37 protein-coding genes and 2 pseudogenes are annotated in these 40789 nt (G+C 71.1%); 24 read left to right on the top strand and 15 right to left on the bottom strand.

The window, feature by feature from the left end:
* Positions 1-860: phosphatase PAP2 family protein (locus tag ADL12_RS44490; protein WP_062714263.1), on the top strand; the 860-nt coding region annotated here is incomplete at its 5' end.
* 67 nt (positions 861-927) lie between these two features.
* Here ADL12_RS44490 and ADL12_RS44485 read toward each other — a convergent pair.
* A complete protein-coding gene (locus ADL12_RS44485; RefSeq protein WP_062714261.1) occupies positions 928-3927 on the bottom strand; it encodes a bifunctional [glutamine synthetase] adenylyltransferase/[glutamine synthetase]-adenylyl-L-tyrosine phosphorylase in 3000 nt (999 codons plus the stop codon).
* A 493-nt stretch (positions 3928-4420) separates the two neighbouring features.
* On the opposite strand from ADL12_RS44485, the gene ADL12_RS44480 reads away from it, so the two are divergent.
* Positions 4421-4879 (top strand): VOC family protein, encoded by a 459-nt coding sequence (locus ADL12_RS44480; RefSeq protein WP_062714259.1) that lies wholly within the window; start codon positions 4421-4423, stop codon positions 4877-4879.
* A gap of 103 nt (positions 4880-4982) precedes the next feature.
* Here ADL12_RS44480 and glnA read toward each other — a convergent pair whose 3' ends face one another.
* Positions 4983-6344, bottom strand: a complete 1362-nt coding sequence (glnA, locus tag ADL12_RS44475) for a type I glutamate--ammonia ligase (protein ID WP_062714256.1) — start codon at positions 6342-6344, stop codon at positions 4983-4985.
* Between the two features lie 314 nt (positions 6345-6658).
* Between glnA and ADL12_RS44470 the strand changes: the two genes are divergently transcribed.
* Entirely contained in the window at positions 6659-7843 is a 1185-nt protein-coding gene (locus ADL12_RS44470; protein WP_062714254.1) for a globin domain-containing protein, read from the top strand.
* Here ADL12_RS44470 and ADL12_RS44465 read toward each other — a convergent pair.
* Positions 7840-8274 carry an RrF2 family transcriptional regulator gene (locus ADL12_RS44465; RefSeq protein ID WP_062714252.1) on the bottom strand — a complete coding sequence of 145 codons (435 nt, stop codon included), beginning with the start codon at positions 8272-8274 and terminating at the stop codon, positions 7840-7842. The genes ADL12_RS44470 and ADL12_RS44465 overlap by 4 nt on opposite strands.
* Positions 8275-8460: 186 nt before the next feature.
* Between ADL12_RS44465 and ADL12_RS44460 the strand changes: the two genes are divergently transcribed.
* From ADL12_RS44460 to ADL12_RS44450, 3 genes and pseudogenes are all read left to right on the top strand, one after another.
* On the top strand, positions 8461-9123 hold the full coding sequence (locus ADL12_RS44460) for a DUF3105 domain-containing protein (RefSeq protein ID WP_062714250.1): 663 nt from the start codon (positions 8461-8463) through the stop codon (positions 9121-9123).
* Positions 9120-9743 (top strand): DUF305 domain-containing protein, encoded by a 624-nt coding sequence (locus ADL12_RS44455; RefSeq protein ID WP_062714248.1) that lies wholly within the window; start codon positions 9120-9122, stop codon positions 9741-9743. The genes ADL12_RS44460 and ADL12_RS44455 overlap by 4 nt, the downstream gene beginning before the upstream one ends.
* Positions 9744-9807: 64 nt before the next feature.
* A pseudogene (locus tag ADL12_RS44450) lies at positions 9808-10353 on the top strand (protease pro-enzyme activation domain-containing protein); the annotation flags it as partial.
* 183 nt (positions 10354-10536) lie between these two features.
* Here ADL12_RS44450 and panB read toward each other — a convergent pair.
* Entirely contained in the window at positions 10537-11412 is an 876-nt protein-coding gene (panB, locus tag ADL12_RS44445; protein ID WP_062714242.1) for a 3-methyl-2-oxobutanoate hydroxymethyltransferase, read from the bottom strand.
* 192 nt (positions 11413-11604) lie between these two features.
* Between panB and ADL12_RS44440 the strand changes: the two genes are divergently transcribed.
* The 6 genes from ADL12_RS44440 (at position 11605) to ADL12_RS44415 (ending at position 18471) form a co-directional block, all read left to right on the top strand.
* On the top strand, positions 11605-13194 hold the full coding sequence (locus ADL12_RS44440) for an MFS transporter (RefSeq protein WP_062714240.1): 1590 nt from the start codon (positions 11605-11607) through the stop codon (positions 13192-13194).
* Between the two features lie 125 nt (positions 13195-13319).
* The gene (locus ADL12_RS44435; RefSeq protein ID WP_062714238.1) at positions 13320-13949 is read left to right on the top strand and encodes a TetR/AcrR family transcriptional regulator; all 630 of its coding nucleotides are present in this window, start codon (positions 13320-13322) and stop codon (positions 13947-13949) included.
* 288 nt (positions 13950-14237) lie between these two features.
* Positions 14238-15197: an endonuclease/exonuclease/phosphatase family protein gene (locus ADL12_RS44430; RefSeq protein ID WP_063806813.1), complete on the top strand. Its 960-nt coding sequence runs from the start codon at positions 14238-14240 to the stop codon at positions 15195-15197.
* 96 nt (positions 15198-15293) lie between these two features.
* Positions 15294-16514: an MFS transporter gene (locus tag ADL12_RS44425; RefSeq protein WP_062714235.1), complete on the top strand. Its 1221-nt coding sequence runs from the start codon at positions 15294-15296 to the stop codon at positions 16512-16514.
* Between the two features lie 113 nt (positions 16515-16627).
* Positions 16628-17653, top strand: a complete 1026-nt coding sequence (locus tag ADL12_RS44420; RefSeq protein ID WP_062714265.1) for an ATP-binding cassette domain-containing protein — start codon at positions 16628-16630, stop codon at positions 17651-17653.
* Positions 17650-18471, top strand: a complete 822-nt coding sequence (locus tag ADL12_RS44415; RefSeq protein ID WP_062714233.1) for an ABC transporter permease — start codon at positions 17650-17652, stop codon at positions 18469-18471. The genes ADL12_RS44420 and ADL12_RS44415 overlap by 4 nt, the downstream gene beginning before the upstream one ends.
* A 29-nt stretch (positions 18472-18500) precedes the next feature.
* Here the strand turns inward: ADL12_RS44415 and ADL12_RS44410 are convergent, their stop codons facing one another.
* Together ADL12_RS44410 and ADL12_RS44405 are read right to left on the bottom strand one after the other, a co-directional pair.
* Positions 18501-22136: an AfsR/SARP family transcriptional regulator gene (locus tag ADL12_RS44410; protein WP_062714231.1), complete on the bottom strand. Its 3636-nt coding sequence runs from the start codon at positions 22134-22136 to the stop codon at positions 18501-18503.
* Positions 22137-22215: 79 nt separating this feature from the next.
* Complete coding sequence (locus ADL12_RS44405) at positions 22216-22890, bottom strand: DUF6578 domain-containing protein (protein ID WP_062714230.1); 675 nt, start codon at positions 22888-22890, stop codon at positions 22216-22218.
* Positions 22891-23005: 115 nt separating this feature from the next.
* Here ADL12_RS44405 and ADL12_RS44400 point away from each other — a divergent pair, with 115 nt between their 5' ends.
* Positions 23006-23806, top strand: a complete 801-nt coding sequence (locus tag ADL12_RS44400) for a site-2 protease family protein (protein ID WP_062714228.1) — start codon at positions 23006-23008, stop codon at positions 23804-23806.
* On the opposite strand, the gene ADL12_RS44395 is transcribed toward ADL12_RS44400, so the two are convergent.
* The 3 genes and pseudogenes from ADL12_RS44395 to ADL12_RS44385 form a co-directional block, all read right to left on the bottom strand.
* Positions 23796-23981, bottom strand: a complete 186-nt coding sequence (locus ADL12_RS44395; RefSeq protein WP_062714226.1) for a hypothetical protein — start codon at positions 23979-23981, stop codon at positions 23796-23798. The genes ADL12_RS44400 and ADL12_RS44395 overlap by 11 nt on opposite strands.
* Before the next feature lie 62 nt (positions 23982-24043).
* The gene (npdG, locus tag ADL12_RS44390) at positions 24044-24769 is read right to left on the bottom strand and encodes an NADPH-dependent F420 reductase (protein ID WP_062714224.1); all 726 of its coding nucleotides are present in this window, start codon (positions 24767-24769) and stop codon (positions 24044-24046) included.
* A gap of 52 nt (positions 24770-24821) precedes the next feature.
* Positions 24822-25920, bottom strand: a pseudogene (locus tag ADL12_RS44385) (sialidase family protein).
* A 126-nt stretch (positions 25921-26046) separates the two neighbouring features.
* On the opposite strand from ADL12_RS44385, the gene ADL12_RS44380 reads away from it, so the two are divergent.
* Both ADL12_RS44380 and ADL12_RS44375 read left to right on the top strand, forming a co-directional pair.
* A complete protein-coding gene (locus ADL12_RS44380) occupies positions 26047-26649 on the top strand; it encodes a hypothetical protein (RefSeq protein ID WP_062714222.1) in 603 nt (200 codons plus the stop codon).
* A gap of 81 nt (positions 26650-26730) precedes the next feature.
* Complete coding sequence (locus ADL12_RS44375) at positions 26731-28065, top strand: MFS transporter (RefSeq protein WP_062714220.1); 1335 nt, start codon at positions 26731-26733, stop codon at positions 28063-28065.
* A gap of 25 nt (positions 28066-28090) precedes the next feature.
* Here ADL12_RS44375 and ADL12_RS44370 read toward each other — a convergent pair whose 3' ends face one another.
* Complete coding sequence (locus tag ADL12_RS44370) at positions 28091-28321, bottom strand: hypothetical protein (RefSeq protein ID WP_062714218.1); 231 nt, start codon at positions 28319-28321, stop codon at positions 28091-28093.
* Between the two features lie 58 nt (positions 28322-28379).
* Between ADL12_RS44370 and map the strand changes: the two genes are divergently transcribed.
* Both map and ADL12_RS44360 read left to right on the top strand, forming a co-directional pair.
* A complete protein-coding gene (gene map / locus ADL12_RS44365; protein ID WP_062714215.1) occupies positions 28380-29237 on the top strand; it encodes a type I methionyl aminopeptidase in 858 nt (285 codons plus the stop codon).
* A 129-nt stretch (positions 29238-29366) separates the two neighbouring features.
* Positions 29367-30014, top strand: coding sequence for a biliverdin-producing heme oxygenase (locus tag ADL12_RS44360; protein WP_062714213.1), 648 nt, complete (start codon positions 29367-29369; stop codon positions 30012-30014).
* A gap of 19 nt (positions 30015-30033) precedes the next feature.
* On the opposite strand, the gene ADL12_RS54665 is transcribed toward ADL12_RS44360, so the two are convergent.
* Both ADL12_RS54665 and ADL12_RS44350 read right to left on the bottom strand, forming a co-directional pair.
* Positions 30034-30657, bottom strand: coding sequence for a hypothetical protein (locus ADL12_RS54665; RefSeq protein ID WP_062714212.1), 624 nt, complete (start codon positions 30655-30657; stop codon positions 30034-30036).
* Between the two features lie 68 nt (positions 30658-30725).
* Complete coding sequence (locus tag ADL12_RS44350) at positions 30726-31409, bottom strand: PhzF family phenazine biosynthesis protein (RefSeq protein ID WP_062714210.1); 684 nt, start codon at positions 31407-31409, stop codon at positions 30726-30728.
* 152 nt (positions 31410-31561) lie between these two features.
* Between ADL12_RS44350 and ADL12_RS44345 the strand changes: the two genes are divergently transcribed.
* The 6 genes from ADL12_RS44345 (at position 31562) to ADL12_RS44320 (ending at position 37905) form a co-directional block, all read left to right on the top strand.
* Positions 31562-32650, top strand: coding sequence for a FecCD family ABC transporter permease (locus ADL12_RS44345; RefSeq protein WP_062714208.1), 1089 nt, complete (start codon positions 31562-31564; stop codon positions 32648-32650).
* A gap of 7 nt (positions 32651-32657) precedes the next feature.
* Entirely contained in the window at positions 32658-33524 is an 867-nt protein-coding gene (locus ADL12_RS44340) for a heme ABC transporter ATP-binding protein (RefSeq protein WP_062714205.1), read from the top strand.
* A 129-nt stretch (positions 33525-33653) separates the two neighbouring features.
* Complete coding sequence (efeO, locus tag ADL12_RS44335; RefSeq protein ID WP_062714203.1) at positions 33654-34811, top strand: iron uptake system protein EfeO; 1158 nt, start codon at positions 33654-33656, stop codon at positions 34809-34811.
* A gap of 9 nt (positions 34812-34820) precedes the next feature.
* Positions 34821-36074, top strand: a complete 1254-nt coding sequence (gene efeB / locus ADL12_RS44330) for an iron uptake transporter deferrochelatase/peroxidase subunit (protein ID WP_062714201.1) — start codon at positions 34821-34823, stop codon at positions 36072-36074.
* A 6-nt stretch (positions 36075-36080) separates the two neighbouring features.
* On the top strand, positions 36081-36953 hold the full coding sequence (gene efeU / locus ADL12_RS44325; RefSeq protein WP_062714199.1) for an iron uptake transporter permease EfeU: 873 nt from the start codon (positions 36081-36083) through the stop codon (positions 36951-36953).
* Positions 36913-37905 (top strand): SCO2278 family lipoprotein, encoded by a 993-nt coding sequence (locus ADL12_RS44320; protein ID WP_079052613.1) that lies wholly within the window; start codon positions 36913-36915, stop codon positions 37903-37905. Before efeU ends, ADL12_RS44320 begins: the two co-directional genes overlap by 41 nt.
* A gap of 19 nt (positions 37906-37924) precedes the next feature.
* Here ADL12_RS44320 and ADL12_RS44315 read toward each other — a convergent pair whose 3' ends face one another.
* On the bottom strand, positions 37925-38659 hold the full coding sequence (locus tag ADL12_RS44315) for a bifunctional DNA primase/polymerase (RefSeq protein WP_062714194.1): 735 nt from the start codon (positions 38657-38659) through the stop codon (positions 37925-37927).
* A gap of 202 nt (positions 38660-38861) precedes the next feature.
* Positions 38862-39506, bottom strand: coding sequence for a TetR/AcrR family transcriptional regulator (locus tag ADL12_RS44310; RefSeq protein WP_062714192.1), 645 nt, complete (start codon positions 39504-39506; stop codon positions 38862-38864).
* Positions 39507-39624: 118 nt separating this feature from the next.
* On the opposite strand from ADL12_RS44310, the gene ADL12_RS44305 reads away from it, so the two are divergent.
* On the top strand, positions 39625-39855 hold the full coding sequence (locus ADL12_RS44305) for a DUF6243 family protein (protein WP_244188270.1): 231 nt from the start codon (positions 39625-39627) through the stop codon (positions 39853-39855).
* Here the strand turns inward: ADL12_RS44305 and ADL12_RS44300 are convergent.
* Positions 39852-40789 (bottom strand): small ribosomal subunit Rsm22 family protein (locus tag ADL12_RS44300; protein ID WP_062714189.1); only part of this gene is annotated, 938 nt, incomplete at its 5' end. The two genes, ADL12_RS44305 and ADL12_RS44300, sit on opposite strands and share 4 nt — an antisense overlap.

Genomic DNA, 40789 nt, shown 5'->3' with positions numbered 1-40789 from the left:
GCCGCCCCCGCCTCTGGTTCGAGATCCTGCTGATCGCGGTGAGTTACTGGACGTACTCACTGATCCGCAATGCGGTACCGGAACAGAGGGCCGAGGCGCTCAGCAACGCCGACTGGCTCTGGAAGCTGGAGCACCACCTCGGCATCGCCGTCGAGGAGTCGATCAACCACGCCGTGAACTCGGCGACTTGGCTCATCGTCGGCATGAACTACTACTACGCCACGCTGCACTTCATCGTCACCCTGGCCGTCCTGGTCTGGCTCTACCGCAGCCACCCCGGCCGCTACGCGGCGACCCGCCTGGTCCTGTTCGCCACCACAGGTGTGGCCCTGGTCGGTTACTACCTGTATCCGCTCGCTCCCCCACGGCTGATGAGCAACGGCGGCTTCATCGACACGGTGATGGTCCACGACACCTGGGGTTCGATGGCCTCGGGCGACCTGAAGAACATGTCGAACCAGTACGCCGCGATGCCGTCGATGCACATCGGCTGGTCCGTCTGGTCGGGCCTGACGATCTTCGCCCTGGCGCGGATCCCCTGGGTACGCGTCCTGGGCGTCCTGTACCCCACGGCGACACTGCTGGTGATCGTCGCGACGGCCAACCACTTCTGGCTGGACGCGGTGGGCGGCATCCTCTGCCTGGCGTTCGGCTACACGGTGGCACGCCTGTGGTACGGAGCGCTGCCGCACGCACTGCCGAAACTGGTGCCACAGCCGCGTACGGCGGGAAGGGGACGTGCCGGGGGGTGTCCGCCCGCAGCGGCGGGCGTCAAGAAACAGCGCCTTCTCCCCAGCCCCAACCGCCCGACCGAGGACACACACCCCCCGGCGCGGCCCCGCCCCACCACAAAACCGTAGGCGCTCCGCGCACCCCCGCTCACCCGCACAGCCCGCCACACGCCTCCCCGCCCGACCGCCGGAGGCATCACGCCCCGTAGAACAGCTCCTCCACCACACTCCGCGCCCGCCGCGCCGTACGCCGATACGCATCGAGCATGTCGCCCACGTGACCGGGCTCACTGCCCAGGTAGCGCCCCACCGCCGCCAGCTCCCGGGGATCCGACGGGAAGGTGTCGCCGGCCCGCCCGCGCACGAGCATCACGGCGTTGCGCACCCGCGTCGCCAGCACCCACGCCTCGTCCAGGATCGCCGCCTCCTCCGCCGGGATGAGCCCGGCCGCGCACGCCGCGGCGAGGGCATCCCGTGTCCGCGTCGTCCGCAGGCCCGGCTCGGCCCAGCCGTGCTGGAGCTGGAGGAGCTGGACGGTCCACTCGACGTCGGAGAGCCCGCCGGGACCGAGTTTGGTGTGCAGCTTGGGGTCGGCACCGCGCGGAAGGCGCTCGGACTCCATGCGGGCCTTCAGCCGCCGGATCTCCCGCACGGCGTCCTCGCCGAGACCTTCCGCGGGATAGCGCAGGGGGGCGATCAGGTCGATGAAGCGGCGCCCCAGATCCTCGTCCCCGGCCACCGCCTCGGCCCGCAGCAGCGCCTGCGACTCCCACACCAGGGACCAGCGGCGGTAATACGCCTCGTACGAGTTCAGCGTGCGCACCAGCGGACCCGACTTGCCCTCCGGCCGCAGGTCGGCGTCGATCAGCAGGGGCGGATCCGAGCTCGGGATCTGGAGCAGCCGGCGCATCTCCGCGACCACCCGGTTCGCGGCCTGCGCGGCCTCCTGCTCCTCCACCCCTTCCCGCGGCTCGTGCACGAACAGGACGTCCGCGTCACTGCCGTAGCCCAGTTCATGCCCGCCGAAGCGGCCCATGGCGATGATCGCGAAGCGGGTGGGCAGGGTGTCGCCCCAGCCCTCGCGGACGACGGCCCGGAGCGTGCCCGCGAGCGTCGCCGCCGTCAGGTCCGACACCGCCGCGCCGACGCGGTCGACGAGAGCGCCCTGGTCGGCCTCGGCCGGCTTCGTCTCGGTGCCGTAGGAGTCGACGATGTCGGCGGCGGCCGTACGGAACAGTTCGCGGCGCCGCACGCCGCGTGCCGCCGTGACCCCCTGTACGGCACCGGCCGCGCGGCCCACCCCGGCGAGGATCTCCTGCTCCAGGTGGCTGCGCGAGCGCGGTTCCAGACCGGTGCCGCCGTCGCCGTCACCGAGCAGCGCCACCGCCTCCGGGGCCCGCATCAGCAGGTCGGGGGCGAGGCGGCCCGCCGACAGGACGCGGGCGAGGTTCTCGGCGGCGGCGCCCTCGTCCCGCAACAGCCGTAGATACCAGGGGGTCTTGCCGAGCGCGTCCGACACCTTGCGGAAGTTCAGCAGGCCCGCGTCCGGATCCGCCGAGTCCGCGAACCAGCCCAACAGGACCGGCAGCAGGGTGCGTTGGATCGCCGCCTTGCGGGTGACGCCGGAGGCCAGGGCCTCCAGGTGGCGCAACGCGGAGGCGGGGTCGGCGTACCCGAGCGCGACCATCCGTTCCCGCGCCGCCTCGGCACTCAACCGGGCCTCACCCGGGGCGAGTTGGGCGACCGCGTCGAGCAGCGGACGGTAGAAGAGCTTCTCGTGCAGTCGCCGTACGGCGCTCGCGTGCCGTTTCCATTCGCGGTTCAGCTCGGTGACCGGGTCGGCGCGCAGGCCGAGGGAGCGGCCGATGCGCCGCAGGTCGGCCTCGTCCTCGGGCACCAGGTGCGTCCGGCGCAGCCGGAAGAGCTGAATGCGGTGCTCCATGGAGCGCAGGAAGCGGTAGGCGGCATCCAGCTGCGCGGCGTCCGCGCGACCGACGTAGCCGCCGGCGGCGAGTGCGCGCAGGGCGTCCAGGGTGGTGCCGCTGCGCAGGGAGGCGTCGTCCCGGCCGTGCACCAACTGCAGCAGCTGTACGGCGAATTCGACGTCGCGCAGGCCTCCCGGGCCGAGCTTGAGCTGGCGGTCCAGCTCGGCGACGGGGATGTTCTCGACGACCCGGCGGCGCATCTTCTGCACGTCGGCGACGAAGTTCTCCCGCTCGGCGGCCTTCCAGACCAGGGGCTCCAGCGCGGCGACGTACTCCTCGCCCAGCTCGATGTCGCCGGCCACCGGGTGCGCCTTGAGCAGCGCCTGGAACTCCCAGGTCTTGGCCCAGCGCTGGTAGTAGGCGAGGTGGCTGCTGAGCGTGCGCACCAGCGGGCCGTTACGGCCCTCGGGGCGCAGATTGGCGTCGACCGGCCAGATCGACCCCTCGACGGTGGTCTCGGAGCAGATCCGCATCATGTGCGAGGCGAGCTTGGTGGCGGACCGCAGCGCCTTGCCCTCGTCGGCACCGTCGACGGACTCCCCCACGAAGATCACGTCGACGTCGGAGACGTAGTTCAGCTCGTGGCCCCCGCACTTGCCCATCGCGATCACCGCGAGCCGGCACTGCGCGGCGTCCTCCGGGGCGGCCGTGCGGGCGATGGCCAGCGCCGCGCGCAGGGTCGCGGTGGCGAGGTCGGCGAGCTCGGCGGCCGTCTGGGCCACGTCGGTGGTGCCGCACACGTCACGCGCGGCGATGGACAGCAGACAGCGCCGGTAGGCGACGCGCAGGGAGACGGGGTCGGTGGCCTCGGCGAGCCCGAGCTCGAACTCCTCGACCTCGGGGTGCAGATCCCGCGGCTCGTACATGACCAGCGCCTGCCAGTCGCTCGGGTGCCGGGCGAGGTGGTCGGCGAGCGCGGCGGAGGCGCCGAGCACGCCGAGCAGCCGGTCGCGCAGGGGCTTGGCCGCTATCACCGTGTCGAGCAGTTCCCGCTGGGCGACGGGGTCGGGCTGCGCTTCGAGCAGCCGTACGAGACCGAGCAGGGCGAGGTCCGGGTCGGCGGTGGCGCCCAGGGCCTCGAGGAGCACCGGGTCGTTCCGGATCGGCGCGACCTGGGCGCTGTCCAGGAGCCGCTCGGCGGCCGAGGGGTCGGTGAATCCGTGCCGCAGCAGCCGCGTGAACGTACTGCTCCTGCGCCCCGGCGCCGTCATGCTCGGCCTCCCGTCCGATCGGGGTCGTGCGCGCCCGATCAAGGTCGTACGCGATCGAGCGTAACCGCTGCGCTGGGCTTGGGCGGGATGCCTGCGGCGGCCCGTTGCTGTCCGGTGGGGTTCGCGTAGCGCCTGCGGGTGCGTTGTGGGTCGGGGCCGTGCCGGGGGGTGTCCGTACGCGGGTGCGGGCCCGTGTTCACGCCGTACGCGGGTGCGGGCCCGTGGGCTACGCGTTCGCCACGCGGTCGGCCGCTTTCCAGCGCCGGTCCGGGCATCTCAGCCCGTCTGGGGGTGCCCCCTCTGGGGGAGTTTGAGGACGAGGCCCGTTCAGGGCCGAAGCGGGGGTCTGGGGGCGGCAGCCCCCAGCAGCGACGCCGGGTGCCTTGGGAGTAACGGAACCTGTTCCTCGCGTGGCGCAGAGCATCGGTTTCCGCTTCGGTAAGGGTGAGCCGTTCAGCCAGACCCGTTGGCGATTCTCCTTGGAGGACTAGCGATGGACTTCACGCTCGAAGTGATCCCGCTGCCCGTGAGCGACATCGACCGGGCCCGTGACTTCTACCGGGACAAGGTCGGCTTCCACGTCGACATCGACCAGGAAGTGATGCCCGGCATGCGCATCGTCCAGCTCACGCCTCCGGGCTCGGGCTGTTCGATCGCACTCGGCGACAGCATCTGGGACCTGACCAAGGGCGAGACCAGGCCCGAGCCTGGCTCCTACCAGGGCCTCCAGCTCTGCGTCGCCGACATCAAGGCGGCCCGGGCGGAGCTGGTGGAGCGGGGGCTGGACGTGTCGGAGCCGGTCCAGTACGCCCCCGACGACGGCGCGACGTTCATGTACTTCACGGACCCGGACGGCAACGGCTGGTCGATCCAGGAGTACCGGCGCAGGGAGACCGAGCCCCTGCACAGGCTCCTTACGGACCTGGCCGCCAAGCGGCAGCAGGTGCAGTAGGCCGGCCGTGCTCCCGTGCGTGGAAAAGCCGCGGTGCCGAGGCACCGCGGCACTCTGACGGACGCGTGCCGCGCCCCTCTGGGGGCGCGGCACCGTGACATCGCTAGAGAACCGGCAGGTTCTTCCGCAGCTCGAACGCGGTGACCTCGGAGCGGTACTCCTCCCACTCCTGGCGCTTGTTGCGCAGGAAGAAGTCGAAGACGTGCTCGCCCAGTGTCTCGGCGACCAGGTCGCTGTTCTCCATGAGGGTCAGCGCCTCGCCGAGGTTCTGCGGGAGGGGCTCGATGCCCATCGCGCGGCGCTCGGCGTTGGACAGCGCCCACACGTCGTCCTCGGCGCCCGGCGGCAGTTCGTAGCCCTCCTCGATGCCCTTGAGGCCGGCGGCCAGCAGGACCGCGTACGACAGGTACGGGTTCGCGCCGGAGTCCAGGGAGCGGACCTCGACCCGTGCCGAGCCCGTCTTGCCGGGCTTGTACATCGGGACGCGGACCAGGGCCGAGCGGTTGTTGTGGCCCCAGCAGATGTACGACGGGGCCTCGCCGCCGGCGCCCGCGGTGCGCTCGGAGCCGCCCCAGATGCGCTTGTAGGAGTTCACCCACTGGTTGGTGACCGCGGAGATCTCCGCCGCGTGCCGCAGCAGGCCCGCGATGAAGGAGCGGCCGACCTTGGAGAGCTGGTACTCGGAGCCCGACTCGTAGAACGCGTTGCGGTCGCCCTCGAACAGGGACAGGTGCGTGTGCATGCCGCTGCCCGGGTGCTCGGAGAACGGCTTCGGCATGAAGGTTGCCTGGACGCCCTGCTCCAGCGCGACCTGCTTCATGACCAGGCGGAAGGTCATGATGTTGTCGGCCGTGGAGAGCGCGTCGGCATAGCGGAGGTCGATCTCCTGCTGGCCGGGGGCGCCCTCGTGGTGGGAGAACTCGACCGAGATGCCCATCGACTCCAGCATGGTGATCGCCTGGCGGCGGAAGTCCATGCCGATGTTCTGCGGGGTGTGGTCGAAGTAGCCGGAGTTGTCGGCCGGGGTGGGGCGCGAGCCGTCCAGCGGGCGGTCCTTCAGGAGGAAGAACTCGATCTCCGGGTGGGTGTAGAAGGTGAAGCCCAGGTCGGAGGTGCGGGCCAGGGCGCGCTTCAGGACGTAGCGCGGGTCCGCGAAGGACGGGGAGCCGTCCGGCATCAGGATGTCGCAGAACATGCGAGCCGTGCCGGGGGCCTCCGCGCGCCAGGGCAGGACCTGGAACGTCGAGGGGTCCGGCTTGGCGATCATGTCGGACTCGTAGACGCGGGCGAAGCCCTCGATCGCCGAGCCGTCGAAGCCGATGCCCTCGTCGAAGGCCTGCTCCAACTCGGCGGGGGCCACGGCCACGGACTTGAGGAAGCCCAGCACGTCCGTGAACCACAGCCGTACGAACCGGATGTCGCGCTCCTCCAACGTCCGGAGCACGAATTCCTGCTGCTTGTCCATCTTCCGCTTCCCCATCCTTGCTGGTCAGGCCGCCTGGCTCCGGTACTGCGGGAGGCGGTCGGGCACCTGAGCATCACACCACAACACCATTTCAGGCGCGTTGCGCACCTTGATCGCCGAAGCGACCTCCGGTCGAACGCCCGCATACGGCGAGTGTCCCGCCATGGTGCCCGGTGAACTGCTCTGCTGCCCATCTTGCCTGCTCGGACCGACATCCGTAATGCCCGGCCCCACAGGACCCACCCCACTTTAATTTGCATCTTGGATGCAAGTTTTAATGGTGGTGCTCATCAGCCATGTGCGAAGGAGTCCTGATGCTGTCCGAGCAGTCCGCCGCCACCGTGCGCGCCACCCTCCCCGTCGTCGGCGGCGCCATCGGTGAGATCACCGAGCGCTTCTACGCCGGCTTGTTCGCGGCCCGCCCCGAGCTGCTGCGCGACCTCTTCAACCGCGGCAACCAGGCGGCCGGCACCCAGCGCCAGGCGCTCGCGGGGTCGATCGCCGCGTTCGCGACGTACCTCGTGGACCACCCCGACGAGCGGCCGGACGCGATGCTGGGCCGCATCGCCCACAAGCACGCCTCCCTGGGCGTCACGGCCGAGCAGTACGGAATCGTCCACAAACACCTCTTCGCCGCCATCGCCGAGGTCCTCGGCGAGGCCGTCACGCCCGCGGTCGCGGCCGCCTGGGACGAGGTCTACTGGCTGATGGCCAACGCGCTCATCGCCGTCGAGAAGCGGCTGTACGAGGAGCGCGGCGGAAGCGAGTGGCGGGAGTGGGAGGTCGTCGAGCGCGTCGAGGAGACCGCCGACGTGGCCACCTTCCGGCTGCGCCCGGCCGACGGCCGCCCGGCACCCGGCTTCCGGGCCGGGCAGTACGTCTCCGTCCAGGTCGAGCTCCCGGACGGGGCCCGGCAGAGACGCCAGTACAGCCTCTCCGCCGCCCCCGGCTCGCCCGTACGCCAGATCAGCGTGAAGCGGGTGCACGGCGGCCCGACCCCGGACGGCGAGGTCTCGAGCCACCTCCACGCGCGCGTGCGGGTCGGCGACCGCCTGCGCCTGTCGGCTCCGTACGGCGATCTCGTGCTCGACACCACCGACGCGCCGGTGCTCCTCGCCTCCGCCGGCATCGGCGTGACCCCGATGGTCGCCATGCTGGCGCACCTCGCGGACACCGGGCACGAGGGCCGGGTGATCGTCGTGCACGGCGACCGCTCCCCCGCCGACCACGCCCTGCGCGCCGACCACGAGGCGTACGCGGCCAAGCTCGCCGACGCCGCCCCGCACTTCTGGTACGAGGAGGGCGCGAGCGGCGACGACCGCGCCCGTCTGGTCGACCTGACCGACATCGCCGTACCGCAGGGCACGCGCGCGTACCTGTGCGGACCGCTGCCCTTCATGCGGGCCGTGCGAGCGCAGCTGATCGGGAAGGGCGTGGCTCCGGCCGACATCCGCTACGAGGTGTTCGGGCCGGACCTCTGGCTGGCGCGGGAGCGTTAAACGGAACGCCCGATCTGCAGCAGGAGCGGCCCGGTGGGGTCGGCCGTCACGTCGGCCACCGTCAGCGGGTCCAGCGAGGCGAAGAAGGCCTCCTGGGCCCGCCGCAGCGCGCCGCGCAGTCGGCACCCGGAGTGCAGCGGGCAGGGGTTGTCGCCCTCGCACTCCACGACGTCACCGTCCCCCTCGAAGGCCCGCACGACCGCGCCGACCGACGCGGTACGGCCCTTCTCGCTGAGCGTGAGCCCGCCGCCGCGGCCCCGGCGAGCGTCCACCAGGCCCATGTGCTGCAACTCGGCGACGACCTTGGCGGCGTGCGTGTACGGCACCTCCATGTCCGCCGCGACCTCACGGGTCGTCGGCGTGGCCTCCCCCAGGACGGCGAGCCGCATGAGGAGCCGCAGTGCCAGGTCGGTGGAGCGCAACAGCCGCATGTGTGGCAGCGTAGATAATGCGCATCCGCGGTTCAAAATATCCCGCGTACCTTCCCCACCGGCTGTCGGCCGGTCGGACGGATAGTCCCGATCCGGACTTTCCTGAACCCTCTCTACGAGAGGCCACACCTTCCCCATTACGATCAGCGAACCCGACCGCCCCTTTCCCCAGAAGGACAACACCTCATGGGCTCCGCCAAGAACAAGAGCAGCGCCTCGCGCAAGGCGCGAATAGAGGAGATGCGGCGTGCCGAGCAGGCCCGTGAGCGCCGCAACCGCATCCTCACGATCGCGGCCAGCGTGGTGATCGTCGCCGGTCTCGTCGTCGGCGGTGTCGTGCTCGTCCGGTCGCAGTCCGACAACAGCGACGCGGTGGCCGACTCCAAGACCACCGGCAAGTTCGTCACCGGCAAGGACGGCGTGCGGACCTGGGAAGGGACGCTGGGCCGCACCCACGTCGCCAAGAGCGTGAAGTACTCCTCGGAGCCCCCGGTCGGCGGCGACCACAACCAGGTGTGGATGAACTGCAACGGCGACGTCTACACCAAGGAGCTCAAGAACGAGCACGCCGTGCACTCGCTGGAGCACGGCGCGGTGTGGGTGACCTACACCTCCAAGGCGTCCAAGGCCGACGTCGAGGCGCTGGCGGCGAAGGTGAAGCAGACGCCGTACACGCTGATGAGCCCGGACGAGAAGCAGAAGGACCCGATCATGCTCACCGCGTGGGGCCACCAGCGCACGGTGACCAGCGCGAGCGACCCGAACGTCGCCAAGTTCTTCGAGACGTACGTCCAGGGCAAGCAGACGCCCGAGCAGGGCGCGGCGTGCACGGGCGGTCTGTCGGAGTGAGGCAGCACGTCGGCTGGACAGCGGGAACCGCGGCGGCAGTGCTCGTCGCGGCCGGCGCGATCACCTACGCGGTCGCCGAGGACGGTGGTTCGAGCAGTACGCCGAGCGCCGACTCGGCGGACGCCGGGTTCGCGCGCGACATGGCGGTGCACCACCAGCAGGCCGTGGAGATGTCGTACATCGTGCGTGACCGCACGAAGGACGAAGAGGTACGGCGGCTCGCGTACGACATCGCCCAGACGCAGGCCAACCAGCGCGGCATGCTGCTGGGCTGGCTGGATCTGTGGGAGTTGCCGAAGGTGTCGTCGGACGCGCCGATGACCTGGATGGGCATGGGCGACATGGCCTCCGGCAAGGACGGCGCGCTGATGCCCGGCATGGCGACCAACACGGAGATGAAGAAGCTCGAGGGCCTCAGCGGCAAGCAGGCGGAGATCTTCTATCTCCAGCTGATGACGGATCATCACAAGGGCGGCATCCACATGGCCGAGGGCTGTGTCGACAAGTGCACGGTCGGTGTGGAGAAGCGGCTCGCGCAGGGCATGGTGGACGGGCAGCAGTCGGAGATCGACCTGATGACGGGCATGCTGAAGGAGCGGGGCGCGAAGCCGCGGTCGTAGCCCCCGCGGCCGTAGCCCCGCATTCGCAGCCCTCGAAATGGCTTTGTCATTACGGTAGTTGGGACCTTCTTGGGCCAGGCAGGGCTGGGCCTCGGACAGTGCCGAGGTCTCCGCCCGCGTCTACCTCCGGGGCCGGGACGCGGCCGGTCTCGCCGCACGGGCGAAGGCCGTGTCGGACCCGGACTCGGCGTCGTACGGCAAGTACCTGACCGCCGACCAGGCCCAGGCCCGCTTCGGCGCGACGAAGGCCCAAGCGGCCGCGGTCAAGGGCTGGTTGACGTCGGCGGGCCTGAAGGTCACGGGCGTCACGCGGCACTACGTCGCCGTCACCGGCGATGTGGCCGCCGCGGAGAAGGCGTTCGGCACCCGGCTGCACAACTACACCAAGGGTGCGAGGACTTACCGCGCGCCCGCGACGACCGCCTCGGTGCCGGACAGCGTCAAGGACGCCGTCCTGACCGTCACGGGCCTGGACAACGCGCCGCACCTGGCGAGCCACCAGGACCGACTCCCGCCGCCGGAGACCGTGTTCCGCAACGCCGGGCCGTTCTCGACGTACCACGGCTCGAACGTGGCGAGCACCCTGCCGGACGCCTACGGCACGAAGATAAGGGCTACGACGACGTGACGGGCGTGGGGACACCCGCGAGCGGTTACGTGGAGTCGTACCGCCGCCGCTGACCACCGGCTCGGCCGCACACCCGGTCGCACAAAGGGGCGCCCCGCCGACGGGGGAAGATCGGCGGGGCGCTTTGGTGCCGCAGTGGTTCAGGGGGTCGGAGCCCGGAGGGGCTCAGTGGACGGAGTGCTCCTCCAGCGGGAACGTTCCGCCGACCACGTCCTCCGCGAACGCCTTCGCCGCGTTGCCCATGACCTCGCGGAGGTTGGCGTACTGCTTCACGAACTTGGGGACCCGGCCGCCGGTCAGGCCCAGCATGTCCGTCCAGACCAGGACCTGCGCGTCCGTCTCCGGTCCGGCGCCGATGCCGACCGTCGGGATGTGCAGGACGCGGGTGACCTCGGCCGCGAGCTGAGCCGGGACCAGTTCCAGGACGACCGCGAACGCGCCCGCGTCCTGGACGGACTTCGCGTCGCGCAGCAGCTGCTGGGCCGCCTCCTCGCCGCGGCCCTGGACGCGGTAGCCCATGGCGTTGACGGACTGGGGGGTCAGGCCGATGTGGGCCATGACCGGGATGCCGGACTCGACCAGCAGCCGGATCTGGTCGTGGGAGCGCTCGCCGCCCTCCAGCTTCACGGCGCCGACGCCCGCCTCCTTCACCAGCCGGGTCGCCGAGCGCAGCGCCTGCACCGGGCCCTCCTGGTACGAGCCGAAGGGCAGGTCGCCGACGATCAGGGCGCGCGAGGTGCCGCGTACGACGGCCGCCGAGAGCATGGTCATCTCGTCGAGCGTGACGGGCACGGTCGTGTCGTACCCGAGGTGACAGTTGCCCGCCGAGTCGCCGACGAGCATGACCGGGATGCCGGCCTCGTCGAAGACGGACGCGGTCATCGCGTCGTAGGCGGTGAGCATGGGCCACTTCTCGCCCCGCTCCTTGGCGAGGGCGATGTCCCGGACAGTGATGCGGCGGGTGCCCTTCCCCCCGTACAGCGCCTTGCTGCCGTCGGAGGGCTTCGCCTGAGGCGTCTGGGCAGCCGAAAGCTGCGTCATTGCAACGGCTCCTTCATGTCATCTCGAGGCGCCCTGACGGCGTCCCCGGATCCCTTCCATGGTGGCACTTCGTGCCAAGGAGGGCTAGGCCACTCCGTGTGAGTTCCGCCCCGCGAATCGGCCGCGTAAGGTCTCGGCAAAAACTTTCGATACGAGACGGTTCCGTATCGTAAATCGCCTAGGCTCGACGGCATGACTTCTCCCGCCCCTGACACCGGCCCCCGCATACCGGAAGCCGTGCACCGGCGCCGCTGGGCGATCCTCGGCGTGCTGATGCTCAGCCTGCTGATCGTCGTCCTCGACAACTCGATCCTGAACGTCGCCATCAAGACCATCTCGACCCCGGCCCCGACCGGCCTGGGCGCCACCCAGAGCGAGCTGGAGTGGGCGATCAACGCCTACACCCTCGTCTTCGCCGGCCTGCTGTTCAGCGCGGGCATCCTCGGCGACCGGCTCGGCCGCAAGAAGGTCCTGCTCGGCGGCCTCGCGGTGTTCGGCATCGGCTCGGCCCTCGCCGCGTTCTCCGGCTCGCCCGGCGAGCTCATCGCCTTCCGCGCGGTGATGGGCCTCGGTGCCGCCTTCGTCATGCCGGCCACGCTGGCCGTCCTGATGAACGTCTTCGAGCGCGACGAGCAGCCCAAGGCCATCGGCATCTGGGCGGGCGGCGTCGGGCTCGCCATCGCCATCGGCCCGATCACCGGCGGTGTCCTCCTCGACCACTTCTGGTGGGGGTCCGTCTTCCTCATCAACGTGCCGATCGTGCTGCTCGCGCTCGCGCTGATGCTGTGGCTGGTCCCGGACTCGCGTGATCCGAAACCCGGGCGCATCGACCCCATCGGCGTCGTGCTCTCCGTCGTCGGCCTGGTCCTGCTCGTCTACGGCATCATCAAGGGCGGCCAGCTCGCCGACTTCACTGACCCGACGGTCCTCGCGACCATCGCCGCCGGCGCCGCCGTCCTCGTCGCCTTCGTCGTGTTCGAAAAGCGCAGCGACCATCCGTCCATCGACGTCACATACTTCCGGAACAAGGTCTTCTCGGCCGCGATCGGCGTCATCGCGCTGGTCTTCTTCGCCCTGATGGGCGTGACCTTCTTCTCGGTCTTCTACACCCAGAGCGTGCGGGGCTACTCGCCCCTGGAGACCGGCCTGCTGATGCTGCCGCTCGCCGCCGCCCAGATGATCTTCGCGCCGCGCGCCCGGCTCGTCGTCGACCGGTTCGGGAACAGGGCCACGACCACCGGGGCCATGCTGCTCATCGCGGCCACCCTGGCCGCGTTCGCCACGTTCGAGGCGGACACGCCGATCTGGCTCCTGGAGGTGGTGTTCTTCCTCATGGGCGCCGCCATGGCGCACATCATGACCCCGATCAGCGTCGTCATCATGCAGGCCATGCCCCGCGAGAAGGCCGGCTCCGCCTCCGCCCTCAGCAACACCTTCCGCCAGGTCGGCGGCGCGCTCGGCATCGCCGTACTGGGCTCGGTCCTGTCGACCGCGTACCGGGGCGGCATCGAGGACAAGCTCACGGCGCTGCCGGAGGGCGTACGGCACACGGCGGGCGAGTCCATCGAGGCCACGCTCGGCGTCGCCGACCGGCTCGGCCCGCGGGGCGAGGCCCTCGTCGGACCGGCCCACGACGCCTTCCTGCACGCCATGCACGTGACGGCGCTGTGGGGTGCGGGCGTCGCGGTGCTCGGCGCGGTGGTCGTGGCGCTGTTCCTGCCGGGGCGGCCGACGGCACCTCAGGAGGGGGAGACCGAGCGGGAGTTGGCGGCGGCAGAGTAGCAGCGGCGTGGGAGCGGAGTAGAAGCAGAGTGGGCGCACGCCGACACGCGCTTCGTACCCGCCGTCGCCGTACACCGCCGTACACCAGGGAGAATCACCACACCCCACCGAAAGGACCGAGCCAAGTGAGCCTCGCCGACAGCCAGTCCCGGCACGACGGCCCCGCCCGGGGCCGCCCCCGCAGCGAGGCCGTGGAGCGATCCATCATGGAGGGGATCCTGAAGCTGCTGGAGGAGGGCGTGCCGCTCGCGGAGCTGTCCATCGAGCGCATCGCCCGCACCGCAGGCGTCGGCAAGGCCACCATCTACCGCCGCTGGAGCGGCAAGGAGGAGCTCTTCGTCGACGTCGTGCGGGCCGCCGAACCCCCGGACCCCGAACTGCCCGGCACCTCGGTGCGCGACGATCTCGTGGTGCTCATGGAGCAGTTGCGCAGGCGCGGCCTGATGACCCGTTCGTCGGTGCTCCTGCACAACGTCATCGCCCAGATGAAGAGCAGTCCGAAGATCTGGGACGCCTATCACGGAAACGTCGTCGAGCCGCGGCGCAGGAAACAGCACGCGATCCTGCGCCGCGGACAGGACAACGGCGAGTTGCGCACGGACATCGACGTCGACGTGATGAACGACATGATCTTCGGCCCGATGCTGGTGCGTACCGTCATGCGCCCGGACGCCGACCTTCCCGAAGGGCTGGCGGAGCAGATGGTCGACGCCATGCTCGAAGGTCTACGGCCCGTCAGTTCACGCACCTCGTAGATCGCATGTGCGCGTTTCGTCACAGAGCGCGCTTTCCCTCACCGCAACCGGAACTCGTGAAGGCGACTTGTACGTCCTCGCCCCCGTACGGCCGTCATGAGTACGGCAGGAACGGGACCGATCATCCCCTAGGGTTTCTTTGGGCGCGGGGGGACGACGGTGTTGCACGGCAGGTAGTGAGGCGACGGTATGGCGCAGCAGGCGTACGTGACGGAGACCGACAACGGCGGCTCGGGGCCCGAGCGCCGGGAATCTGGGCTTCGGCGCCTGACGGACCGCTTGAAGGGCCTGGTGGCCGGCTGGCGGGGCGACCCGCGCGTCTGGCGGCGCGGCATCGTGCCGGCCGCCCTCGCGGTGATCCTCGCCCTGGTGATGCTGCTGCATGCGCAGATCCCGAACGTGGTCGGCAACCTCGGCAGCCTGACCGAGACGTTCCTGCCCTGGCTGGGCCTGTTCGTCCCGGTGCTGCTCGTGCTGGCCCTGGTCCGCAAATCCGCGACCGCGCTCATCGCCGTGCTGCTCCCGGCGATCGTGTGGCTGAACCTCTTCGGCGGCCTGCTCGTCGACCGGACCGGCTCCGGCGGCGACCTCACGGTGGCCACCCACAACGTCAACGCGGAGAACACCGACCCGTCCGGCACGGCCCGGGACGTGGCCGCGTCCGGCGCGGACGTCGTGGCCCTGGAGGAGCTGACAGCCGGCGCGGTCCCGACGTACGAGAAGGCGCTCGCGTCGACGTACAGGTACCACACGGTGCAGGGCACCGTCGGGCTGTGGAGCAAGTACCCGCTGAGCGGCGTCAAGCCCGTCGGCATCAAGCTGGGCTGGACCCGCGCCATGCGGGCCGCGGTCACCACGCCGGCCGGGCAGGTCGCGGTGTACGTCGCCCACCTGCCGTCGGTGCGGGTGAAGGTGGAGGCCGGGTTCACCGCCCGGCAGCGCGACAAGAGCGCCAACGCGCTGGGCGAGGCCATCGCCCACGAGCAGCTGCAGAAGGTGGTCCTGCTCGGCGACCTGAACGGCACGATGAACGACCGCGCGCTCAACGCCGTCACCGCCCAGATGCGCTCCACGCAGGGCGCGGCGGGCAGCGGGTTCGGGTTCAGCTGGCCGGCATCGTTCCCGATGGCGCGGATCGACCAGATCATGGTGAAGGGACTGGAGCCGGAGAGCTCGTGGACGCTGCCGGAGACGGGGAGCGATCACCTTCCGGTGGCTGCTCGTGTGAAGGTCGACACGTCCTCTTAACCCGGGGGAATACCGGGGCCGGGAGCATTTGTTCCGGGACTGAACATAAACGTGGTCCCAGAACTCCGCTCCCCCTCGAAAGGCACGGCTTCTTTCATGCCCCTGGCCCTGCTCGCCCTGGCCGTCGGCGCCTTCGGCATAGGCACCACCGAGTTCGTGATGATGGGCCTGCTGCCCGACGTCGCGGACGACCTGCACATCTCCATCCCCACCGCCGGACACCTGGTCTCGGCGTACGCGCTCGGCGTCGTCATCGGCGCCCCGCTGCTGGCGGCCGTGACCGCCCGCATGTCCCGCCGTACGGTCCTGATCGCGCTGATGGCGCTCTTCGTGGCGGGCAACGCGGCGTCGGCCTTCGCGCCGGACAACTCCTGGCTCCTCGTGGCCCGCTTCATGAGCGGTCTGCCGCACGGTGCCTTCTTCGGCGTCGGTGCCGTGGTCGCCACGAACATGGTCGCGCCGGAGCGCAAGGCCCGGTCGGTGTCCCTGATGTTCCTCGGACTGACCGTCGCGAACGTCGTGGGCGTGCCGGTCGCCACCCTCATGGGGCAGCACCTGGGATGGCGGGCGACCTTCCTGGGCGTCAGCGCGATCGGCCTGGCCGCCATCGCCTCCCTCGCCCTGCTGATCCCGCACGACCGGGTGCCCGCGCCCTCCGCCGGGCTGCGGGGCGAGCTGGCCGCGCTGAAGTCCCTGCCGGTGTGGCTGGCGCTCGGCACGACGGTCGCGGGCTTCGGCGCGCTCTTCGCCGCGTACAGCTACGTCACGCCGATGCTGACCGACTCCGCCGGGTACGCCGACGCCAGCGTGACGCTGCTGCTGGCGCTGTTCGGCGTGGGCGCGACCATCGGCAACCTGCTGGGCGGACGCCTGGCGGACCACTCGATGCGCAGGACCCTGTTCGGGGGCCTTCTCTCCCTGGCCGCGGTGCTGGCCCTGTTCCCGCTGCTGATGTCCACGGCATGGAGCGCGGCCCTGGCGGTGACGCTGCTCGGCATGGCGGCGTTCGTGGCCGGCTCCCCGCTCAACCTGATGGTGATGGAGAAGGCGTCGTCGGCTCCGTCCCTGGCCTCCTCGGCCAACCAGGCGGCCTTCAACCTCGCCAACGCGGGCGGCGCCTGGATCGGCGGCCTCGCCCTCGCGGCCGGCTTCGGTGTGACGTCCCCGGCGCTGGCCGGCGCGGCACTGGCCGTCCTCGGCCTCGGGGTCGCGGGTGCCGCGTACGCGGTGGACCGGCGCCGGGTCGCTCCGCGGGCCGGCCGGGAGCGTGTGGTCGCGGGGCATGTTCCGCAGCAGGGCGAGACGGTCCGGTACTGAGATCTGCGGTCCGGTACTGCGATCTTCTGAACCTGTAGGCCCTGTCGGTGATCTGTAGGGCCTGTCGGTGATCTGTCGGTCGTTTGTCGGTGCGTCCTGACACCGTCATCCTCATGACGCGAATCGACAAGAAGCCGAGCGGCGAGAGCACCGCCGTCTCTGTGCGGGGGTTGGTCAAGCACTACGGCGAGACCAAGGCTCTGGACGGTGTGGACCTGGACGTCCGCGAGGGCACCGTCATGGGCGTGCTCGGGCCGAACGGGGCGGGGAAGACGACCCTCGTGCGGATCCTGTCCACACTGCTGGCACCGGACGCCGGGCAGGCCACGGTCGCCGGATACGACGTTGTACGGCAGCCGCGGCAGCTGCGCCGGGTGATCGGGCTGACCGGGCAGTACGCCTCCGTCGACGAGAAGCTCCCGGGGTGGGAGAACCTGTATCTCATCGGGCGGCTGCTGGACCTGCCCCGCAAGGACGCACGCGCGCGTGCCGACGAACTGCTGGAGCGGTTCTCGCTGACCGAGGCCGCCAAGCGGCCCGCGAGCACCTACTCCGGCGGTATGCGGCGGCGGCTCGACCTGGCGGCCTCCATGATCGGACGGCCGGCCGTGCTGTTCCTCGACGAACCGACCACCGGGCTCGACCCCCGCACCCGCAACGAGGTGTGGGACGAGGTCAAGGCCATGGTCGGGGACGGTGTGACCGTGCTGCTGACCACCCAGTACATGGAGGAGGCCGAGCAGCTCGCCTCCGAACTGACCGTCGTCGACCGGGGCAAGGTCATCGCGGGCGGGGGGATCGAGGAGCTCAAGGCCAAGGTCGGCGGACGGACCCTGCGGATCCGGCCGGTCGACGCCTTGCAGCTGCGCCCGCTCGCCGGGTATCTCGACGATCTCGGCATCACCGGGCTCGCCACCACGACCGTGGACACCGCCACCGGCACGCTCCTCGTGCCGATCCTCAGCGACGAGCAGCTGACGGCCGTCGTCGGCGCCGTGACCGCCCGCGGTATCACGCTCGGCTCCATCAGCACCGAACTGCCCAGCCTGGACGAGGTGTTCCTCTCCCTCACCGGCCACCGCGCCAGTGCCCCGCAGGACACCGTGCCCACCGACGACCGCGAGGAGGTCGCCGTATGAGCGCCGCCACCGCAACCACGGCCGCATCCGGCGACGACGCCCGCATCACCCTGCGCGGGCACCTGCGGCACACCGGCGCCCTCGTCCGCCGCAACCTGCTGTGGATCCGCCAGGACCCGGAGTCGATGGCCGACGCGCTGCTGATGCCGGTCATCTTCACCCTGCTGTTCGTGTTCGTCTTCGGCGGCTCGATCGGGCAGGCGCTGGGCGGCGGACAGGATCAGTACGTGCAGTACGTGATCCCCGGCATGATCGCGATGATGAGCATGACGCTGTCCCAGGGCGTCGGCACCGGCTTCAGCCAGGACTTCAACTCCGGTGTCATGGACCGCTTCCGGTCCCTGCCGATCGGGCGCGGCTCGGTGCTCTTCGCGAAGATCTCGGTGGAGCTGCTGCGGATGCTGTTCGCGACCACCGTGCTGATGATCGTCTCCGTGGCGGTCGGGTTCGACATCACCAACTGGCCCGGCCTGTTCGCGACCGTGGCCCTGTCCACGGCGTTCGCCTCGTCGATCATGTGGGTGTTCCTCACCCTGGGCGTGATCATGAAGAACGCGCAGTCCGTGCAGGCGATGGGCTTCCTGGTGCTGTTCCCGCTCCAGTTCGGCTCGTCGATCTTCGCGCCGACGACCTCGATGCCGGGCTGGCTGCAGGCCTTCACCGACTACAACCCGCTGTCCACGCTCGCGGACGCCGCGCGCGGACTGATGGTGGGCGGGCCGGTCGCGCACGACCTGTGGGTGACGCTCGCCTGGTCGGTGGCCATTACGGCGGTGATGGCGCCGATCGCGATCCACAAGTTCCGGACGAAGAGCTGACGCACGGACCCGGTCCGTGCCGGTGCGCGTCAGATCAGGGCGGCGGCCTCCTCCGAGGAGAGGGCGCCGCCCTCCGCGTACGCCGCCTCGTAAGCCGCGTCGCCCAGCACCGCCCGCGTGCGCGCCACCGCCCGGTCGCGCACCTCGCGCTCCTGGGACGACGCGACGTGCCGGGGCGGCAGCAGCGCGTCGGCGGCGCCGAGGCAGCGGGCGGCGTCACGGGCACGGCAGCCGCCGTCGACGCGGGCGAGGGCGAACGCGGCGATGGTCAGGTAAGCGGAACGCATCTGCGGGGCGATGGCCTGGGAGAGAGGGTCCTCGGCGCGTTCCAGGGCGCGCCTGATCCTGTCCATGGACTCCGGGTAGCGGCCGTCGACCGCGTCCAGCCAGGCCTCGGCACCGAGGATGAAGGCGTCGAAGATGATGAAATAGGCGATCTTGAACTCCTCGCGCAGCAGCCGGAGATGCTCACGCGCCTCGGGAACCCGGTCCGTCATGCCGAGTCGGCCGGCCAGGATCAGCCGGGCGAAGGGCATCGCCTGATCGGTTCCGCCGCTCCCTTGGTCGATGACCTCGCGCAGCAGACGCTCTCCCCGCTCGGCCTCACCGCCCTCGATCAGCACGGCGGCGAGCCGGGCGCAGAGCACACCCACCTGGGCGCGGGCGCCGAGGAGTTCGGCGTGTTCGATCGCCGCCTGGTAGTCGGCGGCGGCCGCGCGGTACTCGCCCCTGCGCTCATGTGCCTCGGCGCGCGCGGCGAGCGCCTCCGCGGTGCCCCACAGATCGCCGAGGCGACGGTAGATGGCCAGCGATTCGTCGGCGTCGCGGGTGGCGTCGCCGCTCCACTCGGTGCGGTTGGCGAGCAGATTGGCCCGCATCTGCAGACCGGCGGCGAGGTCCCACTCGTATCCCGGCACACGGCGGCAGGTGTCGATGGCGGCGTCGGCGATCTCCCGGACCCGCGCCATGTTCCCGGTGAGCAGGACGGCGTAGAACCACAGGGAGCCGGGGAACCGGCAGCCCTGCGGGAGTCCGGGCTCGTACGTCTGGCCGATGACGCGCAGCTTGTTCTGCCGCTCAGGGGTCTGCCAGGCCTCCAACTCGGTGTCCATGCAGGCGAGATGGACCAGATGGACGCCACGCCGGGCTTCCGCGAGGACCTCGCCCGTCCAGGGCGGCGGCGTGGCCGTGCAGCGCTCCCACACCGGGGCGGCGGGCCGGACGGGCTCGGTGAAGGGGTCGGGGCCGAGATCCTGAACCTCCCGGCACCAGTTGCGGGAGACGATGCGCTGGTCGCGCATCTGCCAGTACCAGGCCATCGACAGCACCAGGCACATCGCCTCCTGCTCGTCGCGCAGGGCGACGGCGTGGTGCAGGGCGGCGCGTACGTTCTCGCTCTCGCGCTCCAGCCGCTGGACGGCGACGAGCTGACCGGCGCCGCGCATCAACGGCTCCGTGGTGCGGGCGAGTTCGCGGTAGTACGTCAGATGCGCGCGCGCCGCCTGAGCACGCTGCCCGCTCTCGTCGAGCCGCTCGCCCGCGTACTCGGCGACGGTCTCCAGCAGCCGGTAGCGCATCTCGCCGTCGTTCGAAGGGGCCGCCACCACAAGGGACTTGTCGACGAGCGAGCCGAGCGCCTCCAGCGCGACGGCCCCGCACACGGCCTCGGCGGCGGCGAGATCGCACCCGCCGGCGAACACGGACAACCGCCGCAGCACCTCCCGTTCACCCTCGTCCAGCAGCTCCCAGGACCAGTCGACGACCGCCCGCAGGGTCTGCTGGCGGGGCAGCACGGTACGGCTGCCCGAGGTGAGCAGCCGGAAGCGGTCGTCGAGCCGGTCGGCTATCTGACGTGGCGTCAACACGCGGAGGCGGGCGGCGGCGAGCTCGATGGCGAGGGGCAGTCCATCCAGCCGCCGGCAGATCTCCGCGCACGCTTCCGGATCGCCCTCGATCCGGAACCCGGGCCTCGCCGCGGCCCCCCGGTCGGCGAGCAGTCGCAGCGCCGACGGCTCGGGCAGCGGCTCCACGGGCCGCAGCAACTCCCCCGGTACGCCGAGGGGTTCACGGCTGGTGGCGAGCACCGTCAGCTCCGGGCAGCGCTCCAGCAGCTCCTCCGCGAGACGGGCGGCGGCCTCGACGACGTGCTCGCAGTTGTCGAGGATCAGCAGCATGCGCCGCTTGCCGCAGTGCTCGGCGAGCCGCTCGACGGGGTCGTCGTGCCGGTCGGACCCGGCCCGCATCGCCTCGGCCCCGGCGCCGTACAGCACGGTCTCACGGGCGCCGACGGCGGTGAGCACGGCCTCCGGTACGGCCTCGGGATCGTCGACCGGCGCGAGCTCGGCCAGCCACACCCCGTCCGGGGCGCCGTCCCGCACACTCTCGGCGGCCTCCTGCGACAGCCGCGTCTTGCCGGCACCGCCGGGGCCCAGCAGGGTGACGAGCCGCGCGGTCGTGAGGTCGCCGCGGATGGCCTCGATGTCCGGTTCCCGGCCGACGAAGGAGGTGAGACGGGCGCGGAGGTTGCCTGTGGGCGGGGGTGGGGTGGGGGCAGCCGCAGGGGATTCACCGCGGCCGGTCCCGGAGTCGAGGGTGCGGGGCCGGTCGGGCGCGGCCAGGGCACGGGCATCGGGGTCGGCGGGAACGTCGGGGCCGGTCGATGTGCCGGGGGTACGGGAGCCCGCGCCCGCGTCGGTCCATGCGCCGGAGGTACGCGAGCCGGCACCGGTCGATTTGCCGGACGCTCCCGCGCCCGCGTCGGTCCACGTGCCGGGCGCACCCGTTCCCGTGCCCCCGGACCCTGCTCGGCGGGCCCCCGCGTCGGCGTCGCCGCGCGGCCGGGCCGCCTGCCCGTCGCGGTCGGTGCGCGGCGCGCCGTGGGCGGGGCGGAGCCCGTCGCGCGTACGCGGTTCGGCCCCTGCCCCATGCGTGGCCTGCCCCGGCCGGAGCAACTCCCCGTGCAGCGCCCGCAGTTCCGGCCCCGGGTCCGAGCCCAGCCGGTCGGCCAGGAGTTGTCGTACGTCCTCGTAGGCGACCAAGGCCTCCGCCGTACGGCCCGCGTCGCGCAGGGCGCGCAGGCGCAGGGCCTGGAGGGGTTCGTCCAGGGGGTGGGTGTCGCACAGGGCGGTCAGCTCGGGCAGGGACTGTTCGGCGTGGCCGAGGGCGAGGGCGGCGGTGTGGCGGGCGCGCAGCGCGTCCAGGCGCCGGGTCTCCTGGCGGGCCGCCTCGGCGGTGCGGTCGGGGAGGTCGGCGAGGGCGGGGCCGTGCCACAGGGCGAGGGCGTCGTCGAGAACGACGGCGGCCTTGGCGGGGTCGCCGTCGGCCAACGCGCGCGTGCCCTCGCCGGCCAGCCGCTCGAACCGGTGCAGGTCGATGTCGTCGGACGCGGCGGCGAGCCGGTACCCGCCCTCCGCCGAGACGACCGCGTCCGCCCCGAGGGCCCGCCGCAAGCGTCCGACCAGCGCCTGTAGCGCGCCCGTGGCGTCGGCGGGCGGCTCCCCGTCCCACACCTCGTCGACCAGCAGGGTCGCGGGCACGGTCCGCCCGCCCCGCAACGCCAGCACGGTCAGCAGGGCACGCAGCCGCGCCCCGCCCACCGCAACGGGGGTGCCGTCGGGGCGGAGTACCTGGGTGGTGCCGAGGATGCGATAGCGCACGGGGTCCATTGTCTCTGGTCGGTTCGGGACGGTCACAGGGTTGCGCGGCGCGGGAAGGGTGTGCGGCGCGCGAAGGGTTACGGCACCGTCATCCCGGTTCCGAGACCGTGCTCAGGGTCTCCAGCAGCTCCGCCAGCGCGGCCGGTGCCAGGCCCGTCACCTCCGCGCCCGGTGCCGTGCCCTCGTGCGGAAGGCCCCGGGCCTCGCGCACCGCGTGGGACAGCCACGAGTCCGTGCCCGGCACGTCCAGGGTCACCATCACACCCGCGTCGGCGTCCGCGAACCACTTCGGGCACTCCCACACCGGCCGCAGCGACCGCTCCCCGGGAACCGGCACCCGCGTGAGCGAACCCGGCGCCATCTCGGCGTAGCCCTGCCGGAGGACCTGGATCGCCCGTACCCGGCCCCGTGTCTCGGGCAGGTCGGGGTCGCCGTGGAACTCGGCCGTGAGGAGGCCGACCAGGCGCAACCGGTCCCCCGGCCGCGCGTCCCCCAGCTCCTCCTGCGCGACGACGCCGACCGGATGCTGGTGCAGGGCCACCACGAGCCCGCTCTCCTCCCGCAGGACCCGCACCGCACCCTCCTCTGCCGACATGTCCTCCACCGGGCCGGTGATCTTGGTGAGCTGGTCGTGCCGGCCGCCGCCGAGGGCGTCGTCGGAGGACTGGAACAGCAGCGGCCAGCTCACCTCGTCCCCCACCTTGAACGGGGTACCGCAGCACTCCATCTGCCAGTCCTCGTAGAACACATGCCAAAGCCCCATGCCCCCACCCTCCCCGGAACCACCACCCCACCGCGAGACGTTTTCCCCCTACGCCCGGTACGGTCGGGCAGGCCCGACGTCCCGTACTCCCGTCGTCCCACAGGAGCCCGTCCTCATGACCACCGCCATCACCCGCCACAGCGACCGGCGGATCAGCCCCGTCTTCGTCGGGATCCTGGCCGTCACGGCGGTGACGGGCTGGGCCACCTGGACCGGCTTCGCCGAGCAGCCCGGCCTGGCCGTGTTCCTGTTCGTGACCGCCGCCTGGATCGTGTCCCTGTGTCTGCACGAGTACGCACACGCGCGTACCGCCCTGCACAGCGGCGACATCTCGGTCGGCGCGAAGGGCTATCTGACCCTCAACCCGCTGAAGTACACGCACGCGCTGCTCAGCATCGTGATCCCCGTCGTCTTCGTGATCATGGGCGGCATCGGGCTCCCCGGCGGTGCCGTCTTCATCGAGCGCGGCCGGATCCGGGGGCGCTGGCGGCACAGCCTGATCTCGGCGGCAGGCCCGCTGACGAACGTCCTGTTCGCCGTCGTGTGCACCGCCCCCTTCTGGCTGGACGCGCTGGACGGCGTCCCCCGGGACTTCCGGTTCGCGCTCGCCTTCCTCGCCCTGCTCCAGGTCACGGCCGCGATCCTGAACTTCCTGCCGGTCCCGGGCCTGGACGGCTACGGCGTGATCGAGCCCTGGCTGTCGCACAGCATCAAGCGTCAGGTGGAGCCGTTCGCCCCCTTCGGCCTGCTGCTGGTGTTCGTGGTGCTCATGCTCCCCGCGGTGAACCGCGAGTTCTTCCAGCTGATCTACACCCTGCTGGACAACCTGGGCGTGAACGACCTGGAGCGCTACTGCGGCCAGGACCTCTATCGCTTCTGGCAGGGCACGAGCGAGTACTGCTCGATCAGCTCGTGACGGAGCCCCGCCGCTCGTCCCTGGCGCGCTTGATGTAGTACCAGGTCATGTTCGACGACAGCCCGGCCAGCAGCACCCACACGATCCCCAGCCAGCTGCCCTGCACGAAGGAGATCACGGCCGCGGCCACGGCCAGCAGACAGACGATCAGCGTATAGACACCAAGGCGGGGCATTTCGGTCGGCTCCTTCGGGGGACACTGCTACGGCGGCTACGGCGACCAGTGTCCCCCATCCCTCACACGTCCGTGACGCGGAGCCCCGCGTGCGCCTTGTAGCGCCGGTTCACCGAGATCAGGTTCGCGACCAGCGACTCCACCTGGTGGGCATTGCGCAGCCGCCCCGCGAAGACGCCGCGCATGCCGGGGATACGGCCGGCCAGCGCCTGGACGATCTCCACGTCCGCCCGTACCTCGCCGAGCACCATCACATCGGTGTCGATCTCGTCGATCTCCGGGTCCTGGAGCAGCACCGCCGACAGGTGGTGGAAGGCGGCCGTCACCCGGGACTGAGGCAGCAGGGCGGCGGCCTGCTCGGCGGCGCTGCCCTCCTCCGGCTTCAGCGCGTAGGCGCCCTTCTTGTCGAAGCCGAGCGGGTTGACGCAGTCCACGACCAGCTTGCTGGCCAGCTCCTCGCGCAGGGACTCCAGCGTCTTGCCATGCCCCTCCCACGGGACGGCGACGATCACGATGTCGCTGCGCCGCGCGCACTCGGCGTTGTCGGCGCCCTCGACACCGTGCCCGAGCTCGTCGGCGGCGGACCGGGCGCGGTCGGCCGCCCGCGAGCCGATGATCACCTTCTGCCCGGCCTTGGCGAGCCGGTAGGCGAGGCCCTTGCCCTGCGGCCCGGTCCCGCCGAGCACGCCGACGACGAGCCCGGAGACATCGGGCAGGTCCCAGGGGTCCTTGGCCGGGGCCTTCGCGGGGGCGTCGGTGGGCTGCTGTGCACTGTCGGTAGAGGTCATGGGCCGACTTTACGTGGGCCGACCTGACGGCTCCCGAGCCCGCCCCCACGGCTCAGGTGAGGTCCGTCACGGGCATCCGCCGGAAGGTGATGGTCTCGTACGGGCCGAAGTCGCCGGTCTCGTAGAGGAGTCCGACCGTCCCGTCGTCGACCCGTACGAGATCGGAGTACGCGGCGGGCAGACCGTTCACCGTGTGCGCGGACCGCCAGGTGATGCCGCCGTCGGTGGAGGCGCGGATGGTCATCAGGGCGCGGGCGGCGGGGTCGGCGGGTCCGGAGAAGAGGAGCACGTCGGGGTCGCGGAGCTGCAGGACGCTGCCCTCGCAGATGGGGGCGGTCAGGCCGGCCTGGGGGCGGAAGGGCTTCACCAGAGTCGTGCCGCCGTCCTCGGAGCAGGCGTCGGCGCGGTTTCCGGGGGACAGGGAGGGAGGGAGGGAGGGAACTACCAGTGTCGTTGCGGGTGTTGAAGTAGACGCGGCCGTCGGGGAGTTCGGCGGCGGTGGTCTCGTTGACGTTGACGTAGCCGTCGGTGTTCTCGTCGATGTAGCCGATGCGCCAGGTGGCGCCCCGGTCGTCGCTGAGCAGGCAGTGCCCGCTGTTGTACCTGGCCTCCGTGCCGATGTCGTCGCCGGTGGGCGGGATCGTGTGGTTGGCGGGGACGACGACCCGGCCGCTGCTCAGCTGGATCGCGTGGCCGGGCGTGGTGGCGTACCAGCGCCACTCCGGCCGCTTCACCTGCGCGGTGATCTCCTTCGAGCTCGACCAGGTGACGCCGTCGTCGTCGCTGTACCGCACCCAGATCCGGCGGCCGTCGGCGGCGCTCACCTCGCCGCGCAGGATGGCGGCCTCGGTGGCGGTGGCGTGGTTGCGGATGAAGACGAGCAGGATGCGGCCGGTGTCGAGGACGACGGGGGCCGGGTTACCGGCGAGGTGCCAGCTGTTGTCGGCGGCCACCGCGAGCGGGCCCCAGGTGCGCCCGCCGTCCGCCGACCGCTTGAGCACGATGTCGATCTGCCCATGGTCGGCGGCGGACTCGACCCGGCCCTCGCAGAAGGCGAGGAGCGTGCCGGTGGAGGTGGCGACGACGGCCGGGATGCGGAAACTCGCGTAGCCCTCGCGCCCGGCGCGGAAAGGGACGCTGGTCTCTGTCATGAGGGCTCCTCGACTGGCTCTCGAACGGCTGGTGACCCGTTGGATGACGGATGCCTCTGCCCAGGTCGGGCGAATTCGTGGTGAACTCCCGGTCACGAGTGGTCGGTTGCGGCAAGATGCGGTCGCATGGATGCCGTACGTGTCGCGTTGCTGCGCGAAGTGCTCGCCGGAACCGAGTGGCTGGGGGCCACACAGCGGTTCGCGGGGGCGCTGCGGTCGTCGGCGGTCTCGCACGGGGGCGGGCTGCTGCTGGTCGGCACGCCGGGGTACGAGCCGTGGCATCTGGCGGCCCATCTGGTGGACGAGGCCGCGTGGTCGGGGACGCCGGAGCTCGCCCCGACCCTCGTACGGCATGACGCGCGCGCCTCGGATCCGGCGCATCTGGCCGTCGGCCTGGGCCGGTTGGCGGCGACGCGGCGCGGGGAGACGCTCCTGGTGGTGTCGCCGGACGAGCCCGGGGAGCCGCTCCTGGAACGGGTGCACGACGTGCGGCGGGCCGGGGCGACGGTGCTGGCGCTCGGCGCCGGCGAGGGAGAGCTGACGGCGATGGCCCACGAGACGCTGGCCGTGCCGGAGGGTGCGGAGCTGGACCTGGACACCGTGCAGCACCTGGTGAGCGCGGCGGCCGGCGAGAACGCGGTGCCGTCGCCGAGGGGCCGCCGCCGCTTGCGGGACCGCCTGGCCCGCCTGGCGGAGTCGTTGACGGCACCGCCACCTGCGCGCTGGTGACCTGGCCGGGCCCCGCCCCGCCCCGCCTCCGCGCGCAAAACCGCTTGCCTCCGACACCACCCCACCCGAGCATGAACCGTCGTGACGGACGACTCCCCCACCTCTCGCTCCCGCCTGCGTGCCGTACTCCCCGACCTCGCCCCCTGGCGGGCCTCCGCGGACTTCCGGAGGTTGTGGCTGGCGGGGCTGATCTCCTCCTTCGGCAGTTTCCTGACGTTCGTCGCGCTGCCGGTGCAGATCAAGGAGCTCACTGGGTCCGCGGCGGCGGTCGGGGCGATCGGCGCCGTGGAGCTGGTGCCGTTGATCGTGTTCGGGCTGTACGGCGGTGCGCTCGCCGACGCGCTCGACAAGCGGAAGCTGATCGTGTGGACGGAGGCCGGGCAGGCGGTGCTGAGCGCGGCGCTGCTGGTCAACGCGCTGCTGCCGAGCCCCGCCGTGTGGCCGCTGTACGTCGTCGCCGCGCTTTCCTCCGCCCTCGTCTCGGTCCAACGGCCCGCGCTCGACTCGCTGTGGCCGCGGATCGTGGCCCATGAGCACCTGCCGGCGGCCGGCTCACTCAACGCTCTGCGCTGGCAGGTCGGCGGCGTCGCGGGCCCGGCCCTGGCGGGTGTGGTCGTGGCGTACGCGGGGGCCGGCTGGGCGTACGGCGCGGATCTGCTGACCTTCGTCGTCTCCGTCCTGCTCACGCTCGGCATCGCCGCCTCCCCCGCCTCGCACGAGGCCGCGAAGCCGTCCCTCAAGGCCATCGCCGAGGGCGCCCGGTACGCCTGGAGCCGCAAGGAGCTGCTGGGCACGTACGTCATCGACATCGCGGCGATGCTCTTCGCGATGCCGCTCGCCGTACTGCCCTTCCTCGCGGACGAGTTGAACGCCCCGTGGTCGCTCGGCCTGATGTACGCGGCCGTCCCTGCGGGCGCGATGCTGGTGAGCCTGACCAGCGGCTGGACCTCGCGGGTGCACCGGCACGGACGGGCCGTGGTCCTGTCGGCCGCGCTGTGGGGCGTGGCCATCGCAGCGGCCGGTGTCTCCGGCGACGTATGGCTGGTGCTTCTGTTCCTGACCGTCGGCGGCGCCGCCGACATGGTCAGCGGCATCTTCCGCGGGGTGATGTGGAACCAGACGATCCCGGACGAGCTGCGCGGCCGGCTCGCCGGGATCGAGCTGCTGTCGTACTCGGTCGGCCCGCAGCTCGGCCAGACCTACGTGGGTGGCGTCGCCGCCTGGCGGGGCGTGCGGACGTCCATCTGGTCGGGCGGGCTGCTGTGCGTGGGCGCGGTGGGGCTGCTGGCGCTGTGCCTGCCGAAGCTGATGACGTACGACGCGCGGACGAACGAGCACGCGGTACGGCTGCGGGAGCAGCGGGCGGCGGCAGCGGCGGCCGCACCGGCTGCGGCGTCGGCACCGGCGGAGGGGTGATCAGCCGGCACCGGCCGAGGGTTGATCAGTCGTCGTCCGCCGGCCCCGTCGGGGCGTCGTGCCACCGGGGGTCGTTCTCCCACTCGAGGTTGCGTTCCCGCGCGAGGTCCATCGCCTGCTGGGCCTCCTGCCGGCCGGCGTACGGCCCGAAACGGTCCTTCGCCGGGCACTCCGGCCCCTCCTCGACCTTCTTGTGCACGAGGCAGTAGTACCACTCGCCGGGCTTCCCGACCGTGCGCTTCTTGAACAAGGCCATGAGCGGCTCCTCTCGCCACCGACATGGTGCCCCATGGACGCTGGTTAGACTCGCTGGCATGTCTGGCCAGTCGCTGCTCGCACCAGGGGAGCTCTCTCCCATCCGTTCCGTGCCCGGAAACATCCGCCGCCCCGAGTACGTCGGCAAGCCCGCGCCGACGCCGTACACGGGTCCGGAGGTGCAGACCCCGGAGACCGTCGAGGCGATGCGCGTCGCCGGCCGTATCGCCGCGCGGGCGATGGCCGAGGCGGCGAAGATCATCGCGCCGGGCGTGACGACGGACGAACTGGACAAGGTGGCGCACGAGTACATGTGCGACCACGGCGCCTACCCCTCCACGCTCGGCTACCGCAACTTCCCCAAGTCCCTGTGCACGAGCATCAACGAGGTGATCTGCCACGGGATCCCCGACTCCACGGTCCTGCGTGACGGCGACATCATCAACCTCGATGTGACGGCGTACATCGGCGGGGTGCACGGCGACAACAACGCCACGTACCTGGTGGGTGACGTGGACGAGGAGAGCCGCCTGCTGGTGGAGCGCACCCGCGAGTCCCTCAACCGCGCGATCAAGGCGGTCAAGCCGGGCCGCCAGATCAACGTCATCGGCCGTGTGATCGAGTCGTACGCCAAGCGCTTCGGCTACGGCGTGGTCCGCGACTTCACGGGCCACGGCATCAACTCGTCCTTCCACTCGGGTCTGATCATCCCGCACTACGACAGCCCGCACGCGACGACGGTGATCCAGCCCGGCATGACCTTCACGATCGAGCCGATGCTGACGCTGGGCACGCACGAGTACGACATGTGGGACGACGGCTGGACGGTCGTCACGAAGGACCGCAAGCGCACCGCGCAGTTCGAGCACACGCTGGTGGTGACGGAGACGGGGACGGAGATCCTGACCCTGCCGTGATCATCGGTCACCCGATCACCGATCACCGAGCCCGCCCTGCCAGGGCGGGCTTTCTCTTGTACCCTTTTACCGACAGAGTGTCGGCAAGCCTATTGACTTAGGTTAGCCTTACCTTGGAGGATATGGCTCATGGACTCCTTCTCGACACTCATCCGCACGGCGTCCCATGAACAGCACATGGAGGCCGAGACCTCGACGTTCATGAGCGACCTGCTCGGCGGACGGCTCGGCGTCGACGCGTACGCGCGCTACACCGAGCAGCTGTGGTTCGTGTACGAGGCGCTGGAGGCCGGGGCCGAGCGGCTGGCGTCGGATCCGGTGGCGGGACCCTTCATCCGGCCGGAGCTGTTCCGGTTGCCGGCCCTGGAGCGGGACCTGGCGCATCTGCGGGGTCCGCACTGGCGGGCGGGGCTGTCGGCGCTCCCGGCGACGCGGGCGTATGCGGACCGGGTGCGCGAGTGCGCCGGGCGCTGGCCGGGCGGCTATGTCGCCCACCACTACACCCGCTACCTCGGCGACCTCTCCGGCGGCCAGATCATCCGCGACAAGGCGGAGAAGACGTGGGGCTTCGCAAAGAAGGGTGACGGGGTGCGGTTCTACGTCTTCGAGGGGATCACGAACCCGGCGGCGTTCAAGCGGAGTTACCGCGAGCTGCTGGACGCGGTGCACGCCGACGATCTGGAGAAGCAGCGGATCGTGGCGGAGTGCAAGCGGGCGTTCGCACTGAACACGGCCGTGTTCCGGGCGTTGGGCGAGGAGTTCCCGCTGTCGGCGTGACGGGTGGGCGGCGCGGTTTTCAACGCCAGGGCGGCCATGGCCGGAGACCATCGGCGTCCGTCTTCCAGGTGTCCCGCGCGGCACGCAGGACGGCCTCGGCCCGCCTGATCTCCGCGACGAGTTCGGCGTCGCGGCGGCGGAACTTCTCGTGGTCCACCACCTGGTTGTGGATCGCCTCGACCAACGCGTCCGCAGCGATCTCCTGATGCCGTGGGTACGGCTGACTTCGCCTGGTGCCGTCCGGCCGTGTCACCCGGATGTAGACGTGGTCCTGGGAGTGATCGAGTTTCACGGTGACGTCGGCCAGCGGCAACCGTTCGTCGACCCGGGGATCGCCCTGCCCCTCGGAAGCTTCCCCCTTCAGGAACAACAGCTCGTGCTCGACCAGCCCCAACGGCCACAGCCACAGCTCCGGCTCCCCCTCTTGGCCCGAGCCCTGCTGGTGCAGCTCCTCCCGTGCCCTGCTCAGTACCTGAACACGCCGAGCTCTGCGCGCCTTGGCCAGCGCCCGCCGATCCGGGCGGTGCTTGGAGTCGGGCCAGCCGTACCGCCACCTGCTCGGGAGGAACGGATAGTGGGCGTACCACGCGAGGAACCCGCCCGCGACGACGCCGACCAACAACAGCGCGACCCAGCCGTCCACCGGTTCCCCCCTGCGCCCGCCGCGACAACGGGCCCAGTGTGGCGGCATCCCACGGCCCGCACCAGGTGTCAGCGCTCCAGGACCACGCGCCCGCCGACCTCGACCCACCCTCCCGGCTGCGGTGCCGTGAGGATCTGGGACCCGGCCCCCTGTGTGATGTTGAGGGCGCGTCCCAGGCGGTCGGTGAGCAGCAGTGCCGCCGCGCCGGTCGCCTCGTCCTCCTCGATTCCGTCGTCACGGCCGGGAAAGCCGCGAGCCCGGATACGTCCGGCCGCCTCGTCCTCCCACGCCCAGGCGTAGATCCTCCCCCAGACTTCGTCCGGGGGGACCCCCATCTCGCTTCGCTCACCGAGTGGCGGTACATCCAGGTCATCCACTTCGGCCGGCGTCGCGTACTGCCGCAGGGTGCGCGGCGGGGCCCACTCCGCCCGCGCCTCGATCCAGCTGAACTCCCCGTCCAGCCGCGCGCCCACCACGCCCGCCGGGGTGACCAGTTCGGGCACATCGAGCAGCCAGGCTGTACCGACACAGGGGTGCCCGGCGAAGGGCAGGCGCAGGGTCGGCGTATAGATGTCGATGACGCCGCGCTCGGGGTCGTCCACGAACACGGTCTCGCTGAAGCCGAGCTTGGCGGCGAACGCCTGCCGGTCGCTCCGCTCGGGCATCACCGATCCCTCGCGGACGACGCCGAGTTCGTTGCCGTATCCACCGGTCGGGCCGCAGAAGACGCGGAGGACGTCGTAGTCAGTCACGGGGGAATTGAAACATCACGCGGGCAGCGAGGTCGTCCCAGTTGACGGACGATCGCATGACCGTCGAACACACCAGCAGCGCGTGGGCGACGGCGGGCGAAGGTAAGGCTAACCTAAGCTTTACCCACCAGGAGTGTAAGAGGGGATACGGCATGACCGTACTGGAGAAGGCCGCGCCCGAAGCCGTGGCAGCGGCGCCGCCGCCCCGGAGACGGCACACCGCCGCCTGGCTGCTGACCGTCGGCATGAGCGTCGCCCTCCTCGTCCTCGTCCCGATCGCCGCCGGAATCGGTGCCTACCCGATCCCGGTCGGGGACGTCCTCGCCTCCGTGCAGCACAGAGTCGGGCTCGGCGGCGGCGAGTTGGACCGGGTCGCCGAGTCGGTGCTGTGGAACGTCCGCTTCCCGAGGATCGTGCTCGCGCTGCTCATCGGGGCCTCGTTGGGCTGCGCCGGAGCGCTGATGCAGGGCGTGTTCGGCAATCCGCTGGCCGAGCCGAGCACCATCGGCGTCTCCCTGGGCGCGGCGGTCGGAGCGGTGGCCGCCATCTCGCTCGGGCTGACCTTTCTCGGCAACTGGACCCTCCCCGCGATGGCCTTCGTCGCCGGTCTCGGCACGGTGCTGCTGGTGTACGTGATGTCCCGCTCGGGCGGCCGTACGGAGGTCGTGACCCTGATCCTCATGGGCATCGCGGTGAACGCCTTCGCCGGAGCACTCATCGGCCTGTTCATCTTCCTCGCGGACACGGCGGCGGTGAACCAGATCACCTTCTGGCAACTCGGCTCTCTCGCCCAGTCCACCTGGCCCAAGGTGACGGCGGTTCTGCCCTGTGCGGTCGTCGGGCTGGTGGTGGCGCCGCTGTACGCGCGCCGCCTGGACCTGCTCGCGCTCGGCGACCGGCCCGCCCGGCATCTGGGGGTGGACGTGGAGCGGATGCGGGTCGCGTTGATCCTGGTCGTCGCGCTGCTGACGGCTGCGGCGGTGAGCGTCTCCGGGGTCATCGGGTTCATCGGCCTCGTCGTGCCGCATCTGCTGCGGATGGCCGCGGGACCCGGGCATCGGTTCCTCATTCCGGGCAGCGCGTTGGGTGGGGCGGTGGTGTTGCTCGTGGCGGATCTCGCTGCGCGGACGTTGGCGGCGCCTGCGGAGTTGCCACTGGGTGTTTTGACCGCGCTTCTTGGCAGCCCCTTCTTCTTCTGGCTGCTGCGTAGGACTCGGAGGCGGCAAGGGGGGTGGGCCTAGAGGTCGCATGCACCCCGCGTCAGTACGTGACACTCCGTCAAAGGACCCCCCTCCCGTGAGACTTCTGCGTCATCGACCGACCCCTCCCGCTCCCGCCTCCCCCGGCGACATCCTCGCCGGCACCGAGTCGCTCCACGTCCGCCTCGGCGCCCGCCCCGTACTTCACGGCGTCTCCGTCACCGTCCGCGCCGGCGAAGTGCTCGCCCTCGTCGGGCCCAACGGCGCCGGAAAGTCCACCCTGTTGAGCGCGCTGGCCGCCGACCTCCCGGCCGCCGAAGGCGTCGTACGGATTCACGGACGGCCGGCGACCGACTGGTCCGCGCCCGAACTCGCCCTCCGGCGCGCCGTGCTCCCCCAGTCGGCGTCCCTCTCCTTCCCCTTCACGGTGGAGGAGGTCGTACGCATGGGCCGTGCACCCCACGCCACCTCACCCGCGGAGGACGACCTCGCCGTGGCCGAGGCAATGGCCGCCACCGAGGTCAGCGCCTTCGCCCTGCGGCCGTTCTCCGCGCTCAGCGGTGGCGAGCGGGCCCGGGTCGCGCTCGCGCGGGTGTTGGCCCAGCGGGCGCCGCTCCTGCTGCTCGACGAACCGACCGCGGCCCTCGACCTCAAGCACCAGGAGCTGGTGCTGCGGTTGTGCCGGGAGCGGGCGCGGGCCGGGGACGCGGTGGTGGTCGTACTCCACGACCTGGGGCTCGCGGCGGCCTACGCCCACCGGGTCGCCGTCCTGCGCGGCGGGCGGGTCGCGGCGGAGGGGCCGCCCGCCGAGGTCTTCTCCGAGCAGTTGCTGTCGGAGGTGTACGACCAGCCCGTCGAAGTGCTTTCGCACCCTCGAACGGGAGGCCTATTGGTGACCCCACTACGGAACCTTTGACCTCTCTTTGACCTTTCCATGAGAGCACTTTTGGCCACTTAGGCGATCCTTATGTGCGTTAGGCAAGCCTCACCTTGCTTTGACGTGAGGCCCGTCACGCACACTTTCCGGCCACCTCCTGGAGCCTTCATGCGAGCCGTCAGACTCTCCGTCACCACTGCCATAGCCACAGCGGCGGCGCTGGCTGCCGTCACGGGGTGCACCGAGAAGGGCAGCTCGGCGGGTGGCGACCGGGTCGTCAACGTGACCGCGACGGACGACAAGTGCGAGGTGTCGAAGAAGGAGTTCCCGGCCGGCCACGTCGAACTCGCCATCGAGAACAAGGGCTCCAAGGTCACCGAGGTCTACATCCTCTTCCCGGACGACCGCATCGTCACCGAGCGCGAGAACATCGGCCCCGGCACCAAGCAGACCGTCACCGCCGAGGTGAAGGCGGGCGACTACACCATCGCATGCAAGCCCGGCATGAAGGGCGACGGCATCCGGCAGACCGTCAAGGCCACCGGCAAGGGCACGGTCGCCAAGCGCGACCCGCGCCTCGACAAGGCCGTCGCCGCCTACCGCGAGTACGTGCAGGAGCAGGCCGACGAGACGCTGCCGCCTGCCGAGACCTTCACCAAGGCGGTCAAGGACGGTGACCTGGAGGCCGCGAAGAAGGCCTACGCCCCCTCCCGCATCGGCTGGGAGCGCACCGAGCCGGTCGCCGAGTCCTTCGGCGACGACATCGACCCGAAGGTCGACCTGCGCGAGGACGGTCTGAAGGGCGACCAGAAGTGGACCGGCTGGCACCGGCTGGAGAAGGCCCTCTGGCAGGACAAGAAGATCGGCGCCGAGGAGAAGGCCCTCGCCGACCAGCTGATCACCGACCTGAAGGAGTGGCAGAACCGGGTCGGCAAGGCCGAGATCACCCCGACCTCCATGGCCAACGGTGCCAAGGAGCTCCTCGACGAGGTCGCCACCGGCAAGGTCACCGGCGAGGAGGAGCGCTACTCGCACACCGACCTGGTCGACTTCAAGGCCAACGTCGAGGGCGCGCAGAAGGCCTACGACCTGCTCAAGCCGGTCGCCAAGGAGAACGAGCCGGCGCTGGTCACCGAGCTCGACAAGCAGTTCGCCGCGTTGGACACGCTGCTCGACAAGTACCGGGCGGACGGGGCGAAGACGGACCAGTACGACTTCATCTCGTACGACAAGGTCGGCGAGGGCGACCGCAAGGAGCTGTCGGACGGCGTCAACGCCCTCGCGGAGCCGCTGTCCAAGCTCGCCGCCGCCGTCGTCACGAAGTAGGGGCGCCCCATGACCGACACCTCGCAGTCCCCGTCCCGGCGTGCGCTGATCGGCTGGGGCGGTGCCGGGCTCGCGCTCGGTGCCGTCGCGGCCGGCAGTGCCGTGGCGATGACCCGTGACGGCGACTCCGCCCCGGCCGGCGCCGCGACGGGAGCCGCCATCGCCTTTCACGGTGACCACCAGGCCGGTATCGCCACGCCCGTGCAGGACCGGCTGCACTTCGCCGCCTTCGACGTGAAGACCGACGACCGCGCCGAGTTCATCCAGATGCTGAAGGACTGGACGGCGGCCGCGCGCCGGATGACCGCCGGACAGGCGGTCGGCGAGGGCGCGTTCGGCGGCCTGGCCGAGGCGCCGCCGGACGACACCGGTGAGGCGCTGGGCCTGAAGCCGTCGCGGCTGACGCTGACGATCGGCTTCGGACCGTCCCTGTTCGAGAAGTACGGCGAGGCGTTCGGCATCGCGGACGCCCGCCCCGAAGCCCTCGTCGAGCTGCCGAAGTTCGCGGGCGACAACCTCGACAAGAACCGCAGCGGCGGCGACCTGTGCATCCAGGCCTGCGCGGACGACCCGCAGGTCGCCGTGCACGCGATCCGCAACCTGGCCCGGATCGGCTTCGGCAAGGTCGTCATCAAGTGGTCCCAGCTCGGCTTCGGGAAGACCTCGTCCACGACCCCCGACGAGCAGACTCCGCGCAACCTCATGGGCTTCAAGGACGGCACCCGCAACATCGCCGGGACGGAGACGGACCGGCTGAAGAAGTTCGTGTGGGTGGACGGGAAGGAGGGCCCCGAGTGGATGGCCGGCGGCTCCTACCTCGTCGCCCGCCGTATCCGCATGCACATCGAGACCTGGGACCGCACCTCCCTGCAGGAGCAGGAGGACATCATCGGCCGCGACAAGGGCGAGGGCGCCCCGGTCGGCAAGGCCAAGGAGCGCGACGAGCCGTTCCTGAAGGCGATGCTGCCCGACGCGCACGTCCGGCTCGCGCACCCCGCTTCCAACGACGGGGCGACGATCCTGCGCCGCGGCTACTCCTTCACCGACGGCACCGACGGCCTGGGCCGGCTGGACGCGGGCCTGTTCTTCCTCGCCTACCAGAAGGACCCGCGCACCGGGTTCGTCCGGATCCAGCGCAACCTGGCCATCGACTCGCTCAACGAGTACATCCAGCACGTGGGTTCGGCGCTCTTCGCGGTCCCGCCCGGCGTCCGCGACAAGGACGACTGGTGGGGCAGCACGCTGTTCTCCAAGGAGGCGTGAGGACCCGTGTTCTCCAACTACCTGATCGGCCTGCGCGAAGGTCTTGAGGCCGGCCTCGTCGTCTGCATCCTCATCGCCTACCTGGTCAAGACGGACCGCCGGGACGCGCTGAAGCCCATCTGGATCGGCATCGCCGTCGCCGTCGCCCTCGCGCTCGGCTTCGGCTGCGCGCTCGAATTCGGCTCCCAGGAGCTGACGTTCGAGGCACGGGAGGCGCTCGGCGGCTCCCTGTCGCTCCTTGCGGTGGGCCTGGTGACGTGGATGGTGTTCTGGATGCGGCGCACCGCCCGGCACCTGAAGGCCGAACTGCACGGCAAGCTGGACGCGGCCCTGCAGATGGGCACGGGCGCACTGGTCGCGACCGCGTTCCTGGCCGTCGGCCGGGAGGGCCTGGAGACGGCCCTGTTCGTGTGGGCGTCGGTACGTGCGGCCGGTGACGGCTCACCGCGCCCGCTGATCGGCGTCGCCCTCGGCATCGCCACGGCGGTCGTGCTGGGCTGGCTGTTCTACCGCGGCGCCCTGCGCATCAACCTCGCCAAGTTCTTCACCTGGACCGGCGGCATGCTGGTCGTCGTGGCGGCGGGTGTACTGGCGTACGGCTTCCACGACCTGCAGGAGGCCCGCTGGCTGCCGGGCCTGAAGAACCTGGCCTTCGACGTCAGCGACACCGTCGATCCGTCGAGTTGGTACGGCACCCTGCTGAAGGGCATCTTCAACTTCCAGCCGGACCCGACCGTCCTCCAGGTCACAGTGTGGCTGCTGTACCTGATCCCGACGCTCGCGCTGTTCCTGGCCCCGGTAGGGTTCGCCTCCGGGAAGGGGAAGGTGAAGGCACCTGATGAGCAGGGATCGCGGCCCTCGAAGGCTCCGCAGGCTTGACCGGAACGCACTGATGGCGGCCTGTGTGACCGCTTTGTCGTTGACGGCGAGCGGATGCGTGGTCGTCCACGGGGAGAAGGAGGTTCTCCCCTCGGCAACCAAGGCGGAGGCCGCCAAGGCACTCCAGCAGTTCACGACCGCGTACAACAAGGCGGACAAGGCGTACGACAGTTCCCTCGACGCCGACTACGTCACCGGCGCCCTGGGCGACATCGACAGTGCCCGGTTGAAGGCGGGCAAGGCGCTCAACCCCGGCGGCAACGCGGCGCACACCCCGCTGGAGCTGTCGGACGTCACGTACACGATCCCGAAGAAGGCAGGCTGGCCACGCTGGTTCGTGGCCGACGCGGCCGGCAACAAGTTCGGCAGCGCGCGCTGGCTCTTCGTGTTCACTCGGGGCGGCCTGAACGAGCCGTGGGAGGCCGCGTATCTGACGCTGGTGGCCCCCGGCGACCTGCCGAAGTTCAAGACCGACAAGGCCGGCTGGGCCGAGGCAGTCCCCGCGAACTCGACCGAACTCGCCGTGCCGCCAGGCGACTTGAGCAAGACGTACGCCGCCTACCTCAAGGACGGCAAGGGCGTCTTCGCGCCCGGCCGCCACACCAGCGAGTGGCGTGCCGACCGGGAGAAGGACGCCAAGCGGCCGGGCCTGGTCAGCCAGTTCATCGACGAGCCGCTCACGAGCGGCGACTACGCGCCGCTGGCGCTGCGCACCACGGACGGCGACGCGCTGGTGTTCTTCACCACGCGCTACTACGAGAAGCGGACGGCCTACGCGGGCACCGACGTCCCCTCGCCGGGCAAGGCCGTGGAGGCGCTGACGAAGGGCGAGATAAAGCAGTCGCTGACGATGGAGATCGTCTCCAACGAGGTGGCCCTGGACCCGAAGGGCTCGGGGAAGGTGCAGGTCATCGGCCGGACCCAGGGCCTGACGTCGGCGAAGGGCGAGTAGCGCCGCCGGCTGCGACGCCTCAGTGGCGCAGGGGCCAGGCCGCGGAGACGTGGTCGGGCTCCTCGCCGACGTAGCGGGCGCAGGCGTCGGTGAGGGTTTCCAGCAGGGTCAGCGGGTCGGGCAACGGGTGTTCGAGCCCGCGCACCCAGTGCACGCTCTGGCCGTCGCCGGGCAGCCTCGCGGGCGGTACGAGGACGTAGGACCCTCGGCAGTGCCAGCGCAGTCCGGGGTGTTCGTCCATGGTCTCGGGGTGGCAGTCCAGCTCGCAGGGCCACCACTCGTCCTCGTCCTCGGGGGTGCCGCGGGTGAGGGTGAAGAACAGCAGGCGGCCGTCGTCGCTCTCGGCGACCGGGCCGACCTCGATGCCGGCGGCGAGCAGCCGCTCCAGCGCCTCTCGCCCGGCCTCGACCGGCACGTCGAGGACGTCGTTCACCATGCCGGTCGCGGTGATGAAGTTGGCCTCGGGCTGGTGGCGGGCCCAGCGCTCGATCTGGGCGCGGTCGGTGGTGGACTGCGTCTGCCAGGCGAAGGACACGGGGTGCCGGGCGGGTGTGGGACATCCGACGCGGTCACAGGAACAGCGGTAGCCGGCCGGGTGCGCGGCGGGCGCGAGGGGCAGTCCCGTCGCCGCGGCGGCGAGCAGCAGGGCCTCCCGGCCACCGTCGCCGGCGGCCTCCTCCTTCGGGCGGCGTCCGCGCAGCCACTGGGAGATCTTGCCCTGCAGACCGGTCCGGCCGCCCAACTCCGCGCTCATCTATCCCCTCGCCTCGCTGTCGTGCGGAACAGCATGCCCTATGGTCCCACCATCCTGCGCTCCGGGGGGCCGTAGCGGACAACCGGGGTAGGTGGGGCGAGGCGTACACGGCACCGGGATCAAGGGTCATGGGGCGCTTTGACGGGATTTACACCCCCGGATTTCCGATTTCCACCCCGGTTTTCCACCCCCTCCGGGGAGGTCAGCGCGGGGCGAGGCCGTGCAGGGCGTAGTCGACGAGGGTGTCGGTGTACTCGTACGAGATCGGGCCCGTGTGCTGGAGCCAGCGCTGGGCCAGCGGCGAGACGAAGAGTTCGAGGGCGATGCGCGGGTCGAGGTCGGGGCGCACCTGGCCGGCCTCCTGTGCGGAGCGCAGCCGGTCGACGTACAGCTGGAGCGAGGGTTCGAGGAGCTTGGCCACGTACTCCCGGCCGAGCTGCTCGTTGACCAGCCCCTCGGCGGCGAGGGCGCGGGACGGGGCGGCGAAGCGGGGATCCTTCAGCTGGTCGACGGTGAGACGCAGCACGGCCTTCAGATCCGCCTCGAGGTCTCCGGTGTCCGGGATGACGTACGGCTCCTGCCCGGCTTCCTGCGCGGCCTGTTCCGCGAGGTCGAGGAACGCCTCCATCAGCACGTCCGCCTTCGACGGCCACCACCGGTAGATCGTCTGCTTGCCGACTCCGGCGCGGGCGGCGATGCCCTCGATGGTGGTCCTGGGGTAGCCGACCTCCGCGACGAGGGCGAGGGCGGCGTCGTAGATGGCACGACGGGACCGCTCGCTGCGGCGGGTGGAGTCGGGCGCGGACTGGACGGAGGGGGCGGACTGGGCGGACTTCTGGGCTGCCATGGGTCGAATTTACCAGGTTGACAAGACGGAGCGTCTCGCCGGATCCTGAGGGAGTTGGCTAGAGCGAGACGATACGTCTCGTTGCATAGCTGGAGCCGGCATGGAAAGGAGCTTGACCATGGCCCGAAGTGGAAGCGGAAACATGCTGGGAGTCGGCGGGACGCGGCGGAACCTCGACCGCAAGGCGCTGCGCGGCGGCGGTCGAGGTGGCCGGATCGGCGGCGGGACGGACCCCACGGCACAGAAACGGGAACTGTTGCGCAAGTTCCAGGAGAAGCAGGCCGAGGAGGCCGAGGAAGAAGAAGGCGTGAAGGAGGAAGAAGGGGTGAAGGACGAGGAGGCGTCCTAGTCGGACTCCGGCGGCCAGGCGTCGCCCCAGTCCGTGTCGCGGGCCGCCTTGTAGAGGTCGCCGTGGCGTTTGGTGACCGTGGTGCGGCGCAGGGAGGGTTCCGTCTCGCACAGGTCGAGGAGGACCTGGCCCTTGCGGATCTGCGGTTTGCGGACGACGCGGGCGGGGGCCGGGGTGACCGGGAGGCGGGTCGCGGCGACGTAGCTGAACTTCTCGTCCTCGTAGGCGAGGGAGCCGCCCTTGATCTGGCGGTGCAGGGAGGAACGGCTGACCCGGGCCGCGAAGTGGCACCAGTCCGTGCCGGGGGCGATGGGGCAGGCGGCGCTGTGCGGGCAGGGGGCGGCGATGTGGAAGCCGGCGGTGATCAGGCGGTCGCGGGCCTCGATGACGCGGGTGTAGCCGTCGGGGGTGCCGGGTTCGACGATCACGACGGTCCGGGCGGCGGATGCGACGGTGTCGAGGAGGGTGGTGCGGTCGGGGGCGGTGAGCTCGTTGAGGACGTAGGAGACGGTGACGAGGTCGGTGGGGTCGAGGGTGAGTGCCGAGCCGATCCGGGCGCGCTGCCAGTGGGCGTCCTTCAGTGCCGGGTTGGCTGCGGCGATCTCCCGGCCGATCGCGAGGGCGGGCTCGGCCCAGTCCAGCACGGTGACGCTGCGCTCGCCGGGCCAGGTTGCGGTGACGGCCCAGGTCGCTGCGCCGGTTCCGCCGCCGACGTCGGTGTGGCTGGTGGGGGTCCATTCCGGTACGGCCGCGGCGAATGCCTCCAGCGCCGCGTGGACCGCCTCGAAGGTGGCGGGCATGCGGTAGGCGGCGTAGGCGGCCACGTCGGCGCGGTCGCGGAGGATCGGGGTGTGGGTGGGGGTTGCCCCGCGGTAGTTGGCGATCAGCCGGTCGACGGCCTGGGCGGCCTGGCGGGGTGGGAGGCCGTCGAGGA

It is taken from the genome of Streptomyces regalis, from assembly GCF_001509475.1.
Taxonomy (GTDB): Bacteria; Actinomycetota; Actinomycetes; order Streptomycetales; family Streptomycetaceae; genus Streptomyces; species Streptomyces regalis.
This window is presented reverse-complemented; position numbering and strand designations above follow the sequence as displayed.

What these genes read in the sequence shown, in the direction of transcription:
- ADL12_RS44485 (WP_062714261.1), bottom strand. Translation starts at nt 3,927, where the DNA reads ATGACGGCGCCGGGGCGCAGGAGCAGTACGTTCACGCGGCTGCTGCGG.
- ADL12_RS44480 (WP_062714259.1), top strand. Translation starts at nt 4,421, where the DNA reads ATGGACTTCACGCTCGAAGTGATCCCGCTGCCCGTGAGCGACATCGAC.
- glnA (WP_062714256.1), bottom strand. Translation starts at nt 6,344, where the DNA reads ATGGACAAGCAGCAGGAATTCGTGCTCCGGACGTTGGAGGAGCGCGAC.
- ADL12_RS44470 (WP_062714254.1), top strand. Translation starts at nt 6,659, where the DNA reads ATGCTGTCCGAGCAGTCCGCCGCCACCGTGCGCGCCACCCTCCCCGTC.
- ADL12_RS44465 (WP_062714252.1), bottom strand. Translation starts at nt 8,274, where the DNA reads ATGCGGCTGTTGCGCTCCACCGACCTGGCACTGCGGCTCCTCATGCGG.
- ADL12_RS44460 (WP_062714250.1), top strand. Translation starts at nt 8,461, where the DNA reads ATGGGCTCCGCCAAGAACAAGAGCAGCGCCTCGCGCAAGGCGCGAATA.
- panB (WP_062714242.1), bottom strand. Translation starts at nt 11,412, where the DNA reads ATGACGCAGCTTTCGGCTGCCCAGACGCCTCAGGCGAAGCCCTCCGAC.
- ADL12_RS44440 (WP_062714240.1), top strand. Translation starts at nt 11,605, where the DNA reads ATGACTTCTCCCGCCCCTGACACCGGCCCCCGCATACCGGAAGCCGTG.
- ADL12_RS44425 (WP_062714235.1), top strand. Translation starts at nt 15,294, where the DNA reads ATGCCCCTGGCCCTGCTCGCCCTGGCCGTCGGCGCCTTCGGCATAGGC.
- ADL12_RS44420 (WP_062714265.1), top strand. Translation starts at nt 16,628, where the DNA reads ATGACGCGAATCGACAAGAAGCCGAGCGGCGAGAGCACCGCCGTCTCT.
- ADL12_RS44415 (WP_062714233.1), top strand. Translation starts at nt 17,650, where the DNA reads ATGAGCGCCGCCACCGCAACCACGGCCGCATCCGGCGACGACGCCCGC.
- ADL12_RS44410 (WP_062714231.1), bottom strand. Translation starts at nt 22,136, where the DNA reads ATGGACCCCGTGCGCTATCGCATCCTCGGCACCACCCAGGTACTCCGC.
- ADL12_RS44405 (WP_062714230.1), bottom strand. Translation starts at nt 22,890, where the DNA reads ATGGGGCTTTGGCATGTGTTCTACGAGGACTGGCAGATGGAGTGCTGC.
- ADL12_RS44400 (WP_062714228.1), top strand. Translation starts at nt 23,006, where the DNA reads ATGACCACCGCCATCACCCGCCACAGCGACCGGCGGATCAGCCCCGTC.
- ADL12_RS44395 (WP_062714226.1), bottom strand. Translation starts at nt 23,981, where the DNA reads ATGCCCCGCCTTGGTGTCTATACGCTGATCGTCTGTCTGCTGGCCGTG.
- npdG (WP_062714224.1), bottom strand. Translation starts at nt 24,769, where the DNA reads ATGACCTCTACCGACAGTGCACAGCAGCCCACCGACGCCCCCGCGAAG.
- ADL12_RS44380 (WP_062714222.1), top strand. Translation starts at nt 26,047, where the DNA reads ATGGATGCCGTACGTGTCGCGTTGCTGCGCGAAGTGCTCGCCGGAACC.
- ADL12_RS44370 (WP_062714218.1), bottom strand. Translation starts at nt 28,321, where the DNA reads ATGGCCTTGTTCAAGAAGCGCACGGTCGGGAAGCCCGGCGAGTGGTAC.
- map (WP_062714215.1), top strand. Translation starts at nt 28,380, where the DNA reads ATGTCTGGCCAGTCGCTGCTCGCACCAGGGGAGCTCTCTCCCATCCGT.
- ADL12_RS44360 (WP_062714213.1), top strand. Translation starts at nt 29,367, where the DNA reads ATGGACTCCTTCTCGACACTCATCCGCACGGCGTCCCATGAACAGCAC.
- ADL12_RS44345 (WP_062714208.1), top strand. Translation starts at nt 31,562, where the DNA reads ATGACCGTACTGGAGAAGGCCGCGCCCGAAGCCGTGGCAGCGGCGCCG.
- ADL12_RS44340 (WP_062714205.1), top strand. Translation starts at nt 32,658, where the DNA reads ATGCACCCCGCGTCAGTACGTGACACTCCGTCAAAGGACCCCCCTCCC.
- efeO (WP_062714203.1), top strand. Translation starts at nt 33,654, where the DNA reads ATGCGAGCCGTCAGACTCTCCGTCACCACTGCCATAGCCACAGCGGCG.
- efeB (WP_062714201.1), top strand. Translation starts at nt 34,821, where the DNA reads ATGACCGACACCTCGCAGTCCCCGTCCCGGCGTGCGCTGATCGGCTGG.
- ADL12_RS44320 (WP_079052613.1), top strand. Translation starts at nt 36,913, where the DNA reads ATGAGCAGGGATCGCGGCCCTCGAAGGCTCCGCAGGCTTGACCGGAAC.
- ADL12_RS44315 (WP_062714194.1), bottom strand. Translation starts at nt 38,659, where the DNA reads ATGAGCGCGGAGTTGGGCGGCCGGACCGGTCTGCAGGGCAAGATCTCC.
- ADL12_RS44310 (WP_062714192.1), bottom strand. Translation starts at nt 39,506, where the DNA reads ATGGCAGCCCAGAAGTCCGCCCAGTCCGCCCCCTCCGTCCAGTCCGCG.
- ADL12_RS44305 (WP_244188270.1), top strand. Translation starts at nt 39,625, where the DNA reads ATGGCCCGAAGTGGAAGCGGAAACATGCTGGGAGTCGGCGGGACGCGG.